Genomic DNA, 43,399 nt, shown 5'->3' with positions numbered 1-43,399 from the left:
GCGGGCCTCGAAAGGCCCGCCCCCGACGGGTGGTTCTTCGGTCGGTACGCCTCCTCCGGCTACTCCTTCGTCCCGATCGCGTCCGCGGGGCGGGTGCGCAGCGCGAGACGCGCGGGCAGCGACGTCGCCGCGAAGGCGAGGACGGCGGCGGCCACGATGATCGCGCCGTAGGTGAGCGGCGGGGCGTACGGCGTGCCGGTGCCGGTCATGCCCGTCGCGTACGAACTGAGCGTCGCCCAGCCGATCGCCGTGCCCAGGACCGTCGCGAACAGCACCATCGTCAACGTCTCCCACCGCAGCATGCGGAGGATCTGACGACGTGTCATGCCGACCAGACGCATCAGCGCGAACTCGCGGGCCCGGGCCGACGTCGCCATCATCAGCGTGTTGACGATCGCGATCGCCGTGAAGGCGATGATGAGGCCCATGGCCACGTAGTTGACCTGGGTCTGCGTGCCCTGCTGGGTCTTTCGCGCGGCCTCGACCTGGTCCCGGTCCAGCACGCGCACGCCGGGGAAGGACGCGGTCGCCGCGTCGAGGGCGGCGCGGGTGCCGGGGGTGTCGGTGCGGACCAACACCTGTGCGGCCAGCGGGTTGTCGACGTGGGCCGCGACCAGCGGGAGGGGCAGGGTCACGTCGCCGAAGCCGAGGCCGCGGTGGTACACCGCGACGACCCGCGGCCGGACCTTGACCCCGTCGCCGAGAGTCACCTCCAGCGTGTCGCCGACGCCGACGCCCTTGGTGCGCGCGGCCAGTTCGCTGACCGCCACGGTGTCGTCGCGCAGGTCGGCGAGCGTTCCCGCGGTCGCCTTGAGGTCGAGCACCCGGTCGACGCCCTCGGGGGTGACACCCTGCGCCGGGAACTTGTCCTGGCCGGTGCGCACCACCGTGCGTACGACCTCGGTCGCCGCGGTCACCCCGGGCACCGCGCGCACCGCGTCGGCTGCGGCGCCGGGCACCCCGGGACCGCGCGAGGCCAGGACGTAGTCGGCGTTGGCGGTGCCGGCCGCGACCTGCTTCTCCGCGGCGTGCGACGTGGTGGTCTGCACGAAGAGGATCGTGGACGTCATCGCGACCGCGAGGGTCAGCGGCGTCACCACCGCGGCCACGCGCTGGAGGCGGGCCCGGTTGTTGCTCGCGGCGAGTCGGCCGCCCACCGGGGACAGCAGGCGCATCGGGACGGCCAGAACGGCGTTCGCGGCCCTGGCCAGGAGCGGGCCGAGCAGCGCGACCGACCCCGCGGCCATCACAACGGACAGGAATGTCACGGGAGTTGCGGCAGCGTCGGTGTGCAGGTTGCGCAGCACAACGAGGAGGACGGCGTACCCGGCGGCGAGCAGCAGGCCCAGGACGACGCGGACCGTGCCGAGGCGTTCGGTCTCGATGGCGGCGTCGGCCAGCGCCTCGGTCGGGCGTACCCGGGCCGGACGCCGGGCCGAGATGCGCGCCGCGGCCCACGCCGCCAGCACGGTGGTCAGCACGGCCGCGATCATTGGGAACGGGCTGACCGCGGTCTCCAGCGTCCTGGGCATGGCCCCGGCGGCGACGAAGCGGTCGTGCAGCCACCGCGACAGGCCGAGCCCCGCGAACGCCCCGAGCGCGCCCGCGGCGGCTCCCACGAACACCGCTTCCAGGCCGACCATGCGGCGGATCTGCGCGGGAGTGGCCCCCACGGCGCGCAGCAGGGCGATCTCGCGGCGGCGCTGCTGGAGGGACAGGACGAAGGTGCCGGAGACGACGAGGACGGCCACGAGCAGGGAGGTTCCGCCGAGCGCACCGCCCAGGCTGATCAGGGTGACGCGGGCCTTGGAGGCGTCGATGAACTCGACCGGGCCGCGCGCGTCGCCGCTGCGCACCTTGGCGGTCGTGTCGGCGAGCGCGGTCTTGAGGTCCTTCTTGACCTGCCCTATGTCGGCGCCGGGTGTGGTCAGGATGCCGAGTGCGGCTACCTGACCGGGGTGGGCCGCGAGGCGCGCCGCTTCGCCGGACGAGAAGAACAGCGCGGACTGGTGGGCGAGTCCGTCCCGGCCCACGGGGGCGGCGACGCCGGTGACGCGGTACGTCGCGGGTGCTCCGGTGGACTGCACGGTGATCCGCGAGCCGACGGACGCCCCGGCGCGCTCGGCAAGTTCGGCGTCCAGGACGACGTCGCCGTCCGTCGCGGGCGCGGTTCCGGCGCGCAGGTTGAAGGGGGTGAGTGCGGCGGAGTCCCAGCCGTGGCCCCAGGACGGGCCGCCGTCCGGGCCTTCGAGCGGGCGGCCGTCGGCGGTGAAGACCGTTGCCGGGAAGGTGACTTCGGGGACGATGGCGGCGACGCCGGGGACGCCGGACAGCCGGTTCGCGGTGTCGGCGGCGATCCAGGCGCGCTCGGTGAGCGGCTTGGACTTCACCTTCTCCTTCCGCTTCTTGTGCTTCGTCCAGTGCAGGTTCTGGTCGGCGGTGACGACGACGGGGGAGGACGCGTAGCGCTCGGTGGGTATGCCGCCGCGCAGGCCGGTCTCCAGCAGCACGCCGCACGCGGTGACCAGGGCCGCGGCGCAGAACAGCGCGGTGAACGCGCCGATGAACCCGCCCTTCCGGGCACGCAGGGTCGACCAGGCGAGCCTGAGCATCATGATTCCGCTCCAGGGGTGTCGGCGGGGAAGGCGAGAAAGCGTGTCTGGACGATGCGCGCGCCCGGCGGCAGCGCGTCCCCGGCCCGTTTGTAGCGGTTGATCAGGGCGATGAACTCCTCAAACAGTTCCGCGAGTTCGTCGGGCGTCACGTGCACGGTGCCGCGCGAGTAGGGGGCGGCGTCGGCCCAGGGGTCGCCGGGCCCGGTCGCGTGCTGGTAGCGGACGAACGCCTCGATGTCGGCGGCGAACGCCAGCCGGTTCATCTCGTCCACGGCGGCGCGCATTTCGGGGGTCTGCCGGCTGCGCGGCGGGAAGCGCAGGTCGGCGCGTACCGCGCGCCACCAGCGCTCGCGGCCGTGGGCGTCGGAGCGGGAGATCTCCTCGACGAAGCCGTGCCGGGCGAGTTCGCGCAGGTGGTAGCTGGTCGCGCCGGTGTTGAGGCCGAGGGCGCGCCCGAGGCTCGCGGAGGTCGCGGGGCCGTGGGCGGTGAGGTGCCGGATGATGCGTCCGCGGCGAGGGTGGGCGAGGGTCTTGAGCGCGGCGAGGTCGCCGACCTCGCGGGGGCGGGGCGGCTCGGGCGGCTCGGGCGGTTCACGCGTGGCTTCCGGCGCCGGGGAGTCGGCGGGGCCTTTCCGCCGGCTGGGGGACTGGCCGTGCGACTGGCTGTGGGACTGGCCGTTGGACTGGCCTTCGTGCTGGTCGGGGGACTCGTGGCGGCTCTCGGTCATGAGTGCACAGTATTTTGTGCACAGGTTTCTGTGCACTGGCGCCAGCCCCCGAATCGGGATGGGGGGACAGCCCTACCCCCGCCCGGGAGCGCGGTTCTCCGGCCGGGTGGCGGGCGTACGGCGGCCGCGTACGCCACGACGGGCGCCCGCCTGCCGAGGGGGTCCCGGTCGGGACGACTCAGGCAGGCGGGCGCCCGTCGTGTGCGGCGCGCGGCGGATCCGCGTCAGCCGCCCATGGCCGACTTCCGCTCGGTGACCGCGTGGACGTTCGCGTCGGCGCCGATCAGCTTCGGCAGGTAGCGCTCGTTGAACGCCTCCTCGTAGGGCATCGCCCGGTGCGCCTCGAACTGCTCCGGCGTCTCCCATGCCTCGAAGAAGCGGAACGTGTTGGGACGCTCCAACTCCTCCGCCCACCAGTACTCGACACACCCCGGGTCCTTGCGGCTGAGCTCCGAGACCGCGAGAAGGCCCTCGATGATCTCGTCGCGGTCCTCGGGTCGGAAGGTCAGGAAACCGCTGATGACCAGCATGTTCGTCCTCCTGCGTTGCTGATGGTCCGTCAGGCGCGGGGGCGCCCGGTCGTCATGGTGCGGCACGCGGGCGACGGGCGGAAGAGCGATCACCTGCGTTCCGCCTCTTTTAATACCCTACCCCCCTAGGGTATGTTTTCGGGCGTGCCGAGGGCGCCGCGGGTGCGGTGCCCGTCGCCACGGCATGCGGGAAAACCCGGCGCCGACCCCCGGCCCGGGAGCACGGTCCTCGCGAGAGGGCCCGCACTCGACGAGGAGAATCCGATGTCCGCGAGTCAGACCGCGCCGAACCCCCGGCGCTGGAAGGCGTTGGCGTTGATCGCCGCCGCGCAGTTCATGGTCATCATGGACACGTCGATCATCGGCGTGGCCCTTCCGGAGATGCAGTCGGACCTCGGCTTCTCGCAGGAGAACCTGTCCTGGGTCTTCAACGCGTACGTCGTCGCCTTCGGCGGCCTGCTCCTCCTCGGCGGCCGCCTCTCCGACCTGTTCGGCGCGAAGCGCCTCTTCAGCGCCGGATGGCTGGTCCTCGCCGCCGGCTCGCTGGCCGCGGGCCTCGCCGACGCCGTGTGGGTGGAGCTGACCGGACGCGCCGTCCAGGGCGTCGGCGCGGCCCTCATCGCGCCCTCGGCACTGACCCTGCTGATGATGCTGTTCGGCGGGAACCCCAAGGAACTGACCAAGGCCTTCGCGCTGTACGGTGCCGCCGCCCCCGCCGGCGGCACGGCCGGTGTCTTCCTCGGCGGGGTCATCACCGAATACGCCAGCTGGCCCTGGGTCTTCCACATCAACATCCCGGTCGCGCTGATCGCCCTCGCGGCCACCCCGCGCCTGATGCCCGCGACCCCGGCGCGCTCCGGCTCGGTCGACTGGCTGGGCGCCGCCACCGTCACCGCGGGACTGGGCACCACCGTCTTCGCCATCGTCCGCGCGCCCGAGGTGGGCTGGGGTTCCGCCGAAACCCTGCTCGTGCTCGCCGCCGGACTGGTCCTCGTCGCGCTGTTCGTGGCGATTCAGGCGCGGCGCCGCGAACCGCTGATGCGCCTGGGCATCTGGAAGGCCGCCAACCTCGCGGGGGCCAACGTCGCGCAGTTCCTGATGGCCGCGGCCTGGATCCCCATGTGGTTCTTCCTGAACCTCTACCTTCAGCAGGTGATCGGCCTCGGTGCTTTCGCCAGCGGCTCGGCGCTGCTCCCGATGACCGTGGCGATCATGGTCATGATGATCACCGTCGCACCGCGCCTGATCGCACGGTTCGGCCCCAAGCCGCTGGTCGTGTCAGGTCTCGCGCTGCTGGCGGCGGGCATGGTCTGGCTGTCCTTCGTGCGCGCCGACGGCTCGTTCTGGGTGGACGTGCTGCCCGCGTCGTTGGTCGCCGCGACCGGCATGTCGCTGGCGTTCATCCCCTCCCTGGGGACCGCGCTGTCGAGTGCCCGCCCGGAGGAAGGCGGCCTGGCGTCCGGCATCGTGAACACCAGCTACCAGGTGGGCTCGGCCCTCGGCCTCGCCGCGATGACCGCGCTGGCGACCTCGCAGGGCGCGGACGAACTGGGCAACGCAGCGGCGCTGACCGACGGGTTCTCGGCGGCATTCCTCGGGGCGGCGGTCATCGCGGTCGCGGGCGCCCTGCTCGCCGCCGTGACGCTGCGCGGCAACCGGGGCGCGGCCTCCGAGGCGCCGGACGCGCAGGTGACCGGCGGCGACCAGGCCGGTTCGGTCGACTCGGCGGGGTCCGCGCGGCAGGCCGTATGAGCTGTAACCCGGGACACTGCGCAGACAGCAGTCCGTTCGATCGGGGAATGACGGGCCGTAGCCCGGAGTTCCGCCGCTTCGGAGCCACGGCCCGCCCCAGAGGCGGGCCGTGGCTCCTTCGGATGGGTGGGGGTGCCCGGCGGGAGCGGGCCATGCGGATCGCGGCGCGCTCACCGGACACACCGTGAGGAACAGGCGGAGTCGGTCAGCGCTCCCCTTGCAGCTCCCACAGCTCGCGGAACAGCCCCGTCCCGCGCGGCATCGCCAACAGCTCCTCGCAACGCCCGCGTTCGCGTACCCGGCCGCGGTCCATCACCACGATCTCGTCGGCCCCCGCGACGTTGGCAAGGCGGTGTGTCACCAGCACCACGGCCCGGTCCTTCGCGAGCGCGCGCAGGCCGGTGAACAGCCGGTTCTCCGCCCGCGGGTCGAGAGCCGACGTCGGCTCGTCCAGCACCAGCAGCCGGGCGTCGCGGTAGAACGCCCGGGCCAGGCCCATACGCTGCCACTGCCCGCCGGACAGCCCGGTGCCGTTCCAGTAGTCGGGCGCCAGCAGCGTGTCCAGGCCGAACTTGAGCTCCGCGACCACCTCGTCGGTGCCGGAGTACGCCAGCGCGCGCGTCAGTTCGGCCTCGTGTTCGGCGCGTACCTGGCCGAGCGCGACGTTGTCGGCGGCCTGGAGCGGCCACCGGGCGATCTCCTGCGGCACATAGCCGAGCCTCGCCCACAGCTCGTGCGGGTCCAGGTCCCGGACGTCGTGCCCGTCCCAGGTCACCCGGCCCTGGGTCGGCAGGTACAGCCCGCACAGCAGCTTGGCCAGCGTGGACTTGCCCGAGCCGTTCTCGCCGACCAGTGCGACGATCTTGCCGACGGGCACGTCGAGGTCGACGCCCTCGACCGCGGGCCGGTCCTTGCCCGGGTACGTGAACCCGGCGTCCTCCGTGCGGAACGCGGACGGCTGCCGGAGCACCAGCGAACCCCGCCGCATGCGGTGCCCGCCGGCCTCGCTGAGGAAGCGGTCCCAGTCGTCCAGGTAGAGCCCCACGCTGTAGAGCCGCGATCCGGAGGCCACGATGCCGCCCAGCGCGGTGCTGACGGTGCGCAACCCGATCACCGCGGTACCCGCCGCCGCCACCGACATCCGGTCGGTGGCCAGCAGGAACACCACGGCGCCCCACACCAGTCCGGCCGCCACGCCGCCCGCCGCCGCGCCGAGCGCCCCCACCTTGGCACCGCGCCACGCGGCGTCCTGCGTCACCTCCTGCACGCGGTCGGACGCGCGCTGGTAGCGGCCCAGCAGGAACGGCGCGATCGTGCTCGAACGCAGTTGGTCGGCCCAGTGCTTGTCGGCGATGTGCCAGCGCATCATGCCGAGGATGCGGCGTTCGTTCAGCGTGTCGATGGTCGTCCGGTACTCGATGCGGGCGGCGCGCACGGCCGCGAGTCCGCGCGGCACCGCGCCGAGCAGCAGCAGGGGCAGCAGCACCGGGTGCAGCACGGTCAGCACCGTCGCCGCCGCGGCGAGTGACGCACAGGAGGCGATGACGTCCTGGGTCTGCGGGATCAGGCCGCGCATCGACTGAACGCCCCGGTCGGCGCTGTCCCAGCGGTTGTTGAAGCCCGGGTGGTCGTATGCCACCAACTCGGCGTGCGCGGCGGCGTCCAGCAGCAGCGTCTCGGCCTCGCGCGTCAGCCGCGGGGTGACGCGCGCCGACAGCGCGACGACCGCGACCCCGAGCAGGGCGCGCAGGCCGACGGCGGCGGCCAGCACGGTCAGCGAGGGCGCCGCGTCGCGGAGGCGTTCGCCGATCTCGCCCGACGAGATGACCGCGGTGATCGTCGCCGTGGTGGCCAGCAGGCCGAACGCCTCCAGAACGCCGGCCAGGACCTGGCACACGAGCAGCGCGCCGGACGCGCGCGGGTCGGCGGCCCAGGCGAGGCGCAGGGCCTGGGCGATGAGACGTGGCAGGCGTACGGCCATGGCCCGCGTGGTCACCTGCCGCAGCGCCTCGTCGGTGTCGCCCGCGTTGCCGACGTAGCGCAGCTCCTGCCCGGACTCGCTTGTCCGGCCGGAGCGTTCGGGCGGTTCCGACTTGGGGTCGCGGGGAGTCTGCGCGGGGACGGCGGGGGTTGCCGGGACAGGCGTGGGCTGCGTCATGGGGACCTCCGGGGCGAGACGGGACGCCATGGTCGTCCGGGCAGACGGGGTGACGGCAGGGCGCGCGGGAGCACGGCAACGGCGCCCCGCGCCGACTTCCTCGAACGTGCGCTCGACCAAACGTGCTTCGGCGCGGCGTGCTGCGGGCGGTGGCCGACCGGCTTCCGAGCGCCCCGCGCTTTGCCTCCGCCCCGGCGCTGTGCTCCTGTGCCTCGCCTGCTCAGTGCCCGCGGATCGGTAACCCGTGGGTTAACCGGGGTTGCCGACCTGGCCGTTGTTCGGGACCGGGCGGCGGGGGAGTCTGGAGACACGGAGAGCGGAGGCGGAACCGGACCGGGGAACACGGTCCGCGGCCCCGCGCCGAGAGCCCACCCCACCTTCCCCATCGAGGAGTTCCCCATGGCTGCCTACGACCGCACGGCCACCGTCACCGCCGCCTCCCCCGACCCGGCTGCGAGCGCGCCCGCGCCCGCGTCCAACCGCGACCCGCTCGGCAAGTGGCTGGTCGCGGGCGCGGTCTCCAACGGTGCGGTGGCCGCGACGTACATCGTCTTCAGCGTCTACGTGATGCCGATGCTCGGCGACAAGGACGACGCCGACTTCGTCGACTCGATGCAGCGCATCAACGCGGGCATCGAGAACCCGGTCTTCTTCCTCGCGTTCCTCGGTGCGATGGCCGCCCCCGCCGTCGCCTGGTGGAAGCTGCGCAAACGCGGCGGCGATCGCACGCTGCTCACGTGGACGGCCGCCGCGTTCCTGCTCTACACCGCGGGCGTACTCACCACGTCCGGCATCAACGTGCCGCTGAACGGGATGCTCGCGTCGAAGGGCGACGCCAACCCGTCCGGTGTCCGCGCCGACTTCGAGACCACGTGGAACGTGTGGAACGGCGTGCGCGCGGTGCTCTCCACGGCCGCGTTCGTGTGCGCGGCCAAGGCCGTACGCCTGCACCGCCGCGCCGTCGCGTACCCCCGCGGCGACCGCTAGACCCCGAACGGAAAAAGTCGGTGTCGATGCCGCGTTGGTCGGTGGTGTCGTCTGCGTCACGTACGCAAGTGGTGTCCATCCTGCGCTTGTCCGGATCGCGTCGCGGGCGTTCGCCGCGGCGTGCCGACAGGCGCATCCGCCTTGCTGACCAGGGGATTTGTGATCGCCGGACGTCGGCGCGGAGGTTCGGTCGACGGCTCGGAAGCCCCGGCTGTGACACGGTTGTCGGGGTCGGGACAGGGCGCCGCCGGTTGGGACGGCCGCGTGCAGACTGGATGGTTTAGTCACTTGTGACCCATTGGCCACTGCCGTCACGCGGCGATAGGCTCCACGAGCCCACGCGCCGCAGCAACGGGAGGGCCACGCGCGTGTACAGAGCCTAGAGCGAGACCTTGCCTGTCGGGCTGACAGCGTGTCAGAGACCGTGCTGTCCAAGCCTGTTGCCACCAATACAGCGACGCCGAAAGCGTTTGTGGGGTGCGCGGGGTCGGCGGCGAGGGGGGACTTCGCCACCGGCCGAATCGGTGCAGGCGCTTGCCGCGGGAAGGCGAGTGGCCGTCGCAGGGGCCTTCACCCAACCGCCCACGAGGACCGATGACGACTTCCACACCCTTGACCCGAGACCGCAAGCCGTCGGCGCGCCCCCCGCGCGTAGTCCGCATCCGCACCCTGCTGATCCTGCTGGCCGTCGTCGTCACCGTCGCCCTCGGCGCCCAAGTGGCCTTCACCGCCGTCAGATTGCTCGAACAGGCCGACAACATCCGGGACGATTCGGTCACCGGTGAGAAGGCCGGTCTGCCCAGCTACATGGTGATGGAGCAGATACAGTCCGAACGCCGCCTCACCGCCGCCCGGCTCGGCGGAACCCCCGTCCCGCAGGAGGAGATGGAGAAGCAGCGCGCGGCCACCGACAAGGTCGAGGCCGACTTCATGCGCCTCTCCGGCCCCGAACTCCCGGCCTCCGACCGGTTCGTCTACGACTACGTCGTCATGGTGAAGGACAAGCTCGCCGGCCTCGACGAGCACCGCCGCCTGGCCGACACCCGCACCGGCGACCCGCAGAAGATCCTGGACTACTACAACGGCGTCGTCGACCAGATGATCCGGCTGTACCAGGAGATGTCCAACATGGACGACGGGCAGCTCACATATGAGACCCGCCCGCTGGTCGGCCTCATGCACGCCTTCGAGGCACTGTCGCGCGAGGACGCGCTGATCGCCCTGTCGGGCCCCGGGCGCAAGCTCACCGACGCGCAGTACGCCGCCTTCGCGCACAACGTCGGCGTGCAGCGGTTCGTCTACGGCACCTGGGTCGCGCCGTACCTTCCGGCCAAGGACAAGGCCCTCTACGACGGACTGCTCGCCAACCCGGCGTGGGGCAGGAAGACCGCCATCGAGGACGCCGTCCTCGCCAACCACACGCTCGCCAACGGGGGCGTCGTCCTGCCCGCGGACGTGCAGCAGTGGCAGGCCACCCGCGAACAACTCGCGGGCCAGCTCACCGGGCTCAACGTCGGCCGCGTCATCGGGCTGCTGGACAACACCTTCCAGAAGTCCAGCGACCTGCGCCGCAGCGCGTGGTGGCTGGTCGGCGGCAGCACCGCGGCCGTGTTGTTCATCGTCGGCGTCGTCCTCGTGACCATCCGCACCGTCATCCGCCGCACCAACAAACTGCGCGGCCACGCGCTCGACCTGGCCGGGGACCGGCTGCCGGACATCATCACCTCGCTCCAGCGCGGCTCCGCGGTCGACACCTCCGACCTGCCCGCGGCCACCGGGGCCAAGGACGAGATCGGGCAGATCGGCGACGCCGTCGCCACCCTCGCCCGGCAGGCCGCCGACGGCGCGGAGCTGGTGTACCGCGAGCGCCAGGGCTTCGAGCGGTTCGCCGAAGGCGTCACCGGGCGCTCGGTCGTCCTGGTCGGCACCCAACTCCGGCTGCTCGACGACCTCATGCGCGTGTACGACCGCGATCCCGAGCTGATCGCCCGGCTGTACGGCCTCGACCACCAGACGGTCCGGCTGCGCCGCCAGATAGAGAACCTCCAGGTGCTGTCCGGCGGCGTCATCAGCAACCAGCACGAGGCGCCGGCGCACATCGCCAACCTGCTCATGGACGCCGCGGGCGAGGCCGCCGGGCACGAGCGCGTCGAGAAGCACTTCCTCGCCGACGCGCGCGTCATCCCCTCGGCGGCCAGCGAACTCACGCACGTGCTCGCCGAGTTGATCGAGAACGCGGCCCGCTACTCGCCGCCCGACTACAAGGTCGTGGTGCGCGCGCAGCCCGCGGTGCACGGCGTCACCGTCGAGGTCGAGGACCGCGGCATGGGCCTCACCCAGGAGCAGTACGACCTGCTCAACGAGCGCCTGGGCCAGGTCCCGCTGTACGCCGAGATGGCCGACAACGCGTCGCAGCTCGGCCTGTTCGTGGTCGGCCGCCTGGCCGCCCGCCTCGGACTCGACGTCACCCTGCGCCGCTCGGTGTACGGCGGCACCGCCGCCGTGGTCCTCGTACCGCGCAACCTCCTGGCCGCGCGCGGCGACGAGGCGCCGGTTCCGACGCGGCACGAGGGTGCCGGACCGTGGACGGCGCCGGAGCACCGCCCGCACCCCGATTCGGAGTGGCCCGCCCCGGCGTCCGAGCGGCTGCCGGTCCGGCAGGCGGCGGCGCCGGTACGCGCGGTCGGGACCGCGGCGGCCCCGGCGCTGCCCGCGCCGCGCCAGACCGATGCGCCCCGTCCTGCCGAGGCGATGCCGCGGGCCGAAGCCGCGAGGCGCACCGACCCGGCGCCCGTCGGGAGCGGCGAATACCGCCTGCCGCCGCCCGTCGCCGAGCTCGACGTCGACCCGTTGCCCAAGCGCTCGCGCGGCGAACACCTGGCCGCGCAACTGCGCGACGACACCGGGGCCGTTCCGCACGTCCCGTACGACCCGGACTCCCCGGAGGCGGCGCGCGACATGTACCGCGGGCTCCAGGCTGCGTTCGACCAGGCCGAGCAGCCCGGCCAGTTCAACCAGGCAGGACACGCCGAGGGCGACCCGGCGACGCCATAGGGAACGGGATTAACCATGTTCAGGGAAGACCCTCTTACCAGCGACCCCTTCGACGAGCAGGTCTACCGGATGCTGCACGCGAACCTGGCCGACGTCCCCGAACTGATCGGCGCCGTCCTGCTGTCCGACGACGGCCTGCCCAAGTCGTCGTTCGGCTTCGACCGGGAGACGGTCGAGCACCTTGCCGCGGCCGGCACCGGGTACGCGAGCCTCGGCCGCGGGCTGGCCACCAGCATCGACGGCGGCCCGCTGCTGCACAGTGTCGTCAAGATGGCCGACCGCACGCTCATCATCACCAACTGCGGTGAGGGCAGCACCATCGTGGTCATCACCGGAGCAAAGGCCGACATGGGCGCGGTCATGTACGAGGTGCTCAGGGTCGCCAGGGCCGTCGGCGACTTCATGGGGACCAAGCCCCGGACGAACGCACCCGCGACATGACGGAGCAGCGCGGACACCCGCCCGGTCGGCGTACCAGGCCCTTCGCCCTCACCGGCGGCAACGTGCAGTCCTCGTCGTCCAGCCGGATCACGATGAACTCGCTGGTGGCCGCCGCCGTGCCGGACGACGCGGCCGGTGCGCTGCCGGACGAGTGGCGCGCGGTGCTGGCCGTCTGCGACGGCGCGCCCGGCCGCACCGTGATCGTGACGGAACTCGCCGCGCGCCTCCACATGTTCGTGACCCCGCTGACCGTGATGCTCGGCGAACTGCTGGCCCAGGGGCTGATCACCCATCAGCCCGCGGCGTCCGGGGCCGACGCGTCCAACATCCGCCTCCTCTACCGAGTCAGGGATGGCCTTGCCCGCAAGCTATGACCCCGCCCCGATACCCGCGGTGCAGCAGATCAAGATTCTGATCGCCGGGGGCTTCGGCGTCGGGAAGACCACGTTCGTCAGCACGGTCAGCGAGATCCGCCCGCTCCGGACGGAGGAACGGCTGACCGCCGAGGGCGTCGGGGTGGACGACCTGAACGGCATCGAGAACAAGACCGCGACCACCGTCGCCATGGACTTCGGCCGGATCACCCTGGACGACGCGGTGGTCTACCTGTTCGGCACGCCCGGCCAGGAGCGCTTCTGGTTCATGTGGGACGACCTGCTACGCGGCGCGTTCGGAGCCGTGGTCCTCGTCGACACCCGCCGCCTGGAGCACAGTTTCGCCGCCGTGGACTTCTTCGAGAAGCGCGGCACGCCGTTCGTGGTGGGGGCGAACTGCTTCGACGGCAGGCAGACGCACTCGCCGCAGGCCATCCGCGACGCCCTGGACCTCGTCGACTCCACCGTGCCGGTGCTCATGCTCGACGCCCGGGAGCGGGCGTCGGCCCGCGACGTCATGTTGACCCTCATGGACCGCCTGATCGCGCGCGCCGACGCGGCCGCAGTATGAGACGCGGCCGCAGTGTGAAAGGAAACGCAGTGACCGATTCCGCCATATCCCAGCCCGTCACCGGCCCTTCGTCGGCGGTCGACCTGTTCGGTGACGAGGTGCTGGCCGACCCCTACCCGGTGTACGCCGAACTACGGTCCCAGGGCCCCGCGGTGTACGCGGAGCGCGCCAACGCGTGGGTGCTGCCGCGGTACGACTCCGTCAAGGCCGCGCTGCTCGACCCCGACACGTTCTCCAGCGTGAACGGACTGCACCTCAACCCCGAGGGCAACCAGTGGGTGACCGCCGGCTCGGTGCTCGCCGCCGACGGTCTGGAGCACGCCCGCCTGCGCCGCGTCCTGTCCAAGCAGCTCGCCCCGCGGGCGATCCGCGACCTCGGGGACAGCCTGCGCGCCAGGGCGGACGAATTGGTGGTGTCGCTGGCCGACCGCGACTCCTTCGACGCGGTGTCCGACCTCGCGGCACCGTACGTGACCGGCGTCATCCTCGAACTGATGGGCCTGCCGCACGTCGACGGCAGCGGGCTGGTCAAGCAGGTCGAGTCGGTGTTCAACACCTTCGCGGCGCCGAACCAGCGGGTGTACGAGGGACTCCCGGCCGCGCAGGCGATGTTCGAGTTCCTCCAGACCGTCGCGACACGCGACAACGTCAGCCCGGACAGTTGGCTCGGCGCCGCGCACGCCGCCGCCGACCGCGGCGAAATCGCCGAGATCGAGTGCGTCATGACGATGGCCGCGTACACGACCGCCGGGATGGACACCACCATCCACGCGATCGCCACGGCCGTGCAGATGCTGACCTCGGACCGCGAGCAGTGGGAGCTGGTGCGGGACGGGAAGGTCGCGTACGACGCCCTCTTCGGCGAGACCCTGCGCTACGAGGCGCCCATCCAGGGCTTCGGCCGCCGCGTCATGCGGGAAGTTGTCATCGGGGACTCGACTATCCCCGAAGGTGCCCAGGTCTGGCTGATGTTCGGCTCCTCCGGCCGGGACGAGGCCAAGTGGGGGCCTGACGCCGACGTGTTCGACATCCGGCGCCCCGACGCCGCGGACCACCTGGCCCTCGGTTTCGGAACGCACCTGTGCGCCGGGAACCACCTCGCGCTGATGGAGTTCGACGCCGTCTTCGGGGCCCTCGCCCGGCACTTCCCCGAGCTGGCTCCCGACCCGGCCGCGCCGCCGACGCGCGTGCTCAACAACGTCCTGCGCATCTGGGACCGGGTGAACGTGCTCACCCGTCCCTGACCAGCCGGACCCTGCCGGTGTTCCGGGACTCCCGGGGCACCGGCAGCGTCTTGCCGGGCGGCGGGCGGAACGCGATCTCCCGCAGGTCGCGGGCGCCGACCCGGTCGAGCAGTACCGCGGACGCCCAGCCGGGCGGCGGCGCGGCGGTGTCCAGCAGTTGGTCCAGCGAGCGCTGGGCGACGGCGCGGTGGCGGGCGAACTCCCGGGCGGAGACGGTGCGTCCGCGCGCCCGCTGGCCACCGCGCGCGGCCCGGGCGTCGGCGTCGAGGAACAACAGGTGGACGTGCCGCCCCTGGCGCCGGGCGGTGCGCCGGACCCAGGACCGCACCAGCGGAACCGTCCCGCAGTCGTGGATCACCAGCGGCCCGGCGGCCTGTAACTCGGCCCGCAGCCGCATGTAGTGCGTGGAGCGGACGAGCGGGCGGAACACGGAGTAAGGCAGCCAGGGCGGCATCCGGTCCTGATAGCGCTGCCGCACGTGCTGGGAGTCGATCAGCGTGGCCTGCGCGCACCGGGCCATCAGCGTGCTCTTGCCGGCGCCGGGGAGGCCGGAGACCACGACGAGGTCCGCGGGGCCGTAGCGGAGGGTCGCGGGGACGGGCGTACCGCGGAGATCGTGCAGGCCGTCCGGCCGCAGGGCGGCGGGGTGTGCGGGCCCGGCGTCTTGGCGCACGCCCACTCCTTCGGTTGGACAAGCGTCCCACTCCGGGCCGCGCCGCGGCGGACCGCGGACCTGTCTCGAACCTCTCATGATGGCAGCTCAGTTCGAGGGCGAGGGGGTGGGACGCGGGAGATCACCGGACCGGGGGTGGGGTGGGCGCGTGACGGTAGGGCGGGTCCGTGATGGTCGGTGGCCTCGTGACGGCTGTGGTGGTGGTCGCCGGGGCGGCTTGTGTGGTGGGGGCGGCGTGGGGTTCTTGAGGCGTGGGCGCGTGGGCGCGTGGGCGCGTGGGTGCGGGGGCGTGGAGACGGGCGCGAGGCCGGAGCACGGGGCGCGGGTGGGCCGTGGCGGTCGATCGTGCGGAGCCCTGCTGCCTCGACAGCGGAGTGCGCCGGTCCGGCTGGGCGGGCCGGACCGCCGCCGCGGGGGCGGCGGTCCGGTGTCACCGCCTAGGGGTCACCCATTCCCTCGGGTCGCCGTCCGGCTGACCGGTGGTGCCGCCGCTGATCTCCTGGAAGCCGGCGAGGCGGTTCCTGACCGAGTCGGCCACGTAGTCCTCCACGGAAGCGGCGAGGCCGAGGCCGATAAGCCCGCGCACGCGGTCGACGGCCGCGGGGGAGAGGCGGACGGCCACTTCGACCGCCCCGTCCGAGATCGTTTCACTGCTCATCCTTCGGACCCTAGCGGTGCCCACCGACACACGGCCGGGGACCCCGGGGGCGGTGCGGCGGCATACGCTGGCGGCACCGCGCGTGCGGGGTGCGACGAGGCGGCGGACGGGGAGCGCCTGTGCCGACAAGGACGATCCGGCAGATGTCGCCGCTGGTCGCCGCGTACCGCCTGGCCGATCCCGAGTGGGCCGAAGACCTCCTCGCGCGGCTGCGCCCCGAGCTGCTGGGCGCCCTGGCCCGGGACCCGTGTCTGCCACCGGCGATTACGCGGTACGTGCTGGAGCGCAACGACGCCGACGAGGTGCGGGCCCTCGCCCGGAACCCGCACCTGCCGCGGGACGTCCCGTTCGCCCTCGCCGCGCTGGGCCGACCCGATCTGGGGGTGGAGCTGTACACCGCCGGGTTCGACGCGCTCGCCGTGTCCGCTCGGTACGAGTCGGTCACGTGGTCGGTGGCGGATGACCCGGAAGGGCTTGTGCAGTACCCCTGTACGGCCGACATCCTCGCCCTCAGGCTGGCCGTCCTCGCCGCCGCCGATCCCGCCGACGCGCGGTGGTACGAACCGGGCGGGCTCGTCGCGACCCTGCTGGACACGTATTCGGACGCCCGCCTCGTCCCGCTGCTGCGCAGCCCCTTCCCCGTCCTGACCGCGCACGCGCTGCGCGTCCTGTGGAACGTCCTGCCGCCCGCGGTGGCAGCGGACGCCCGCCGCCGCCTCGCCTCGTGCGGCGACGACCCGGCGTCCGATGACTTCGAGGCATGGCTCGAACGTGTCGTCCCGGCCGCGCACTCGCAACCGCTCTCCGACGAACCACCGCTCGACGAAGCGGCGTTCGCGGCCCGGGTGCTGTTGGTCGGCCTGCGCCACCACGACGTGAAGGTCGCTCGCGAGGACCGGTACGCGGACGACACCGACGAGCCCTGGAACCGCGACTTCGCGGAGCACGCGCGGCGGGTGTTCCCGGGAGCGTTCGGCGGCGGTGCGCTCGACTGGTCCCTCATCCGCGCCGAACACGCGCGAATTCCCTTCACCGGCAGGGGGTTCGCCGTGCTGACCTCGCGGGCGGACTGCCCGCCCGACCTGGCCGACCTGGCGTACCGAGAGGTACCGAACGCCGTCCTCGTCTTCGCGGCGATTCCGGTGCTGGTGGAACTCGGCGTGGAACTCCTCCGCATGCCGGGCGTGACGGGCGATGCGCTGCGGGCGCGGGTCGCCGCCGCGGGGGGTGGCGCGGCCGCGTCCGGGGCCGAAGTCGCGCGCGGTCCACGGCAGGAACAGCCCGACCGTACCCAACTCCCCTCCGCGTCCGAGGTTTTGGTGATCGCTGAAACCGTCACGCCCGCTGCCCGGGCCGTGAGCGGGATCCTCCGTGCCGCTGCCGAGTCACCCGATTTCGCGCACGACCCCGCCGCCTGCGCGCTGATCCACCGGATCCGCGCGCAGTTGGACAGCGCCGACGCGTGGGTCGTCGGGATTCGTCTGCTCCGGGACTTCCCGGGAACGCTCCTCGAACTCTTGGACGTCGCCGCGTGCAGTGCCACACGCTGAACTCCGCTGTGGCGAACGGGTATTGGGTTACGGCTTGCGTCCAATACCGGCAGCGATGAGCCGGTTCGGATCGTCCGGCGCCGGCGGCCTCGTACGCGGCTTGTCGGGGCGCCACAGCGGGATGTCGACGACACCCGCCTCGACGAGGTCGAGTCCGTCGAAGAACGCAGTGATCTCGGCCGTGGTCCGGAAGCGGCCGCTGCCGAGCATCTGGAGGAAGATCTGCTCCATCCTGTCGGTGACGGGCGGTTCGGCCTGGAAGTGCGACAGGAAGAGGTGGCTGCCGGGCGTGACGCGGTCCAGGTAGCGCTTGATCAGCCCCGCCGGATCGTCGTCGTCGCCCAGGTGGTGCACCACGCCGACCATCATCAGGCCCAACGGCCGTTCCAAATCGATCAGTTGGCCGACCTCGGGGCGGCCGAACACGTCGTCGGGATCCCGGATGTCCGCGGTGATCACCGCCGTGCCGGAGTTTTCGGTCAGCAGCGCCCGGCCGTGTGCCAGCACCATCGGGTCGTTGTCGACGTACACGACACGTGCCGCGGCATTGGCTGCCTGCGCGACCTGGTGGGTGTTCTGCACCGTGGGCAGGCCGGAGCCCAGGTCCAGGAACTGGTCGATGCCCTGCGCGGCCAGGAAGCGCACGCCTCGGGCGAGGAGCGCGCGGTGCTCTCCGGCACTTTCGGCGCTGACCGGCAGGATCGAGCGGATCTTGTCCGCGACGGCCCGGTCGGCCGCGAAGTTGCTCTTTCCGCCGAGCATCGCGTCGTACACCCGCGCGACGCTCGGAACGCTCACGTCGATGCCCCGCGGCACCCATTCCTCGGTCGGATCGTGTCCGGCCATTCGTCCCCCTCGACTCACCTCGCACGACGGCAGATTCGTGGCCGACGGCCACTCAGGGGCGATCCTAACCGTCTGGTAGTCGGTGTTCGACGAACCCGTGAAACAGCCTGAATTCGCTTGGTGAGAAGGGAAGTTGACACGATCATCGACCTCGGCACGGGAGGTGTGGCGGCGCGGGACGAGCTTCCGCGAGCCGGTATGAGCCCGCGACATTCCGGGCTTGGTTGACGGAAGTCCATGGGACAGCGGATTTGCTCGGCGGGCACGCTTTTGCGATGAGTGAGAACAAGTGCACGTCGTGCGGGCACGTCGGCTTGGGCGAGGGGTACGTCGCGGCGTTCAACGGCCTGTTGGCCACTGGCTGTTCCGTCTGGGTCAGCGGTGAGGTGCGGAGGGGCGCACTGGGCGGTGTCAAGTTGGCCGGAGGGCAGCCCACGTTCTTCATCGAGGCATTCCGATGCGCCAGATGCGGGCATCTGGAACTGTTCGCCAACCGGCCGACGTGATCAGTACGCCGCGTGCCTGCCGCAGGGCAGGCTCGCGGGCTCGCCGCCATCGCCAAATGTGTTCCACGGCCCTCCACACGCGAGCCGCGGCCCCAGCGCCACGCCAAGGCACTCCACCCCCACACTGACGTGCGAATCGATCGGGAGGACCAGAACCCTCAAGCCCAGAGCCGCCCTCAAGTCATGAGGTGCCGTCAAGTCACGAGGCGCCCTCAAGTCCAGAGCCGTCACGAAGTGCCCGCAAGTCACGAGGGGCCCGCAAGTCACGAGGCGTCCTCAAGTCATGAGGTGCCGTCAAGGACTTGGCGCAGTCGGTGTGCGAACTCGTCGGGCTTTCCGGGGTATCCGAATTCTCCGTCGCAGAACCCGGCGTGGTGGCTGGGGAACACGGTGACCTGTTGTCCCAGCAGTTCGGCGGTCGCGACGGAGGTGCGTCCGGTCTGCACGCCTTCGGACTCCTCGCCCAGGGCGATCACGATGCGGGTCGACGCGGCGGCGAGCGCCTCGGCGTCCGGCCGGTAGTTGCTGACCGCCCACGACCGGTCCGACAGCAGCGGATCGTCACGTGAGCCGTCATCTTGCGTGGGCAGTCCGAATGCGGCGGGATCGGCCTCCGGCTGCGCGAAGTACGCATCGGTGAACTCTCCCTCCCACGAGGTCATGGCCACGAACGCGGCCATTCCGGCCCCCCATCCGCGCTTCCCGTAGATCTCCCCGACAGCGGCTCGTGCCCGCACTGCGGCCGGTCCGTCCGGCGTGAGAGTGATGAGCGGGGGTTCGTGCGCCACCAGAGTGGTCACGTCCGAGGCGTACCGCGCCACGACCGCGAGCCCGGTGACCGCCCCGCCGCTGCTGGCGAACATCTCGACCGGCCCCGCCCCGACGGCCTCGATGACGGCGTGCACATCGTCGGCGTGCGTCTGCGGCGTGTGGTCGACCCGACCGTCCTTACGGGTGCTGCGGCCGAGACCGCGCGGGTCGTAGGTGACGACGGTCCGCTCGGGGAAGCGCGTGGCGAGCGCGGCGAAGCCGCCGGCGTCCATGGGCAGCCCGATCATCATCAACGGCGGACGTCCGTCCGCGGTCGGCAGCGGCCCCCGGACGTAGTAGACGAGGTCCGCGCCGGCTGTCTCAAGCGTGTGAGTTTCCATGCTGGTGTAGACGGGCTCCGCCCCCGAAACTCATCGGTCCCCGCGGCGCCGTTCCGCGCCGGATCCGCCCGTCCGGGTCGGCGACGGGTCGGGGGCCGGGTACGGCACCGAAAGACGTCCAGGTCAGAAGCCTGATCTGGACGCCTTGTCCGGGCGGGCCGCCAGGGGGACCGAACTGTGCCGTGCGGCTACTGAGGGCCGCCCTGGCCGGCACTGCCGATCGGGCCGACCGTGATCGGGGCGCCGCCGCTCTTTACGGGGAGCCGCGAGGCGCCGGGCCAGTTGACGGTGACGGACTTGGTCTCGTCCGGCGGGGTCACCAGCAGGCCGGTGATGCGGAGTCCGGAGGCCTCACCCATCGTCTCCACCGGGTAGTTGACGCCGAAGGACACCGACTCGCCGCTCTTGAGAACGATCGACACGGGCTCCTGGCCGGTGCGTTCGGCCGGTATCTCACCCGCGTCGGTCTTGAGGTTGACGCCCGCGTAGCCGGCCATCGCACAGTCCGCGCCGGTGTTCTTGAACGTGACTGCGACGCTGCCGTCGGGATCGCCATCGATGGTGCTGTCGAGCGCGGTGGTCTTCAGTTGGTCGGTACGGCACTTGGCGGCCTTGCCGTCACCGCCGCCCGACGTGGTGCCGGTGCCGGTGCCGGTGCTCGTCCCCGACCCTCCGCTGCCGCCTTGCCCGCCGGAGTCCTTTCCTGAGCCCTGAGGGGCGCCGCCCGGATTTGCTCCCTGGCTGCCCTGGCCGGAAGCGCCCTGCCCGCCGCCCGTGTTCGCCGCAGCCGCCGTGTCGGGCGCGGCAGGCGCGGCGGGCGCCTGGCCCTGCGGGGCGTTGGACGAAGCGCCCTGTGCGGCACCGGAGTCCGATTCCTGGCAGGCGGTCATCAGCAGGGCGCCGGCGACGAGGGCTGCGGAGGCGAGGACGGTCCGGCGACGGTTGGCGAACATGCAAATACCCCTTGGATCACGGTAGTTGAGGCCCGGATGGAGCCGGGCTCCCGGTGCTTGCGTGATCACCATGTCGCGACCGCAGCGCCCTCGGGAACCTGCGTCGGCGTACCACGACACCGCTGTCACCAACCGGTGACATGGTCACAGAACGCAACGCGACCCACCCGCCCAGCCCAGCGTCCGCCCCCAAAAGAACCCCGCTGACCAGCAACAACGTCCACCCGAGCCCTGCCACAGACCGAACGCGCCCATCCTCGACGAGGATGCGAACGCCGATGGCGGTCAGCACCAGCGGGAGCGGCGTAGGGGCATGCGGACGGCCCCCGGCAGGAAGCCGAGGGCCGAGAGGAAAAACTCACCGCGATCTCCTCGGCACAGGTCATGCGCCTGCGCCGGGTCCCGCTACGGGTGGGCCGCCAGGGGATCGAACCCTGAACCCGCGGATTAAAAGTCCGCTGCTCTGCCGATTGAGCTAGCGGCCCCGGTGGGCGGTGGCGTGGAGCCGGGATTGCCCATCGGAAGAGTACCGGTAACGCCGCCGACGTGCTTCGAGTATCCGGGGGTGCTGTGTGGACGGGCGGCGGTGGGGTGGGGGCGAGGGGAGTGGATCTTCCGTTTGGGGGATTGGTTAGGTTAGGTTTGCCTAAATTCTCTGGGGTGGGCCGGGTTCCGGGGTGCCCCCTGCGCGAAAGGGGCAGCCGTGCCCACAGGTACCTCCACAGGTCGGCCGAGACTCTTCGAGCGCCTGGCGTCCGTGGCGGTGGCCGTCGCCGCGGCGCTCACGCTGTCGTCGTGCGGCGGGGGTGACGACGACAAGGCGGAGACGGCGCCCAAGGCCGACAACGCCGCCGCTGCGACCGGCGTCTTCCCGGTGACCGTCGAGCACAAGTACGGCGGCACCGAGGTCAAGGAGGCGCCGAAGAAGATCGTCACGCTGGGCCTGTCGGACCACGACACGGTGCTGGCGCTCGGGGCCAAGCCGGTCGGGTCCATCGAGTGGTTCAAGGAGAAGCCGTACGGCAAGTGGCCGTGGACCAAGGACCTGTGGGGTGCGACGACGCCGCAGATCGTGGGTGAGCGCGACGAGTACAACATGGAGAAGATCCTCGAACTGGATCCCGACCTGATCATCGCCGTCTACTCCGGCATGAAGCAGGAGCAGTACGACACGCTCAGCAAGATCGCCCCCGTTGTGGCCCAGCCGAAGGGCCACGACGACTACGCCGCCCCCTGGCAGGTGATGACGCGTCAGATCGGCAAGGCGCTGGGCAAGACGGCTGAGACGGACGCGCTGATCGGCGGTATCGAGGCGCGTTTCAAGACGGTGCGCGAGCAGCACCCCGAGTTCGCGTCCCAGACGCTGATCGTCGCGGACAGCTTCGAGGCCGGGAAGTACGCGGCGTTCACGAAGACCGACCCGAAGGCGATCTTCTTCCAGGAGATGGGCTTCAAGCTCGCGCCGCGCATCGACGAGAACGCGCAGCCGGGGGCGAACGTCGCCGAGTTCAGTTCGGAGAAGCTCGATCTGCTCGACAGCGACCGCCTGGTGTGGGTGACGTCCAGCACCTCGGCCAACGACCGGATCAAGGCGGAGCCGCTGTACGCGAAGCTGAAGGTGGCGCAGGAGAAGCGCGACCTGTTCATCCCGTACGAGAATCCGGACATCGGTGCGGCCTTCTCGTTCAACACGGTCCTGTCGATCCCGTATGCGATCGACCAGGTCGTGCCGCTGCTGACGGCGAAGGGCTGACCCGGCGGCACACGACCCGAAAGAGGTGCCGAGACCCGCAAGCACCGCGCCCGTCAGGCGCGGTGCTTGCGGGTCTCGGTGACAAGCAGCCCCATCAGGTACAGACCGCCGATGACCCCCGTGGCGACGCCGACCGGGACGATCGACGGCTCGAAGACGCGCTGCACGGCGAGGTCGCTCGCGGTGAGCAGGACCGCGCCCATCAGCCCCGCGGTGACCAGGCCGGTACCGGTGGGCCGCGCGAGGCGGCGGGCGAGTTGCGGGGCGGCCAGGGCGATGAACCAGATCGGCCCGGTCATGGCCGTGGCGACGGCGGCCAGGGCCACGCTCACCACGAGGAGCACGAGGCGGGCGCGGCGCGCGTCGACGCCGAGGGCGCCCGCGGTGTCGTCGCCCATTTCGAGCATCGACATTTTGCGCGCGTACGCCAGCCCCGTCGGCATGAGGACGGCGCACGCGAGCGCGATCGCGCGCACCTGGTCCCAGTTCTGGTGCCCCAGCGTCCCGATGAGCCAGCTCTGCGCCTCCAGCGCGTCCTGGAGCCGCGCCCGCGTGATCAGGTACGAGTTGAGCGCCAGCAGCATCGCACTGACGCCGATCCCGATCACGATGAGCCGGAATCCGGGGGCGCCGCCCGTGTACGCCAGCAGGTAGATGGCAACGGCCGTCACCAGCCCACCGATCAGCGCCCCGACCGCCGTCTCCGTCATGCTGCCCTGGAACACGATGATGACGATCAGCGCGCCGGTGGCGGACCCGTTGGTGAAGCCGATGACGTCCGGGCTGCCGAGCGAATTGCCGGACAGGCTCTGGAGGATCGCGCCGCTGACGGCGAGCGCCGCGCCGACGAGCACGGCCGTGAGCAGCCGCGGCAGGCGCAGGGTGTTGACCACGAAGTCGGCCTTCGTGTCCCCCTGTCCGACAATCGCGCGCAGCACCTCCGGCACGGTCAGCTCGAACTCGCCGGTGGTCAGGGTGATGCCCATGACCACGACCAGAACCGCGGCGAGCAGCGCCGCAACGATGGCCGGGCGGGTCTCGACGCGCAACGATATGCGTCCGCCGGGCGTGCGGATGACGGCGCTCACAGCATGACCAGCTTCCGGCGCCTGCACAGGGCGATGAAGATCGGGCCGCCGAGGATCGCGGTGACGATGCCCACTTGGATCTCCGAGGGGGAGGCGAGCACCCGGCCGAGCACGTCCGAGCCGATCAGCAGGGTGGGCGCGAGGACCACGGAGTACGCAAGCACCCACCGCTGGTCGGGGCCGACGATGAAGCGTGCCATGTGCGGAACGGCGAGCCCGACGAACCCGATGGGCCCGGTCGCCGCCGTGGCGGCACCGCACAGCAGGATCACCGCGACGGCGCTGAGCACGCGCGTGCGGCCGATGCGCACGCCCAGCCCGCGGCCCACTTCGTCGCCGAGGGCCATCGCGTTGAGGGACCGGGTGAGGAGGAGCGCCGTCATCCCGCCGACGGCGATGAACGGCAGTACGGTCAGCACCACTTCGGTGTTGCGCCCGGCCAGCGATCCGACCGTCCAGAAGCGGAACTCGTCGAAGGCGCGCGGGCGGAGGACCAGGACGCCGGTGTTGAACGCGTACAGCACGGCGGTCATCGCGGCACCGGCCACCACCAGGCGTTCCGGGGTCGCGGCGCCGCGTCCCGACGAGCCGAGGATGTAGACCGCGGCCGAGGCGAGTGCCGCGCCGGCGAGGGCGAACCAGACGTACCCGAGCAGGGATCCGATGCCGGCGAAGGTGATGGCGATGACCACGCCGGTCGCGGCGCCGAGGCTCACCCCGAGCAGTCCGGGGTCGGCGAGCGGGTTGCGGGTGAGTGCCTGCATCAGCGCGCCGGAGAGGCCCAGTGCGGCGCCGACGACGAGGCCGAGCAGCGTGCGGGGAATGCGGTAGTCGTGGATGACGACGGCCGCCTTGGAGCCGTCGTTGTGCCAGAGCAGGTGCCACGTGGTGGTGAACGAGATCCCGCGGGTGCCGACCCAGATGCTGACGAGGCAGAGAAGCAGGAGGGCTGCCACGGCCACGGCGAGGCCGGTGCCGAGGCGGGCATTGCCCGCGCGTACCGCCGAGCCTGTACGTATTGCCGACGCGTCGGCGGACAACTGGGGCCTCCCGCTGGTGACTTGGGCGCGAGGCCACGCGAGCGTGCTGGTGCCGGGGCAGGGCGGTCCTCCCGCCCCGCAGGTTAGGCGAGGCTAACCAAATTTTGTGATCACGGTCAATGGCGGTGTGTGCGGTTGCCCGGGTGGGTGGCGGGGTCGCCACTGTGGGTGGTTGGCAAGCGGCGCGGTGGCTGGGCGAGTGGGAGTACGAGGGTCTCCGCGGCGGTCGGGAATTCCGGGTTGTGGTGCCGACTTTCGTGACTCCTTGTGTGGTCGCGGCAAACGCGTCCGCGAGAAGGGCGGGGGTGTTTCCCGGGAAAAGCGGACAGATGACGGAGCTCGGGGTTCCCGGCCGGGCGCGGCTCCTGACGGTGTGTTAGGACGCGGATCGCGCCGCTGAACTGGGGGATGAGTCGGGCAAGGGAATTTGTCTCCATAGCGAGAACCTATGTTGCGTTACTTTCAGTAATATGCCCATTTTTGAATGATCTTGTTTTATACGCGCTATTGTTCCGACTGGTGTTCTTTGGCACGTCGGATTCCTTCTCAGACTTCGGATACGTCGGGGGACAAGGATCAATGGCGAGCAGACAACGGCGTCATGGGCAGGGGGGCTCGCGAGGGCACCGCCGGGTCAATCCCGTGGACCCGCGGGACCTTCCGCACCAACCACCTGCCGGAGTGCCCTGGTCCGGGGACGGGCCGGCGGCCGCACGCACCGGAGGGACGCGGCCGTACGCGGGAGCGGGAGCGCGGCCCGCGGCACCGCCCGGCGGCCCGCCCGGGGCCCGGCCCGGCGCGTACCGCAACCCGCAGCACTTACCGCCCTCCCGGGTCGACCGCAGGCGGCGGGCGCGCGGCTCGGGGGTCGGAGGGCGGCGGCGCGGCGATCGGCGCGGGCGCGGCCGGCTGACGGCGGTGATCACATTTCTCGTGCTCTTCTCGGTGGCCACCGCATATGTGCTGATCTACCACCGGCCGGACCAGAACAAGACGCCGGAGAATGCCGCTGCCGCCAATCCGTGCGCACGACAGCCGAAGCCCGTGAAGGTGGTCACCGCACCGGAGTTCGCCCCGGTGGCCGCCGGCATCGCGAAAAGCATCAACGACAGCAGGGGATGCGCGTCCGTGGAGGTGTCGGGGCGTTCCGCCGCCGAGCTTCTGGGTGCGTTGCGCGCCGGGGCGGAGCAGCCCCCGGATTTGTGGATAGCGGATTCGTCGATGCGCCTCCAGGAAGCCGCGGCGGCATTGGGCGACCGGAATCCTTATCCGCTCACCGGCGCGCCCGTCGCCTTCACACCGCTGGTCGTGGCCGCCCCCGAGCCGGTCGCGGCACAGCAGAAGTGGTCGGAGCGGCCGCCGGATTGGCTCACGCTGCTCAACCGCATCGACGACCGGACGCTGCCGAAGTTCACCGTCAGCAATACCCGGACGACCGAGGGCCTGCTGGGCGTCGTCGCGGTGAGCGCGGCGATGGCCCGGGTGAACCCGGACCCGACCGTGGCGGCGATGAAGACGTTCGCCTTCCGCAGCAACATCAGCGACGCCGAGACACCGGCCGCCACGCTGCTGTCCAACTCGTCGCGCATGCCCAACGGGCAGCAGGCGCTCGCCGACGTCGGGGCGTTCGTGGTGACCGAGCAGGCGTTGTGGGCGTACGACAACGCCCGCCCGGCGGTGCCGTACGTACCGCTCTACCCGTCCGGCACCCTCGTCCAGGCCGACTATCCCGCCGTGCTCTCGCAGGCGGCCGCCGCCGACAGGCAACTGGCCGAGCGGGCGAACGAGGTTCTGGCGGCGCTTCGTTCGCCAGACGGTGTGAAGGCGGTGGCCGAGGCCGGTTTCCGCGGCCCCGAGCAGCAGCCGCCGGTGAGCGTGCTGCCGAACGTGCGGTTCGCGCCCCCGACACCGATGGCCGCACCGCAGCAGGGCGACCTGTCGCAGGTGGCCAAGATGGTGCAGGCGTGGTCGGACTACAAGCCGATGCCTTTCCGGGTGCTGATCCTGGTCGACGGCTCCGGGTCGATGAACGAGCCGGTGCAGGGCACGGGCGGCAAGACCAAGGCCGACATCATGCGCGCGTCGAGCGTGGAGACGACGCAGTTGCTCGGGAAGACGACCGAGGTCGGCGTACGCGATTTCGCCGTCTCGCCCACGCAGAAGGGCCCGTGGGTCGAGCGGGTGCAACTGGGCGCGCTGGAGGCCAAGGTCGGCGACCTGTCGCGCAAGGAGGTCGTGGTCAAGACGCTGACCGGCTTCCAGGCGCAGAACGGCGCCGGGACGCCGCTCTACCGCACGGTGCTGGACGCGGTCGCGGACGCGCAGAAGCAGTACAACCCGGCGGCGTTCAACCAGATCTTCCTGCTGACGGACGGCAAGGACGAGGACACGCCGTTCAGCATGTCGAAGCAGACGTTCCTGACGCAGCTTCAGAAACTCCAGAACCCGCAGAAGCCGCTGCCGATCTTCGCGGTCGGGTACGGCGCCAACGCCGACATGGCCACGCTCGCCGACATCGCCAAGACGACCGGCGGGCTCGCGGTGCCGTCGCTCGACCCCGGAGATCTGATCAAGGCGATCGCCCAGATCCTGGTGTTCGTGCGCCCGACCGGCTGACGGAGGCCGGGGGAGTCGGCGGCAGCCACCGTCGGCTCCTCCGCCGTTTCCTCCGGGCCGTCGCGGGGGGCAGTGGTGCCGGGCACCTTCCTACTCATCGGTAACATTTGCCTGCTACTGTCAGTTGCACCAATGAACTGAGCAGGTCGGTGCCGATGGGACGGCGGCGCACACGGCGCGCACGGCACGACACGAGCGGCAAGCACGGCAAGGAGGCGATGGGTTGTGGCAGGCTTCGCGACCGCGACCGCGGTGACCCCGGCGGCGGGCACCGCGACGGCGGCGGACGATTCCCTCGGGACCGTCGGCGGGACGTACACGGTGGACCTCGACCCGGTCTGGACCATCGGCGGCAAGCCCAACGGGGGCTACCTGCTCGCCGCGATGGGCCGCGCCGCGCTCGCTGCGGCCGCCGCGTCCGGTGCCGCGCACGTCCACCCGCTGACCGCGAGCGCGAGCTATGTCGGAGCCCCTGAACCGGGCAAGGCCGAGGTGCACGTCGAACTGCTGCGCGCCGGGCGCACGGTCACGCAGGCCCGCGCGCGCCTCGTGCAGAACGGGCGCATATGCATCGAGGCCGCGTTCACCCTCGGGACGCTCGCCGCGGACACCGAGCCGTGGTGGGGCGTCAACCCGCCGGCCCCGCTCCCCGCGCGCGAGCACCTGATGCGCATCCCCCCGCACGAGCCGGCCAGCGGCATGACGCTGCCGATCATGGACGAGGTCGTGCTGGAACTCGACCCCGCGGGCCTCGGGTTCGCGGTCGGGGCGCCGGGCGGTACCGGAGAGTTCAGCGGCCTGGTGGAGTTCGCCGACGGCCACCCTGCCGACCCGCTCTCGCTGCTGTTCATCGCGGACGTGCTGCCGCCGGTCACCATGGACCTGGGCGTGACGGGCTGGATGCCGACGCTGCAACTGACGGTATACGTAAGGGCCCTGCCGTCCCCGGGCCCGTTGACCGTACGCCACCACGCCCGCCTCATCGAGGCCGGCCTGATGGACGAGGTCTGCGAAATCTGGGACGCGAGCGGGAGGTTGGTCGCCCAGTCGACGCAACTGGCCTCCGCCCGCCTGCCGGAGAGCGGCCCGGCCGGACGCGTCGAACAGGCGGCCGCCGAGCGCTGAGCGGGGGAGCACAGACCCCGACACCCCTACGCAGCAACGCCGAAGGGCCGCACCCGGATCATTCCCGGTGCGGCCCTTCGGCGTTCGTGCTGTTCTGGTCGGGCGTTGGCCTTGGCTCAAGCCGGACTCAGGTGGGGCTCACGTCCGTTGCCCCTGCCGCGCGGAAGGCTCAGCTCTTCCACCGCGGCTTGCGGTCGCCCTCGCGGCGCGGGGGGCCGTCGTGGCGGTCGTGGCGCGGGCCGCGGTCGTACGAGCGCTCGCCATAGGACGGCCGGTCGCTGTACGACGGGCGGTCGCCGTAGGACGGGCGGTCGCCGTACGACGGACGCTCACCGCGCGGACGGTCGTTGTACGGGCGGTCCGAGTACGGCCGGTCGCCACGCGGACGGTCCCCGTACGAGGGCCGGTCGCTCCGGTCCGCACGCGGGCCCCGGTGCGCGCCGCCGTCGTGCCGGTCGCGGTAGCCGCCCCCGGAACGGGCGCCGTCCCGGAAGCCGCCGTCCCGACGCGGTCCGCCGTACGAGCGCTCGCCGTAGGACGGCCGGTCGTCGCGGCGCGGGCCGCGGTCGCCGCGGTCGTAGGAGCGGTCGCCCCGGTCGCCCCGGTCGCTCCGGTCGAACGAGCGCTCGCCGCGCGGGCGGTCGTCACGACGCGGGCGGTCGCCGTACGAGCGCTCGCCCCGGTCACCACGCTCGCCGCGGTCCCCGCGGTCACCACGTTCGAAGGAGCGCTCGCCGCGCGGCGGGCGCGACTTCTCCTCGGTCTCCTGCCGCTTCGCGGCCTCGGCCAGCTCGGCGGCCTTGCGGCGCAGCTCCGCAGCCTTCGCCTTGAGCTCGACGATGCGCCCCGCCAGCCGCTCGGCCTCTTCCTCGGCGGCCACCGCCGCGTCGGCGACCGACTGTGCCTTGACCTCGGACAGCGTCCGCGCACCGGTGACGCGGCGCATCTCCGGGTCGCTGCTGCCGCTCACCCGCAGGCGCTCCGGCTCCACGCCGGCCTGCTCCATGAGGCGGTCGACGCTGCGGCGCTGGTGCGGGAGGGCCAGCGTGACGACGGTGCCCGCCTCGCCCGCGCGCGCCGTCCGGCCCGCGCGGTGCAGGTAGTCCTTCGGGTCGCCGGCCGGGTCGACGTGCAGGACCAGGTCGATGCCGTCCACGTGGATGCCGCGCGCGGCGACGTCCGTGCAGACCAGGACGGGCGTCTGCCCCTCCTTGAACTCGGCCAGGGTCCGGGTGCGCGCGCCCTGCGTCATGCCGCCGTGCAGCGCCTCGGCGCGGACCCCGGCCTCGCGGAGCTGCGCCGCGACGCGGTCGGCGCCGAACTTGGTGCGTACGAAGATCATCGTGCGGCCGCGGCGCGCCGCGATGGCGGCCGTGACGTACACCTTGTCCTTCGGCTGAACCGTGAGGACGTGGTGGGTCATGGTGGTGACGGACGACGCGTGCGGGTCGACCGAGTGCGTGACGGGGTCGGTCAGGTAGCGCTTGACGATCGCGTCGACGCCGTTGTCCAGCGTCGCGGAGAACAGCATGCGCTGCCCGCCCGCCGGGACCAGGTCGAGGAGTGCCGAGACCTCGGGCAGGAAGCCCATGTCGGCCATCTGGTCGGCCTCGTCCAGCACCGCGATCTTGATCGAGTCGAGCGAGCAGGCGCCGCGGTCGACCAGGTCCTGGAGGCGGCCGGGGGTGGCGACCAGGATCTCGACGCCGCGCTCCAGCGCCATGATCTGACGGGGCATCGACATGCCGCCGCAGACGACCTTCATGCGCAGGTCGAGGACGCGGCCGTAAGGCTCCAGCGCGTCGTGCACCTGCATGGCCAGCTCGCGGGTCGGTACCAGCACGAGCGCCAGCGGGCGCTTCGCACGGGCCTTCTGGCCGCGCAGGCGGGTCAGCGTGGGGAGGCCGAAGCCGAGGGTCTTGCCGGAACCGGTACGCCCGCGGCCGAGGATGTCGCGGCCGGCGATGGCGTCCGGCAGGGTCGCGGCCTGGATCGGGAACGCGTGGCGCACGCCACGGCGGTCGAGGGCCTCGACGAGGACGTCGGCAATACCGAGCTCGGCGAAGGTCGGGCCGGGGGCCTCGGTCTCCTCGTCGGATCCCTCGGTGACTCCGGCCGCTTCGACGACGTCTTCGGTCTCGTCCTCGGTCTCGTCGACGGCGTTGTCGTCGGCGTTGTTGTCGTTGTCGTCGGTGTTGTCGGCGGCGTCGGTCCGGGCCTCGGGGGCCTCGTCGGTGTCGACGTCGGCCTGGTCGGCGGTCGCGTCGGTCTCGATGTCGGCCGCGACGGGCCCGGTTGCGGCCACGACCGCGGTGTCGGCGTCGGCCGCGGCCTCGGCGGCGGCATCGAGGGCCGTCACGGTGACGGTCTCGTCGGTGACGTCGGCGTCCACGGGCATGGGCGTGACAGAGTCATGGGACAGCGGGGGCATGCAGAACCTTCCGAATACGGCACGTCGGAGGTCCGCAGCCCGGAACCGGTCGCAATTGCCGCGACCTTCTGCTGAGCACCTGAACGAGCCTGTGAGACGCCGCGCTTTCTAGCCGGCGTCTGGAGATGAACACGAGTCGATCTACCAGCCTACAGGACGTCACCGCCCCGATTGGCCCAAAGCACCGCCGGGACGGTGCCCCGACCCGGTCAGCACCCGTGCTGACCTGGCCTTCTTCTGTTCCGGACGATCACGTTCCGGATAGTACGGGCCCGAACGATCTCCGAACCCCTCGCGCGGACCCTTCACACCTGCGGGACGTTCGCGCCTACCGGGACCGCAGATACTCGACGCGGACCCCGGAGTCCTCACGCACCACGATCAGCCGGGGACGGTCCCAGGCCCACCGGTCGGGCAGCAGGAACAGCCGCCCTTCGGCACGTCGCAGCAGACGAAGCCCCGCGTACCGGAACCGGTACGGCGACTCCCGGCCGGACAGCGCCTCGGCCGTCACGCCCTGCTCGGCCGCCACCCGCAGGTCCTGGGCCGAGTAGACGACGACAGCCGTGCGCGCCGGCAGCGTCTTGACCACGCGGAGTGCGGCGGCCTGGCCGTCCGCCTGGGCGTACGCCCCGAGCGTCCAGAACAGGCACAGCACCACTGCTGCCGACGTGAGTACCACCGACAACGACCACGGGCGCACGCCCATTCCCGTAGCGCGCCGGTGGGTTCCGAGTTGCCGCGAGAGAAGGACGCCGTAAGCCGACACCAACACGCCCGCGGTCAACGCGCAGGGCAGGAGCAGCGGCCAGAACAGCGGCCATTTGCCGGGCCACTTGAACAACGCCGTCCACGTCGCCGCCGGAACCGCGAACCACGCGCAGCGCAACACCCACGAGAGGCGGGCGGCGGCGCGGCGGTGGCGGCGCAGGCGTACCAGGACGTGAGGGTGCACCATGCGTGCGGCGAGCAGGACGCCGACCACCGCCAAGATCGGTCGGTAGAGCGTGTCGACGCTGCGCAGCAGGTACTCGCGCGTCGTGTAGCCGAGGACATCGGCGTCGATGCCGAGGAAGTCGGCCATCGCGGCGCTGCGGGCCCAGCCGAAGTAATAGAGCAGGGCGGTGAGCGCGAGCGCGGGTGCGCCGAGCAGGACGGCTACCTCGAACGGCGTTCTGGCAGGGCGTACTTCGCTGTCGTTGACCAGGTCGAGCGCGAGGGGTTCGGCGGCCGATCCGTCGCCCGCTGTGTGCCGCCCTCGGCGCAACTCCAGTTGTCCGGAGGCGGGTTCGGTCTGCACGGCGATCGGCGCCATGGCGGCCGACGGCGTCGGGTCTGAGGCTGCGGCGAAACCTGGGTAGGCGTACGAGTACGCGCTCACCTGCGGCATCGGCTCCTGGTGTGTGGCGTACGACAGGTACTCGGCACTGCCGGCGGCGGCGTGCGCGTGGCCGGAGTTGCGCCACGGGTCGGTCGAATCGGGGTGGCCCGCCGGCTCGGGGGATTCCTTGGCGAAGAAGTCCCCGACGTCGCCGCCGCTGTCGCCCTCCTCCTCATCCTCCTCTTCCTCCACCTCGGGGACGTCCTGCTCGTCTTCCTCCTCCGGCCAGTGGTCCGACACCCTGGGCGCGGCCTCCTCGACCCGCCCCGCGATGACCTCCGGCGCGCCTACCGTGGTGCGGACCGAACGGGCGGGGCGTACGCGAACCGTCGTCTCGTCGTCCTCCGTATGCCCGTTCCGGTCCTCGCCCCCGTCGCCGGGATCCGGCTCACCCGGCAGCACACGCCGCGCTCCGCGCGCCCGCGGGACGGCGGCCTCGACCATGTGCTCGGGGCCCGACTCCGGCGCCGATTCCTCTGACGCCCCGTCACCATCGTTGTCCCCGTAGTCCGTCCACCTGCCCACCCGCAGCGGCGGCTCGGCGCGGACGCGGCCTCTCGGCCCGCGCGGAAAAGCCGGTTCCTCGAAGTCCCGTGCCCGCCCGGCGTCGTCGCCCATGGTCGCCCCTCCACGCCCGAATCCTGTCCGGATCCTTGGCGGGGCCGGAGGGCCCGAATCCTCCGGCCGTACGGCATCACCCATATGGGCGAGCGCGGTCCCATGCACGCCGACGGCACCCAATTTCGGACCGCGGTGCTGCCCCCGAAGCACGGGCCCGCATCCCGCCCGCGCGGTGTCGCCGCCCGGCCGTCAGGCCCACCACAGGTCGGCCAGCGCTGCCCCCGCGAACGCCGCAGCGATCCCCGCCGCCAGACTCAGCGCCACGTTCACCGCCGCCTGCCCCCGATGCCCGGTCTCGGCCAGCCGCAGGGTCTCGTACGAGAACGTCGAGTACGTCGTCAGCGCGCCGCACAGCCCCGTCCCGACCAGCAGCTCGACGTCCGAGGACGCCGCGCCCACCGCCGCCGCACCGGCCAGGCAGCCCAGCACCGCGCTCCCGGCGATGTTGACCGCCACCGTCCCCCACGGGAACACCGATGTGTGCCGGGCCTGGACGATCCGATCCGTCAGGTACCGCAGCGGTGCCCCGACCGCCGCGCCGACCACGACGAACACCCAGTTCACGAGGACGCCTCCCGCCCCGGCGCGCCCGCCCGCGGACCGGGCCGCTCCCCGGGCCCCTGGCCCGGCCGTACCCCCGCCACTCTTCGCGTGACCGCCGTCGCCCCCCAGACACACGCAAGCGCACACACCACCATGGCCGCGAGGTAGGCCATCCCCACCCCCAGGCGCCCGTGGTCCGAGAGACGCTGAATGTCGACCGCGTAAGTCGAGAACGTGGTGAAGCCGCCCAGGATCCCGGTGCCCACGAAGGGCCGTACGAGCCGGTGGGCGGTCCGCGCCTCGGTCGCCAGCACCATGAACACGCCCATCAGCGCGCACCCGAGGGCGTTCACGCCGAAGATCGTCCAGGGGAACGCGTCGGTCGGTGTCGGCCAGAGCAGCGCGGCCCCGTAGCGCGCCGAGGCACCCAGGACCCCGCCCGCCGACACCACCGCGAGCACCCGCCAGTCCCCGAGCGGCGGCGGTGGGGCCGGCCGGAAGTCCACATCCGGGTCCACGACCTCGTCGGCCCCGTTCACCGGCACCGCGTCACGCGCCGCGCCGCCACCCGTCCAGGGGCCCTCGTGCGCGCCCACTCACCCGTACCCAAGCTCGTGCAACCGCTCGTCATCGATCCCGAAGTGGTGCGCGACCTCGTGCACCACCGTGATCTCGACCTCCTCCACGACATGCTCGTACGTCTCGCAGATCCGGAGCGTCGGGTTCCGGTAGATCGTGATGCGGTCCGGCAGCACCCCCGCGTACCAGTCGCCGCGCTCGGTGAGCGGGATCCCCTCGTACAACCCCAGCAGCTCCGGCCCGGCCGGATCGGGGTCGTCCTCGACGAAGATCGCCACGTTGTCCATCAACGTCGTCAGCTCGGGCGGGATGCGGTCCAGAGCCTCGGCGACCAGCTCTTCGAACTCCTCACGCGACATTTCCAGCACCACCCCATTCTGCGCTCCACCCCCCGCCCCGGAGCGGGATGCTCCCCCTCCCGTTAACCGTTTTGCTCATCCGGCCGAGCACCCCGTATAGTTCTGACCGTCCCCGACGGCACCAAGACGCCGGACCGGCCACCCAGCCCCCATCGTCTAGTGGCCTAGGACGTCGCCCTTTCAAGGCGGTAGCACGGGTTCGAATCCCGTTGGGGGCACGCACAAAGCCGCACGGCCAGTACGGTAGAGTGAAGCAGCACCGAGCAGGGCAGGAACAACCCGGCTCGACAACTCAATGCAAGGTCCTGTGGAGCAGTTTGGAGTGCTCGTCACCCTGTCAAGGTGAAGGCCGCGGGTTCAAATCCCGTCAGGACCGCTGGAAGATCCGCCGCAAGGCGGATTTCTCCACTCCCAGGCCAGGTAGCTCAGTTGGTACGAGCGTCCGACTGAAAATCGGAAGGTCGGCGGTTCGACCCCGCCCCTGGCCACCAGCTCGAAGTACGCCGCCCACAAGCGGATCAGCCCCGAAGTCGATCATTTCGACCGCGGGGCTTTTTTTGTTGAGCGGACGGGGTGCCCGGTTGAGGCGTCCGGCGCCGTTTCGGCGGGGTTGCCGGCCAGGCGGCGGGCCGGGGGACGGCCCCTATGATCCTGCGCATGGACTGGCTGGAGCGAGTCGCGACCCTGAGACAGTGGACCGGTAACGGGGTCCGCGCTCCCCACAAGCCGCTGCTGCTCCTCTACGCGCTTGGCCGTTACCAGCAGGATGCCGACACCGAACTGGCCTACAGCGCCGTCGAAGAAGACCTCAAACGCCTACTCGCGGAGTACGGGCCGGGCAATCGGACCACCCCGGCCTACCCGTTCCACCACCTCGTCAGCGACGGGGTGTGGGAGGTACGCACGAACCGCGGCGCGGGCAGTCCGGGGAGCGGGGTGCGGGAGCTGCGGGACTCCGGCGCCGTCGGGCCGCCTCGCGCCGGACCTGCGGGCGGCCCTTCGCCGTGACCCGTCGCTGCTCGGCCGGATGGCGCGCACGTTGCTCGATCTGCACTTCCCGCCCTCGCTCCACCAGGAGCTGTGCGAGGCCGCCGGCCTGGAGATCGAGTACGCCGAGACGCAGCCCGTGGTCCCGGGGCGGCGGCAGCGACGCGCGGGGCTGCGTGAACTCGTGCTGACCGCCTACGAGTACCAGTGCGCGTTCTGCGGTTACGACGGGCGCATCGGAGCCGTCCCGGTCGGGCTGGAGGCCGCGCACGTGTACTGGTGGGCGCTGGGCGGACCCGACGAGGTGGACAACGCCCTGTGCCTGTGCTCGCTGCACCACAAGCTCTTCGACAAGGGTGTCCTCGGCGTGGACGAGGAGAACCGCGTCATGGTCGCGCAGCGTTTCGTCGGCCGCAGTACGGCGGCCCACGACCAGGTCATCGCCCTTGGCGGCCGCCCACTCCTAGGCCCTCAGCCGGGGACGTCGCCGATAGCCGCGGTCCACCGGTCCTGGCACGCGGCACAGGTGTTCCACGGACCGGCACGGCCGGCGCTTGCTGCGTGACTCGGACGTGGCATCGGGGCCTGGCCGATGCCGGGTGACGTGTACGCGTGCGTGCCGGGCCGTCGGGTGACGTGGTCGAGTTGGATGTGGCGGCGCGCGTGGCGGGGGAGGTCGGGGCGTTTGGGGGTGAAGGGGAAGCGCGGGGGGTGCGACGCCGACGGGGGCGGGGCGGTCGTCGGTTTCGTAGGCGGGGAAGGTCAGGGGCGGTCATCGGGCCGGGTCGCGATCGGCAACTGCCGCCTCCCGCACGGTTCTTCGGCGGGCGGCTACGCAAACGATCCCTTTCGGACCGCGAGTTCGCCGGGCGGGTGCGAGGTGAAGCGCCAGCCGCGCGGGCCGTCCAGCGTCCAGGCGTCGTACGCCGGGCTCGGACCGCAGGTGAGGTGGGTGCCGCAGCCGAACACGACGGATAACGCGCCGGACTTGACGGCCACGGCGGACGCGATCGGCGTGCCGAACAGCGCGAGCGCGGCGGCGACGTCCTGCGTCTCGGGATCGAGCGTCACCGAGGCGGTCTTACGGCCCGGGCCGCGTGCCAGCCGCACCCGGTCCTCCAGCGCGAGCACCCAGTCCGAGCCCAGCCGCAGCGTGAGCCGGAAGTCGACGCCGATGCCCGTCACGACGACGCCGCGCAGGTTGAGGAGCCAGCGGTCGTCGTGCTCCATGGGATCGGCATGCATGCTCATGGCTCGGGATCCTGCTGCCCGGCGGCCGGTTCGGGCTATCCCTTTCCGGTAGCCGCGTCGGCGCGAAACGCGAACACGGCGCACGGATCACGAATTACCGCGCACGGATCACGGCGCACGGATCACGGCGTACCAATTGCGACTCACCACATGCGGAACGCCCCGCGCGGGCGTCGCGCGGGGCGTTCCGGGCCCGGGGCCGCCGGACCGGGAGACGAGCGGGGGCGGGCTCAGCCCTCCAGGGCGGCCGGGTCCATGTACGCCAGCTCCCAGTGGTGGCCGTCCGGGTCGAGGTACGAGCGGCCGTACATGAAGCCCATGTCCTGCGGGTCCTTGGCCTTGCTGCCACCGGACGACAGGGCGATCTCGGTGATCCGGTCCACGTCCTCGCGGCTGTCGGCGCTGAGGCACAGCAGGGCCTCGGTGACCGCGCCCGAGTCGGCGATCGGCTTGGTGCTGAACTCGCGGAACTTGTCCTCCTTGAGCAGCATGACCACGATCGTGTCGCTGATCACGAAGCTCGCGGTGTTGTCGTCGCTGAACTGCTCGTTGAGCGTGTAGCCCAGCGCCGAGTAGAACTTCTTCGACTTGTCCAGGTCCTTGACCGGCAGGTTCACGAAGATCATCGTGGCCATGTCTGCGCCTCTTCTCGCTGGTGCGTCCCGTGTGACCGGTACGTCGGCTGCGGTGTCCGCGGGTGTGCGGACGGTGGCTTTTCGGCCATGTTGTCCGCCCCGCGCCGTGCTTTCAAAGAGGTGGACCGGCGGGTCCGCGGAAACTCATCGGTCCGCCCCGAAGTTTTTTTCCGGACGGGCTCACGCGGCGGCGGGGGATCGGGACGACGTCGCCGTCAGCAGGGCGTCCAGCGTGGACCGCGTCGCTTCGAGCTGCGCGATGCGCGCCTCCACGCCGGCGAGGTGCGTACGCAGGTGGTCCGCCGCGCACGCGTCCAGATCCGTGCCCTCGGTGAAGCACGCCATCAGGTCGCGGATCACGTTGGTCGGCAGGCCCGCCGCGAGCAGGGCCCGGACGCGGGCCACCTCGCCGACCGCGGCATCCCCGTACCTCCGGTGTCCGCTGGGGGCCCGACGGGCCTCGATCAGCCCCTGCTCCTCGTAGTAGCGCAGCAGGCGAGGGCTGACCCCCGTGGCGCGGGCCAGGTCCCCGATCTTCATGTGATGCCCCTCACATCTCCTTGAATCTCACACCGGTGTCAAAAACTAGCGTTGCGGTCATGACGAACCCGAGGAAAACCGCGGTTGTTCCCCCGTCCACCTTCGCCCTCGGCGGCGATCTGACGATCCGTCGCATCGGCTTCGGCGCCATGCGCCTGGCCGACGGTCCCGAGCGTCCACCGGACCCGGCCGCCGCGCCGATCTGGCGCCCGCCGGCCGACCGGGCCGCGGCGGTTGCGGTGCTGCGCAAGGCTGTCGAGCTCGGCGTGAACCTGGTCGACACCGCGGACGCCTACGCGCTCGGCGGCAACGAGGAACTGGTCGCCGAGGCGTTGCATCCCTACGGCGACTCCGTCTCGATCGCCACCAAGGTCGGCGTCGTACGCCCCGCCCCCGACGCGTGGATCCCGCTCGGCCACCCCGCCTACCTGCGCCAGCAGGCCGAACTCGCCCTGCGGCGGCTGCGTGTGGAGCGGCTCGACCTCCTCTACCTGCACCGCCTCGACCCCGCCTACCCGGTCGCCGAACAGGTGGGCGCGTTGGGGCAGTTGCGGGAGGAGGGCAAGGTCCGGCACATCGGACTGTCCGAGGTGGCGGTGGATCAGTTGCGCGAGGCGGCGGAGACCGCGCCGATCGCGGCCGTCCAGAATCTCTACAACCTGGCGACCCGCGGACACGACGACGTCGTCGACTACGCGGCCGGGCACGGCATCGCGTTCGTGCCGTTCTTCCCGATTGCGATGGGTGCCCACGCCGGGCCGGACGGGCCGGTGGCGGAGGTGGCGCGCGAGATCGGTGCGACCCCGGCGCAGACCGCGCTCGCGTGGCTGCTGCGGCGCACCGACACGGTCGTGCCCATTCCCGGCACCTCGTCGGAGGGGCATCTGCGCGAGAACATCGCGGCGCTCGAAGTGGCGCTCGACGACGACCAGTTCGCCCGGCTGTCCGCTCTGGAGGAGGCGAACTCCGGGAGCTGGGAAGAGCATTGATCAACCAGAGGGTGCCGCTGGGGAGTTCGTCGGTGCAGAGGACGCGCACTCGGAGGTGGCCCGCGCCGAGAGCGTTCGTGCCGAGGCCGTCCGCCCCGAGGCCGCCCGGGGTCGGCCCGTCCCGAGGCCGCCCGGAGTCCGCCCGCTCAGAGGTCGTACGCGTAACAGAGCAGCTCGATCGGTCCGTGGTCGTCGCGGTACGGCCCGATCTGCCGGTAACCGAGCCGCTTGTAGAGGTTGATCGCGCCGGTGCGCTGCGGCAGCACGTCCAGTACGCAGCGCGGCGCACCGGCCGCGCGGGCCCGCTCGTGCAGCACGGCCATGAGCGCCCGCGCGACACCCGCGCCCCGCGCCTCGGGGGCCACGTACAACCGCTTGACCTCGATGTCCGGCCCGTGGAAGTGGTAGCCGACGCCGCCCGCGAGGCGGCCGTCGAGCCGGGCGGAGAGGTAGCCGCCGGGCGGGCCGTAGTAGGCGGCCGGGTCGTCGTAGTCGACGCGGAAGTAGTCCGGCAGGGCGGCGGGGGTGTCCCAGGTCCGCCGGCCCAGCTCCGCCGCCGTGGCGTTGTAGTACGCGAACAGCAATTCGGGGGCGGCGGCCAGGTCGTCGGCGACGGTCGGCGCGGCGCGTCCCGGCCCGGTGGTCGGCCCGCCGGTGGCGGGATCCGGCGGTGGCGTGGTCATGGGGACGACTCTACGAAGCCCGCGAACTCCAGCGCAGCCGGGGCCAGCGCGTCCCACTGCCGGGCGGCCCAGCCGACCGTCAGCGGTGGCAGCCCGGATATCGGGATCAGTCGCAGCGGCCCCTCGGGCGCCCGGGACAGGTTGGGCAGGTCCGGCACGACCGCGTGTCCGAGACCCAGCTCGGCCAGCAGCATCGCGGTGTCCCAGTCCGCGACGCCGGTGGTGGCGGGCGGGTGGATGTCGTGGGCCGCCAGGTGCGCGTCCAGCCGCAGGCGGGAAGTCGACGTCTCCGGCAGGCGGATGTGGTGGATCCCGGCCAGGTCGTCCGGCTCCAGCGCGTCGTGCCCGGCGAGCGGGTCGTCGCGGCGTACCGCGAGCATCCAGCGCAGCTTCGCCACCGGACGCTGCTCGATGCCGCGGACCGGCTCGCCGATGGTGATCCACGCGAGGTCGGCGCGTCCGGCCGCCACCGCCTCCATGCAGGTGCGGCTCGAACTCTCGGTCTGGAACTCCAGGGAGGTCGTGGGGTGGCGGCGGCGGAACTCGACGATCGCGGCGGTCATGAAATGGCGCACGGTCGTCGCCCCGGTCGCGACGCGGACCGCGCCGCCGTGGCCCTGCCGCAGGTCGCGCAGCCGCCGCAGGGCCAGGTCGAGGCCCGCCAGGCCGTCGCTCGCGGCGCCGAACAGGATCCGCCCGGCCTCGGTGGGGGCGACTCCGCGAGGGAGGCGTTCCAGCAGGTCGAGGCCCAGTTCCTGTTCGAGGCGCTTGATGTGCTGGCTGACCGCCGACTGGGTGCGGCCGAGCTCGCGCGCCACCAGGGTCAGATTGCCGTGGCGGCAGGCGGCCACGAACGTCCGCAGGTCGTCGAGAGTCATGAGGAGCAAGATATCTCTTGGGTCAAGCCCAGGAAATCCTAGGATTGACTTGGGTATTGCCGAGGCGGGACGCTTTCGTCAGGGCCCGGGGCGGCAACCCGCCGTGTGACCGTCGACAGCGCGCGGCGGTGCCGACCCCACCCCGCAGCACTTTCTGACGTTCCATCACCTTGCCTGGCCCCGACAGGAATTGGCGGTGCACCAGTGGTCACGACGGACGCCGTCGCAGTACTGCGCGAGCTCGGCGCGGAGGGGATCGGCCATCCCGGCGGGACGTTGTTCGACCACCTGGTGCGCGTCCACGACATGCTCACCGAGTGGGGCGCCGACCGCGAGGTGCGGCTGGCGGGCCTGTGCCACGCCTTCTACGGCACCGACGGGTTCCCGGTGGCGCTGTACGGCCTCGACCGCCGCGCCGAGCTCGCGGGCCTCGTCGGGGACGAGGCCGAGGAGTTGGTGTACTTCTACGCGAGCTGCGACCGCAAGGCGTCGTACCCCGAACTTTCCGACGCCCACGGCACGTTCACCGACCGCTTCACCGGCGCGAGGTATGTCCCCGGGCCGCGTCTGCGCCGCGCGTTCGCGGAGATCACGGTGGCCAACGAGCTGGACATCGCGGCCATCAGCCCGGTGTTCGATGCGATCGAGCGGTCGCAGTTGCACGCGCTGTTCGAGCGGTGGCAGGGCCTGCTGAGCCCGGCGGCCAACGCGGAGGTCGAGCGCGTCCTGAGCTGACACCCGCTCAGCTCGCAGGCTCAACCCGCGAGTTCAGCCCACCGGCTCAATCCACCGCTCAGCCCGCCGGATCGGCCCGCTAGTTCAGCCGCGAGGTTCAGCCGGACCGTTCACCCCAGCGGTAGGCCCAGCCCGTCCAGCACCTCGGCCCCCGGCAGCGATGCCAGCGCCGCCCCCGGCAACCGTAGCTTGGCGCGGCGGTTCCCCGATCCGATCACCGCACTCGGTAGCGCCGCGGCCGCCGCGTCGACCAGGATCGGCCAGCCCGCGGGCAGGCCGACCGGGGTGATGCCGCCGTACTCCATCCCGGACATCGCGGCCACCTCTGCGAGCGGCGCGAACGACGCCTTCCGCGCACCCAGATGCCGGCGGACCAGCCCGTTCACGTCGGCGCGTGTCGTGGCGGCAACCATGCAGGCCGCGTACGTCACCTCCGACCCGCGCTTGGCCGCGACGACCACGCAGTTGACGGACTCCTCCAGGGTGACGCCGTAGTGCGCGCAGAAGGCGGCCGTGTCCGCGAGGTCCGGGTCGATCTCGGCGACCTCGACGGCGTCGACCGGCACGGGGCCGCTCCACTGCTTGAGAGCGTCGGCGACCGGGTCGGCGAGCAGGTCGAGGCGGGTCAGGGCGGGGTGCAGGTCGAGGCTTTCTCCCATGCCCCCCATCCAAGCGGAACACCGACCGAAAATGCATAAGACAAGGCCGTGCACGGGCGCCGGGGTAGACCCTGGGCACGGTCCTGCACGGCATGTTCGAAGATCAACAGATTGCAGCGGAACTTTGCATCGGAATGCGTCGGCAGAACGCAGAAACAGGCAAATCTGATCGACGCCGAACACATCGGCGTGACATGTGCGCGGGCTACACGTGTCGCCTCGGCAAGGCAGTAACCCTGCGTGTTGTTACCACCGCGTCCAGAGACAGTTAGCAGGTCGGGGGCCTTCTGTGAACCCCCTTGCCAGCAGCGGTTTCTGACGTGACGTTAGACACCTCTCACCACAAGTGTGCACCGGCCGCGCGTACATTGCCGCTGTACGGGCGCAGCCGCCAGACGCGACATTGTTGAACCAGCACTTTTGGGAGGCTCCACGTGGAGTTCGGCATCTTCCTGAACGGTTACATCCCGGGACCGGCTGCGCACGATCGCGCTTCCGAGCACCTGATGCTTCAGCGTGAGCTGGAGTTGGCGATCAAGGCGGACAAGCACAATTGGAAGTACGTCTGGTTCGGTGAGCACCACGCCCTGACCGAGTACTCGCACATGTCGGCCCCCGAGGTCGCGATGGGCTACGTCGCCGCGAAGACCGAGCGCATCCACCTCGGCACCGGCATCAACTCGCTGTCGCCGCGCAAGGAGCACCCGGTCCGGTTCGCGGAGCGCGCCGCGATGCTCGACCACATCACCGAGGGCCGCTTCGAGTGGGGCACCGGCCGCGGCGCCGGCTCCCACGAGGTCGCGTCGTTCAACATCATGGACACCAACTCGACCAAGGCCGAGTGGGACGAGGTCTCGCGCGAGATCGTGCGCATGTGGGAGCAGTACGACTACTCCTTCCAGGGCGAGCACTTCACCGTGCCGACCCCGCACAACATCCTGCCCAAGCCGTACGGCCACTCGCACCCGCCGATCTGGATGGCCTGCGGCAACCCGGGCTCGTTCGCCAAGGCCGGCTCGCTGGGCATCGGCGCGATCGCGTTCAACTTCGAGCCGATCTTCAACCTGAAGGGCCGCATCGAGGCCTACAAGGAAGCCGCCGAGAACCCGGTCGAGATCCTGGGCGACTACCAGAACAACAACGTCATGATGACGAACGCGGTCATCTGCCTGAACGACCGCAAGCGCGCCCGCGAGATCGCCATCTCCAAGGGCCGCGGCTACCTGGTCACCATGGTGAACCTGTACCACGACACCATGCCGAAGTCGGCCGACGCGGTGACCTGGCCCGAGCCGCCGTTCGACCTCTCGCAGGGCGGCGACGAGTTCCTGGACTTCGTGATCGAGTCCGGCCTGATGCTCGTCGGCACGCCGGAGGAGGTCTGCGAGCAGATCGAGGCGTACCAGGCGGTCGGCACCGACCAGCTCGTGTTCGGCATCAACGACGGGATGACGCACGAGGAGAACCTCGAGATGATCGAGCTCTTCGGCGAGAAGGTCATCCCGGAGTTCGACAAGACCGCGGAGCACTCCACCTCGGTCTACCGCCGCAACGCGCAGGGCCCGAAGTACCCGCCGTTCAACGGCCCGGTCAACCCGGACCTGGTGCACACGGTCCTGCCCGAGAACGCCATCATCGGCATCGACGGCAAGTGACGCCCGGTATCACCCGCTAGGCGCATCGAAGGGCCCGGCCACTCGGCCGGGCCCTTCTGC

37 protein-coding genes, 4 tRNA genes and 1 pseudogene are annotated in these 43,399 nt (G+C 71.5%); 19 read left to right on the top strand and 23 right to left on the bottom strand.

Annotated features, from left to right (window positions below):
* Nucleotides 1-59 precede the first annotated feature (59 nt).
* The 3 genes from ACRX5S_RS06435 to ACRX5S_RS06425 form a co-directional block, all read right to left on the bottom strand.
* Nucleotides 60-2,615, bottom strand: a complete 2,556-nt coding sequence (locus ACRX5S_RS06435; protein WP_436771793.1) for an FtsX-like permease family protein — start codon at nucleotides 2,613-2,615, stop codon at nucleotides 60-62.
* Nucleotides 2,612-3,343 (bottom strand): ArsR/SmtB family transcription factor, encoded by a 732-nt coding sequence (locus tag ACRX5S_RS06430; protein WP_436771792.1) that lies wholly within the window; start codon nucleotides 3,341-3,343, stop codon nucleotides 2,612-2,614. Before ACRX5S_RS06430 ends, ACRX5S_RS06435 begins: the two co-directional genes overlap by 4 nt.
* 224 nt (nucleotides 3,344-3,567) lie before the next feature.
* Nucleotides 3,568-3,873: a putative quinol monooxygenase gene (locus tag ACRX5S_RS06425; protein ID WP_436771791.1), complete on the bottom strand. Its 306-nt coding sequence runs from the start codon at nucleotides 3,871-3,873 to the stop codon at nucleotides 3,568-3,570.
* Nucleotides 3,874-4,137: 264 nt separating this feature from the next.
* Here ACRX5S_RS06425 and ACRX5S_RS06420 point away from each other — a divergent pair, with 264 nt between their 5' ends.
* Complete coding sequence (locus ACRX5S_RS06420) at nucleotides 4,138-5,625, top strand: MFS transporter (RefSeq protein WP_436771790.1); 1,488 nt, start codon at nucleotides 4,138-4,140, stop codon at nucleotides 5,623-5,625.
* A 205-nt stretch (nucleotides 5,626-5,830) separates the two neighbouring features.
* Here ACRX5S_RS06420 and ACRX5S_RS06415 read toward each other — a convergent pair whose 3' ends face one another.
* The gene (locus ACRX5S_RS06415) at nucleotides 5,831-7,783 is read right to left on the bottom strand and encodes an ATP-binding cassette domain-containing protein (RefSeq protein ID WP_436771789.1); all 1,953 of its coding nucleotides are present in this window, start codon (nucleotides 7,781-7,783) and stop codon (nucleotides 5,831-5,833) included.
* Nucleotides 7,784-8,182: 399 nt separating this feature from the next.
* On the opposite strand from ACRX5S_RS06415, the gene ACRX5S_RS06410 reads away from it, so the two are divergent.
* From ACRX5S_RS06410 to ACRX5S_RS06385, 6 genes are all read left to right on the top strand, one after another.
* Nucleotides 8,183-8,770: a DUF1772 domain-containing protein gene (locus ACRX5S_RS06410; RefSeq protein WP_436771788.1), complete on the top strand. Its 588-nt coding sequence runs from the start codon at nucleotides 8,183-8,185 to the stop codon at nucleotides 8,768-8,770.
* Between the two features lie 594 nt (nucleotides 8,771-9,364).
* Nucleotides 9,365-11,824: a nitrate- and nitrite sensing domain-containing protein gene (locus ACRX5S_RS06405; protein WP_436771787.1), complete on the top strand. Its 2,460-nt coding sequence runs from the start codon at nucleotides 9,365-9,367 to the stop codon at nucleotides 11,822-11,824.
* A gap of 15 nt (nucleotides 11,825-11,839) precedes the next feature.
* The gene (locus ACRX5S_RS06400; RefSeq protein ID WP_436771786.1) at nucleotides 11,840-12,265 is read left to right on the top strand and encodes a roadblock/LC7 domain-containing protein; all 426 of its coding nucleotides are present in this window, start codon (nucleotides 11,840-11,842) and stop codon (nucleotides 12,263-12,265) included.
* Entirely contained in the window at nucleotides 12,262-12,639 is a 378-nt protein-coding gene (locus ACRX5S_RS06395; RefSeq protein WP_436771785.1) for a DUF742 domain-containing protein, read from the top strand. Before ACRX5S_RS06400 ends, ACRX5S_RS06395 begins: the two co-directional genes overlap by 4 nt.
* Nucleotides 12,617-13,210, top strand: coding sequence for a GTP-binding protein (locus ACRX5S_RS06390; protein ID WP_436771784.1), 594 nt, complete (start codon nucleotides 12,617-12,619; stop codon nucleotides 13,208-13,210). Before ACRX5S_RS06395 ends, ACRX5S_RS06390 begins: the two co-directional genes overlap by 23 nt.
* Nucleotides 13,211-13,239: 29 nt before the next feature.
* Nucleotides 13,240-14,454 (top strand): cytochrome P450, encoded by a 1,215-nt coding sequence (locus ACRX5S_RS06385; protein ID WP_436771783.1) that lies wholly within the window; start codon nucleotides 13,240-13,242, stop codon nucleotides 14,452-14,454.
* On the opposite strand, the gene ACRX5S_RS06380 is transcribed toward ACRX5S_RS06385, so the two are convergent.
* Both ACRX5S_RS06380 and ACRX5S_RS06375 read right to left on the bottom strand, forming a co-directional pair.
* Nucleotides 14,441-15,127, bottom strand: coding sequence for an AAA family ATPase (locus tag ACRX5S_RS06380; RefSeq protein WP_436771782.1), 687 nt, complete (start codon nucleotides 15,125-15,127; stop codon nucleotides 14,441-14,443). The two genes, ACRX5S_RS06385 and ACRX5S_RS06380, sit on opposite strands and share 14 nt — an antisense overlap.
* 430 nt (nucleotides 15,128-15,557) lie before the next feature.
* Complete coding sequence (locus ACRX5S_RS06375; RefSeq protein WP_436771781.1) at nucleotides 15,558-15,785, bottom strand: hypothetical protein; 228 nt, start codon at nucleotides 15,783-15,785, stop codon at nucleotides 15,558-15,560.
* A 119-nt stretch (nucleotides 15,786-15,904) separates the two neighbouring features.
* Here ACRX5S_RS06375 and ACRX5S_RS06370 point away from each other — a divergent pair, with 119 nt between their 5' ends.
* Nucleotides 15,905-17,335: a hypothetical protein gene (locus ACRX5S_RS06370; RefSeq protein ID WP_436771780.1), complete on the top strand. Its 1,431-nt coding sequence runs from the start codon at nucleotides 15,905-15,907 to the stop codon at nucleotides 17,333-17,335.
* A gap of 27 nt (nucleotides 17,336-17,362) precedes the next feature.
* Here ACRX5S_RS06370 and ACRX5S_RS06365 read toward each other — a convergent pair whose 3' ends face one another.
* The gene (locus ACRX5S_RS06365) at nucleotides 17,363-18,181 is read right to left on the bottom strand and encodes an SAM-dependent methyltransferase (RefSeq protein ID WP_436771779.1); all 819 of its coding nucleotides are present in this window, start codon (nucleotides 18,179-18,181) and stop codon (nucleotides 17,363-17,365) included.
* 275 nt (nucleotides 18,182-18,456) lie between these two features.
* Between ACRX5S_RS06365 and ACRX5S_RS06360 the strand changes: the two genes are divergently transcribed.
* A complete protein-coding gene (locus ACRX5S_RS06360; RefSeq protein WP_436771778.1) occupies nucleotides 18,457-18,687 on the top strand; it encodes a hypothetical protein in 231 nt (76 codons plus the stop codon).
* A gap of 281 nt (nucleotides 18,688-18,968) precedes the next feature.
* On the opposite strand, the gene ACRX5S_RS06355 is transcribed toward ACRX5S_RS06360, so the two are convergent.
* The 3 genes from ACRX5S_RS06355 to ACRX5S_RS06345 all read right to left on the bottom strand — a co-directional run bounded on the left by ACRX5S_RS06355 (nucleotide 18,969) and on the right by ACRX5S_RS06345 (nucleotide 21,276).
* Nucleotides 18,969-19,838, bottom strand: a complete 870-nt coding sequence (locus ACRX5S_RS06355; RefSeq protein ID WP_436771777.1) for an alpha/beta fold hydrolase — start codon at nucleotides 19,836-19,838, stop codon at nucleotides 18,969-18,971.
* A gap of 188 nt (nucleotides 19,839-20,026) precedes the next feature.
* Nucleotides 20,027-20,791, bottom strand: a complete 765-nt coding sequence (locus ACRX5S_RS06350; protein ID WP_436771776.1) for a DUF4232 domain-containing protein — start codon at nucleotides 20,789-20,791, stop codon at nucleotides 20,027-20,029.
* Between the two features lie 412 nt (nucleotides 20,792-21,203).
* A tRNA-Lys gene (locus ACRX5S_RS06345) sits at nucleotides 21,204-21,276 on the bottom strand.
* Nucleotides 21,277-21,494: 218 nt separating this feature from the next.
* On the opposite strand from ACRX5S_RS06345, the gene ACRX5S_RS06340 reads away from it, so the two are divergent.
* Nucleotides 21,495-22,544 (top strand): iron-siderophore ABC transporter substrate-binding protein, encoded by a 1,050-nt coding sequence (locus tag ACRX5S_RS06340; RefSeq protein WP_436771775.1) that lies wholly within the window; start codon nucleotides 21,495-21,497, stop codon nucleotides 22,542-22,544.
* A gap of 53 nt (nucleotides 22,545-22,597) precedes the next feature.
* Here the strand turns inward: ACRX5S_RS06340 and ACRX5S_RS06335 are convergent, their stop codons facing one another.
* Both ACRX5S_RS06335 and ACRX5S_RS06330 read right to left on the bottom strand, forming a co-directional pair.
* A complete protein-coding gene (locus ACRX5S_RS06335) occupies nucleotides 22,598-23,632 on the bottom strand; it encodes a FecCD family ABC transporter permease (protein WP_436771774.1) in 1,035 nt (344 codons plus the stop codon).
* Entirely contained in the window at nucleotides 23,629-24,672 is a 1,044-nt protein-coding gene (locus ACRX5S_RS06330) for a FecCD family ABC transporter permease (protein WP_436771773.1), read from the bottom strand. Before ACRX5S_RS06330 ends, ACRX5S_RS06335 begins: the two co-directional genes overlap by 4 nt.
* A 918-nt stretch (nucleotides 24,673-25,590) precedes the next feature.
* Here ACRX5S_RS06330 and ACRX5S_RS06325 point away from each other — a divergent pair.
* Together ACRX5S_RS06325 and ACRX5S_RS06320 are read left to right on the top strand one after the other, a co-directional pair.
* Nucleotides 25,591-27,288 (top strand): hypothetical protein, encoded by a 1,698-nt coding sequence (locus ACRX5S_RS06325; protein ID WP_436771772.1) that lies wholly within the window; start codon nucleotides 25,591-25,593, stop codon nucleotides 27,286-27,288.
* Nucleotides 27,289-27,513: 225 nt separating this feature from the next.
* Entirely contained in the window at nucleotides 27,514-28,413 is a 900-nt protein-coding gene (locus ACRX5S_RS06320; protein ID WP_436771771.1) for a thioesterase family protein, read from the top strand.
* Nucleotides 28,414-28,582: 169 nt separating this feature from the next.
* On the opposite strand, the gene ACRX5S_RS06315 is transcribed toward ACRX5S_RS06320, so the two are convergent.
* The 5 genes from ACRX5S_RS06315 to ACRX5S_RS06295 form a co-directional block, all read right to left on the bottom strand.
* Complete coding sequence (locus ACRX5S_RS06315; protein WP_436771770.1) at nucleotides 28,583-30,811, bottom strand: DEAD/DEAH box helicase; 2,229 nt, start codon at nucleotides 30,809-30,811, stop codon at nucleotides 28,583-28,585.
* A 361-nt stretch (nucleotides 30,812-31,172) separates the two neighbouring features.
* Complete coding sequence (locus ACRX5S_RS06310) at nucleotides 31,173-32,843, bottom strand: hypothetical protein (RefSeq protein ID WP_436771769.1); 1,671 nt, start codon at nucleotides 32,841-32,843, stop codon at nucleotides 31,173-31,175.
* Between the two features lie 192 nt (nucleotides 32,844-33,035).
* Nucleotides 33,036-33,410, bottom strand: coding sequence for a fluoride efflux transporter CrcB (gene crcB / locus ACRX5S_RS06305; protein WP_436771768.1), 375 nt, complete (start codon nucleotides 33,408-33,410; stop codon nucleotides 33,036-33,038).
* Nucleotides 33,407-33,934, bottom strand: a complete 528-nt coding sequence (locus ACRX5S_RS06300; protein ID WP_436772224.1) for a fluoride efflux transporter FluC — start codon at nucleotides 33,932-33,934, stop codon at nucleotides 33,407-33,409. Before ACRX5S_RS06300 ends, crcB begins: the two co-directional genes overlap by 4 nt.
* Nucleotides 33,935-33,985: 51 nt before the next feature.
* The gene (locus ACRX5S_RS06295; RefSeq protein ID WP_436772223.1) at nucleotides 33,986-34,327 is read right to left on the bottom strand and encodes a metallopeptidase family protein; all 342 of its coding nucleotides are present in this window, start codon (nucleotides 34,325-34,327) and stop codon (nucleotides 33,986-33,988) included.
* Between the two features lie 145 nt (nucleotides 34,328-34,472).
* Between ACRX5S_RS06295 and ACRX5S_RS06290 the strand changes: the two genes are divergently transcribed.
* The 4 genes and pseudogenes from ACRX5S_RS06290 to ACRX5S_RS06275 all read left to right on the top strand — a co-directional run bounded on the left by ACRX5S_RS06290 (nucleotide 34,473) and on the right by ACRX5S_RS06275 (nucleotide 35,879).
* Nucleotides 34,473-34,545, top strand: a tRNA-Glu gene (locus tag ACRX5S_RS06290).
* A gap of 83 nt (nucleotides 34,546-34,628) precedes the next feature.
* Nucleotides 34,629-34,703: transfer RNA gene (locus tag ACRX5S_RS06285), tRNA-Asp, on the top strand.
* Between the two features lie 38 nt (nucleotides 34,704-34,741).
* Nucleotides 34,742-34,818, top strand: a tRNA-Phe gene (locus ACRX5S_RS06280).
* A 166-nt stretch (nucleotides 34,819-34,984) separates the two neighbouring features.
* Nucleotides 34,985-35,879: pseudogene (locus ACRX5S_RS06275) on the top strand (phosphorothioated DNA-binding restriction endonuclease).
* Nucleotides 35,880-36,145: 266 nt separating this feature from the next.
* Here the strand turns inward: ACRX5S_RS06275 and ACRX5S_RS06270 are convergent.
* The 3 genes from ACRX5S_RS06270 to ACRX5S_RS06260 all read right to left on the bottom strand — a co-directional run bounded on the left by ACRX5S_RS06270 (nucleotide 36,146) and on the right by ACRX5S_RS06260 (nucleotide 37,740).
* Nucleotides 36,146-36,565 (bottom strand): DUF6188 family protein, encoded by a 420-nt coding sequence (locus tag ACRX5S_RS06270; RefSeq protein ID WP_436771767.1) that lies wholly within the window; start codon nucleotides 36,563-36,565, stop codon nucleotides 36,146-36,148.
* A 230-nt stretch (nucleotides 36,566-36,795) separates the two neighbouring features.
* Nucleotides 36,796-37,200, bottom strand: a complete 405-nt coding sequence (locus ACRX5S_RS06265; RefSeq protein ID WP_436771766.1) for a VOC family protein — start codon at nucleotides 37,198-37,200, stop codon at nucleotides 36,796-36,798.
* Between the two features lie 180 nt (nucleotides 37,201-37,380).
* Entirely contained in the window at nucleotides 37,381-37,740 is a 360-nt protein-coding gene (locus ACRX5S_RS06260) for a MerR family transcriptional regulator (protein WP_436771765.1), read from the bottom strand.
* 59 nt (nucleotides 37,741-37,799) lie between these two features.
* Between ACRX5S_RS06260 and ACRX5S_RS06255 the strand changes: the two genes are divergently transcribed.
* Nucleotides 37,800-38,729, top strand: a complete 930-nt coding sequence (locus ACRX5S_RS06255) for an aldo/keto reductase (RefSeq protein WP_436771764.1) — start codon at nucleotides 37,800-37,802, stop codon at nucleotides 38,727-38,729.
* 146 nt (nucleotides 38,730-38,875) lie between these two features.
* Here the strand turns inward: ACRX5S_RS06255 and ACRX5S_RS06250 are convergent, their stop codons facing one another.
* Nucleotides 38,876-39,412, bottom strand: coding sequence for a GNAT family N-acetyltransferase (locus ACRX5S_RS06250; protein ID WP_436771763.1), 537 nt, complete (start codon nucleotides 39,410-39,412; stop codon nucleotides 38,876-38,878).
* Nucleotides 39,409-40,290: a LysR family transcriptional regulator gene (locus ACRX5S_RS06245; RefSeq protein ID WP_436771762.1), complete on the bottom strand. Its 882-nt coding sequence runs from the start codon at nucleotides 40,288-40,290 to the stop codon at nucleotides 39,409-39,411. Before ACRX5S_RS06245 ends, ACRX5S_RS06250 begins: the two co-directional genes overlap by 4 nt.
* Before the next feature lie 204 nt (nucleotides 40,291-40,494).
* Here ACRX5S_RS06245 and ACRX5S_RS06240 point away from each other — a divergent pair, with 204 nt between their 5' ends.
* Nucleotides 40,495-41,025, top strand: coding sequence for a DUF6817 domain-containing protein (locus ACRX5S_RS06240; protein ID WP_436771761.1), 531 nt, complete (start codon nucleotides 40,495-40,497; stop codon nucleotides 41,023-41,025).
* A gap of 110 nt (nucleotides 41,026-41,135) precedes the next feature.
* Here the strand turns inward: ACRX5S_RS06240 and ACRX5S_RS06235 are convergent, their stop codons facing one another.
* Nucleotides 41,136-41,684: a YbaK/EbsC family protein gene (locus ACRX5S_RS06235; RefSeq protein ID WP_436771760.1), complete on the bottom strand. Its 549-nt coding sequence runs from the start codon at nucleotides 41,682-41,684 to the stop codon at nucleotides 41,136-41,138.
* 434 nt (nucleotides 41,685-42,118) lie between these two features.
* Here ACRX5S_RS06235 and ACRX5S_RS06230 point away from each other — a divergent pair, with 434 nt between their 5' ends.
* The gene (locus tag ACRX5S_RS06230; RefSeq protein ID WP_436771759.1) at nucleotides 42,119-43,339 is read left to right on the top strand and encodes an LLM class flavin-dependent oxidoreductase; all 1,221 of its coding nucleotides are present in this window, start codon (nucleotides 42,119-42,121) and stop codon (nucleotides 43,337-43,339) included.
* The last annotated feature ends 60 nt before the right edge of the window (nucleotides 43,340-43,399 follow it).

Origin of the sequence: Yinghuangia sp. YIM S09857 (assembly GCF_051388915.1) — a bacterium.
Classification (GTDB): Bacteria; Actinomycetota; Actinomycetes; order Streptomycetales; family Streptomycetaceae; genus Yinghuangia.
This window is presented reverse-complemented; position numbering and strand designations above follow the sequence as displayed.

Bases quoted from the DNA above. Each gene is read 5' to 3' on its own strand.
- ACRX5S_RS06435 (WP_436771793.1), bottom strand. From the start codon at position 2,615: ATGATGCTCAGGCTCGCCTGGTCGACCCTGCGTGCCCGGAAGGGCGGG.
- ACRX5S_RS06430 (WP_436771792.1), bottom strand. From the start codon at position 3,343: ATGACCGAGAGCCGCCACGAGTCCCCCGACCAGCACGAAGGCCAGTCC.
- ACRX5S_RS06425 (WP_436771791.1), bottom strand. From the start codon at position 3,873: ATGCTGGTCATCAGCGGTTTCCTGACCTTCCGACCCGAGGACCGCGAC.
- ACRX5S_RS06420 (WP_436771790.1), top strand. From the start codon at position 4,138: ATGTCCGCGAGTCAGACCGCGCCGAACCCCCGGCGCTGGAAGGCGTTG.
- ACRX5S_RS06415 (WP_436771789.1), bottom strand. From the start codon at position 7,783: ATGACGCAGCCCACGCCTGTCCCGGCAACCCCCGCCGTCCCCGCGCAG.
- ACRX5S_RS06410 (WP_436771788.1), top strand. From the start codon at position 8,183: ATGGCTGCCTACGACCGCACGGCCACCGTCACCGCCGCCTCCCCCGAC.
- ACRX5S_RS06405 (WP_436771787.1), top strand. From the start codon at position 9,365: ATGACGACTTCCACACCCTTGACCCGAGACCGCAAGCCGTCGGCGCGC.
- ACRX5S_RS06400 (WP_436771786.1), top strand. From the start codon at position 11,840: ATGTTCAGGGAAGACCCTCTTACCAGCGACCCCTTCGACGAGCAGGTC.
- ACRX5S_RS06395 (WP_436771785.1), top strand. From the start codon at position 12,262: ATGACGGAGCAGCGCGGACACCCGCCCGGTCGGCGTACCAGGCCCTTC.
- ACRX5S_RS06390 (WP_436771784.1), top strand. From the start codon at position 12,617: ATGGCCTTGCCCGCAAGCTATGACCCCGCCCCGATACCCGCGGTGCAG.
- ACRX5S_RS06375 (WP_436771781.1), bottom strand. From the start codon at position 15,785: ATGAGCAGTGAAACGATCTCGGACGGGGCGGTCGAAGTGGCCGTCCGC.
- ACRX5S_RS06365 (WP_436771779.1), bottom strand. From the start codon at position 18,181: ATGGCCGGACACGATCCGACCGAGGAATGGGTGCCGCGGGGCATCGAC.
- ACRX5S_RS06360 (WP_436771778.1), top strand. From the start codon at position 18,457: ATGAGTGAGAACAAGTGCACGTCGTGCGGGCACGTCGGCTTGGGCGAG.
- ACRX5S_RS06355 (WP_436771777.1), bottom strand. From the start codon at position 19,838: ATGGAAACTCACACGCTTGAGACAGCCGGCGCGGACCTCGTCTACTAC.
- ACRX5S_RS06350 (WP_436771776.1), bottom strand. From the start codon at position 20,791: ATGTTCGCCAACCGTCGCCGGACCGTCCTCGCCTCCGCAGCCCTCGTC.
- ACRX5S_RS06315 (WP_436771770.1), bottom strand. From the start codon at position 30,811: ATGCCCGTGGACGCCGACGTCACCGACGAGACCGTCACCGTGACGGCC.
- ACRX5S_RS06310 (WP_436771769.1), bottom strand. From the start codon at position 32,843: ATGGGCGACGACGCCGGGCGGGCACGGGACTTCGAGGAACCGGCTTTT.
- ACRX5S_RS06295 (WP_436772223.1), bottom strand. From the start codon at position 34,327: ATGTCGCGTGAGGAGTTCGAAGAGCTGGTCGCCGAGGCTCTGGACCGC.
- ACRX5S_RS06270 (WP_436771767.1), bottom strand. From the start codon at position 36,565: ATGAGCATGCATGCCGATCCCATGGAGCACGACGACCGCTGGCTCCTC.
- ACRX5S_RS06265 (WP_436771766.1), bottom strand. From the start codon at position 37,200: ATGGCCACGATGATCTTCGTGAACCTGCCGGTCAAGGACCTGGACAAG.
- ACRX5S_RS06260 (WP_436771765.1), bottom strand. From the start codon at position 37,740: ATGAAGATCGGGGACCTGGCCCGCGCCACGGGGGTCAGCCCTCGCCTG.
- ACRX5S_RS06255 (WP_436771764.1), top strand. From the start codon at position 37,800: ATGACGAACCCGAGGAAAACCGCGGTTGTTCCCCCGTCCACCTTCGCC.
- ACRX5S_RS06250 (WP_436771763.1), bottom strand. From the start codon at position 39,412: ATGACCACGCCACCGCCGGATCCCGCCACCGGCGGGCCGACCACCGGG.
- ACRX5S_RS06245 (WP_436771762.1), bottom strand. From the start codon at position 40,290: ATGACTCTCGACGACCTGCGGACGTTCGTGGCCGCCTGCCGCCACGGC.
- ACRX5S_RS06235 (WP_436771760.1), bottom strand. From the start codon at position 41,684: ATGGGAGAAAGCCTCGACCTGCACCCCGCCCTGACCCGCCTCGACCTG.